The organism is Ruegeria meonggei (genome assembly GCF_042768335.1).
GTDB classification, from domain to species: Bacteria; Pseudomonadota; Alphaproteobacteria; order Rhodobacterales; family Rhodobacteraceae; genus Ruegeria; species Ruegeria meonggei.
On record NZ_JAXHBT010000001.1, the window covers coordinates 2,993,626 to 3,050,818 of the forward strand.

Here is a 57,193-nt window from a genome sequence, read left to right on the forward strand (position 1 = left end):
GACCTGATGCAATCGGTTCTGGACAAGCTGGCCGATGCGATTGCGGTCTTTGGCGATGACGGCACGCTGGCCCTCACCAATCTGGCCTACCAAAAGCTGTGGGGCGATACGGGTGAGGCCGGGTTTGAACAGGATTCCGTTCTGGATGTGACGCGGTCGTGGCAGGAACATTGTGCAGCCACGCCAATTCTGGGCGAAATCCGCGACTTTGTGAAAACGCGCGACAATCGTGCCGAATGGTCGGGTAAGCTGCGGATGCGAAACAGCGCCGATCTGACCTGCACCGTCAGCCCAATGCAAAACGGTGCAACGATTGTACGTTTTGCGGTGGATGAACATATGTTGGCACAACAACCGTTGCACCAAATCAGCGCCTGAACCGGGTTGCAGCCGACCAAGCGCGCAGTCATTGTGGCGCCATGACGTTGAATGCCCACTCGATCACCTTGAATTCACCGGAAGAAACAGCCGCTTTTGCCGCCCGGCTGGGTGCAAGTCTGCGTCCCGGTGACATATTGTTGCTGGAAGGTCAGATCGGCAGCGGCAAAACCCATTTTGCCCGCAGCCTGATCCAGTCTGTGATGAATACCCCCGAGGATGTCCCCTCACCCACCTTCACCCTGGTGCAGGCTTATGACACAAAGGTCGGTGAGATCTGGCATTGCGACCTCTACCGCCTGAGCGCCGTGGAGGAAATTGAGGAACTGGGCCTGATCGAGGCGTTCGACACCGCCATTTGTCTGGTCGAATGGCCTGATAAGTTGGGCCCCCTGACGCCTGATACCGCCCTGCAGGTTACCGTGGAAACAGACTCTAATAATGAGGATACGAGGCAATTGACCTTATCCTGGTCCGACCCAAAATGGCCCGCACGACTGGAGAGCGCCGCATGACTAACCGGGCTGTGCTGGCCGAAGCGCTGATCGCACACACACAATGGTCCAACGCTACCCGCGCGTCGCTGGCGGGGGACGCTTCGAACCGCCGGTACGAACGGCTGACCGATCCGGATACAGGACGCACGGCGGTGTTGATGGATTCCCCTCCGGGCAAGGCAGAACCGGTTGAGGCGTTTGTGCGGATGGCCAACTATTTGCGGTCCCTTGGCCTTAGCGCGCCTGAAATCTACGCCGAGGATACGCATTATGGCTTCCTTCTGCTCGAAGATCTGGGCGACGATCTGTTCGCCCGCATCCTGACGCAAACCCCCGAGATGGAGCGCGACCTGTACGAGGCCGCAACGGACGTTTTGATCACGCTTTACAATGCGCCAACCCTGTCGCTGCAATCCTATGACCCTACCCTGATGACCGAGCTGGCGGCGCTGGCTTTTTCCAAATACGCGCACGGTGTTCTGGGCCAGCATGATCCGGATGCCTGCGAGCGGTTCGAACATCGGTTCTCGGACATTTTGCATCGGGAAACATCCGGTACCAAGGTGGTGATCCAGCGGGATTACCACGCCGAAAACATGATCTGGCTGCCAGATCGCCAGGGAGTTCAACGGGTCGGTCTGCTGGATTTTCAAACGGCGATGCTGGGCCACCCCGCCTATGATCTTGTTTCGATGCTGCAGGATGTCCGCCGTGACGTGGCCCCGGGAACCGAAATGCGGATGGTCAACCGGTACATCACTGAGACAGGTGTGAATGACCACGATTTCCGCACCGCCTATGCCGTGTTGGGCGCGCAGAGGAATCTGCGAATTCTGGGTGTCTTCGCCCGTTTGGCCACCGAATACGGCAAGCCGCACTATGTCGATCTGATCCCCGCCACATGGGCACATCTGATGCGTGATCTAGAACACCCGGCCCTGGCCACCATCGCTGATCTGGTGCGGCAATCCCTGCCCGCGCCCACAACGGAAAATTTGGACAGGCTCAGACAGGCATGACCCAGGACCCTTACGCTGTCATGTTGTTTGCCGCCGGGTTTGGCACCCGCATGGGCGATCTTACCAAAGACCGGCCCAAGCCTTTGATCCAGGTCGCGGGCCGTGCCTTGATTGACCACGCGCTAGATCTGGTTGACGATCTGCGCCCTGACTGTGTGGTGGCCAATCTGCACTATCTGCCCGATCAGCTTGAGTTACATCTGACCCCCAGAGATGTCCTGTTTTCGAAAGAACAGCCAGAGATTCTGGAAACTGGCGGCGGATTGCGGGCGGCACTGCCTCTGCTGGGGTCGAGTCCGGTGTTTACCCTGAATACCGATGCGATTTGGTCGGGACCAAACCCCCTGACCCTTTTGCGCGACGCGTGGGACCCCACGCGGATGGATGCGCTGTTGATGTGTGTTCCAACCGCCCAGACAATTGGGCATGGCGGTCCCGGCGATTTCACTGCTGGTGCAGAGGGCCGGATCTCCCGCGGGCCCGGTCTGGTCTATGGCGGCGCGCAAATTGTGAAAACCGAGGGGTTAAATGCGTTTCCGGAAAGAGCGTTTTCCCTGAACCTGTTATGGGATCAGATGCACAAGCAGGACCGGCTATATGCGCTGTCGTATCCCGGTCGCTGGTGCGATGTTGGCCGCCCGGAAGGTATTGCTCTGGCCGAAGGGTTGATTGCCGATGTTTGACCCCAGCCCCACGCCTCGCGTCTTTGCTGTTCCCCCCGGCGCGGATTTCCCCAAAGCGCTGGTAGAGGGGCTAAGGGCCCGCAACGCTGCTTTTCCACCCGAGGCACTGGCGCGGGTCCAGCTGGTCGTCAATACTCGCCGCATGGACCGCCGTGTGCGCGAACTTTTTGATCAGGGCCCAGCCTGCCTGTTGCCGCGGCTTTCGCTAGTCACCGATTTAGGCGAGAGCGCTGATCTGGCGCAGGTCCCACCTGCCATTCCTCCGCTGCGCCGCAGACTGGAACTGACGCAGTTGGTCGCCAAACTGTTAGAGCAGCAGCCGGATTTGGCCGCACGGTCTTCGCTGTTTGATCTGTCCGACAGTCTGGCGGCACTGATTGACGAAATGCAAGGAGAAGGCGTTTCACCGGATGCGATCCGGCACCTGGATGTCAGCGACATGTCCGGCCACTGGGCGCGGGCGCAGGACTTCATCGGTATTGCCGATCAATTCATCGATGCTGGCGCCGATACGCTGGACGCCCAAGTCCGGCAACGGCAGGTGGTTAAGACTTTGATTGCACGCTGGCAGATCGCACCGCCGCAGCATCCGGTAATCCTGGCCGGATCCACGGGATCTCGCGGAACAACCTTGATGCTGATGAAGGCCGTGGCCCGTCTGCCGCAAGGCGCGTTAATCCTGCCCGGCTATGATTTCGACCAACCGGACCATGTTTGGCACAGGCTGGATGACGCTTTGACATCCGAGGATCATCCGCAATTCCGGTTCCGCAAGCTGATGACCGAGCTTGAGATACAGCCGGACCAAATCAAGCGCTGGACCGACGACGAACCGCCCTCGCCCGCCCGTAATCGTTTGATTTCCCTAACCTTACGCCCTGCCCCTATCACCGACGCCTGGATGTCCGAAGGTCCGCAACTGACCGATCTGGACGCGGCAACCAAAGACCTGACACTGGTCGAGGCACAATCCCCCCGGGCCGAAGCACTGGCGATAGCTCTGCGCTTGCGTCAGGCCGCCGAAACCGGCCAGACAGCGGCGCTGATCACACCCGACAGGATGCTGACCCGTCAGGTCAGCGCTGCACTGGATCGATGGGACATCCTGCCCGATGACAGCGCCGGCTTACCGTTGCAACTGTCTCCGCCCGGACGATTTCTGCGTCATGTGGCGGGCCTGTTCGCACGGCGGCTAGAGGGCGAGGCGCTGTTGACACTGCTCAAGCATCCGCTCTGTCATGATGGTGGTGATCGCGGCGCGCACCTGTTGCACACCCGCGATCTGGAGTTGGATTTGCGGCGACATGGCCCACCGTTTCCGGACAGGCCCAGCCTGACGGGTTTTGCCATCCGCAAAGAAGTGCCCGAGGCTTGGATGAACTGGCTTGCCGCGCAGTTCTGCGATCAGCAGGTGACAGGCGAATTGCACCTGTCTGACTGGGTCGCACGCCTGCGCAACCTGGCCGAGGCTATTTCAGCAGGAAATACAGGTGAAACTGGAACGCTGTGGGATAAGAACGCCGGTCAAAAGGCGCTGGCGGTTCTGACCGCTCTAGAAATGGAAGCACAACATGGCGGGTCGATGACTGCCCATGACTTCGCCGATCTTCTGGGTGCGCTTTTGGCGGGTGAAGAGGTCCGCGATCGGGACGCGCCACACCCGTATATCATGATCTGGGGCACACTTGAGGCCCGTGTTCAAGGGGCCGATCTGCTGATCCTTGGCGGCCTGAACGAAGGCAGCTGGCCCGAGGCCGCAGCACCGGACCCCTGGCTGAACCGCCAGATGCGCGACAAGGCTGGGTTGTTGCTGCCCGAACGTCGGATCGGGCTGTCGGCGCATGATTTTCAGCAGGCCGTTGGCGCGCCCGAGGTCTGGCTGACCCGTGCAACCCGCTCTGACGATGCTGAAACCGTGCCATCGCGCTGGCTGAACCGGCTAACGAACCTTTTGCTGGGCTTGCCGGGGCAGGGTGGCCCCGCGGCTTTGACAGACATGAGCACGCGCGGCGATCAATGGCTACGCTGGTCCGAACAGCTGGAAGCCGCGCCCAAGATCACTGCCGCACCGCGACCGTCACCGCGCCCTCCGGTTGCTGCGCGCCCGCGCCGCCTGAGCGTGACCGAGATCAAGCGTCTGATCCGCGATCCCTATGCGATCTATGCCAAGCATGTGCTGCGTCTGAGGCCGCTGGACCCGTTGGTACAGGCCCCCGACGCCTTGCTGCGCGGCATTGTCATCCACGAGATCCTTGAACACTTCGTCAAAGACAGCGTTCTTGACACTGCGTTGTTGACCCGAGAAAATTTTCTGAAGCGCGCTGAAACCCTTTTGGATCAACATGTTGCCTGGCCCACGGCTCGCAAGTTGTGGCTGGCACGTCTGGAACGGATCGCCGATGACTTTCTACACGCCGAGGCAGCTCGGCGCGGTGACGGTGGGCCAGTGGCATTTGAGGCCGCGATGAAGCTGGTTCTGACCCCGCTGGATTTCACCATTGCAGGTCGCGCTGACCGGATTGACCGCAACAGTCGCGGCGCGTTGCGGATTGTGGATTACAAAACGGGCGCACCACCAACTGAAAGCCAGCAGAGCAAGTTTGACAAACAGCTGTTGATCGAGGCAGCGATGGCCGAACAAGGCGGTATCGATGGGATGGACCCCATGTCCGTGGCCGAAGCTGTCTTCATCGGCATGGGTGGCACCTACAAGGAAGTCGCAGCCCCCCTGACCAAGGAACCGCCTGACAAGGTTCTGGCTGAGTTGAAAGAGCTAGTTTCAGCTTATTTAGAGCCTAATCAGGGTTTTACGTCCCGCCGGATGCTGCACAAGGACACCGATATTGGCGACTATGACCATCTGGCCCGGTTCGGAGAATGGGACCGCACTGGTGAAACAACCCCCGAGGATCTGAAATGAGCGCCCGCAACGACGCAACCGAGCGGCAGGTGCAGGCGGCGCGGCCCGATGCCTCGACCTGGTTGGCGGCCAATGCGGGGTCGGGCAAGACAAGAGTGCTGACAGACCGGGTGGCGCGTTTGCTGCTGGACGGCGTGCAGCCGCAACACATCCTGTGCCTGACCTATACCAAGGCCGCGGCCAGCGAGATGCAAAACCGGCTGTTCGACCGCCTTGGTGAATGGGCCATGCGAGAAGACGCAAGCCTACTGACGCAACTGACCGAACTGGGCGTACCGGGCACCATCGATCCGGGCAGGCTGGCGCAAGCTCGCACCCTTTTTGCTCGCGCGATAGAAACGCCCGGCGGGTTGAAGATTCAGACCATCCACTCTTTCTGCGCCTCGCTGCTGCGGCGCTTTCCGTTGGAAGCTGGGGTCAGCCCGCAGTTTTCCGAAATGGAGGACCGCGCCGCAGCCCTGTTGCGTGACGAGATCGTCGAGGATTTTGCCGATGGACCCCAGGCTGCGTTGATCGAAGATGTCGCCCGGTTTGTCACCGACACCGGGTTCGACAAGTTGACCACGGCAGTCACACAAAAACGAAATTTGTTTGCGCAAGCTTTGACGTGGCCTGACCTTCTACAGCGGTTTGGCTTGCCCGAGGGGTTCGACGAGGACAAACTGCTGGCGCGGGTGTTTCTGGGCGGAGAGATTGACCTGATCCGCTCGATCCTGCCAGCGTTGACCGAAAGTGGCGGCAACAATGCCAAGGCGGCCGGTAAGCTCGACATGTTTACTGAGGGCCGGATTGGCTACTTACCTATGTTGGAAAGCGTGTTTCTGACCGGAAAGTCAGCCAAAGACCCGTTTACCGCCAAGATCAACAGCTTTCCCACCAAGGCCCTGCGAGACGGGGCGCTGGCCGGGCAGATGCCGCAGCTGGAAGCCTTCATGCTGCGGATCGAAGCCGCGCGCGAGCAACGGCTGGCGTTGGTGGCCGCGCGTAAAACCCATGTCCTGCACCGCTTTGCTGCTGCGTTCCTACCGGAATATGAGCGGCGCAAGCAGCTGCACGGCTGGTTGGATTTCGACGATCTGATCCTGCGTGCACGACAGGTTCTGAACGACCCCGCGGTGGCTGAGTGGGTCTTGTACCGTCTTGACGGCGGCATCGACCACATTCTGGTCGATGAGGCGCAGGATACCAGCCCGGATCAGTGGGATGTGGTCGAGAAACTGGCACAGGAATTCACCAGCGGGGAAGGGGCCCGATCAGGGGTTGAGCGCACGATTTTTGTGGTCGGGGACAAGAAACAGTCGATCTATTCTTTCCAGGGCGCTGACCCGCAAGCCTTTGACCGGATGCAGGCCGAGTTTGGACAGAAGCTGGCGGAATCAGGCTCTAAACTGTGGGATTCCACGCTGGAATATTCATTCCGGTCCTCCAGCGCGATTCTGTCTTTGGTCGACGTACTGTTTGAGAACCGCACTGAAGCCGGGTTCCACAAAGAAAGCCAGCACCGCGCGTTTAAGGCCGATCTGCCGGGACGGGTGGATTTGTGGCCTGTGGTCGAAAAGGTCGAGGATCAGGAGGATGGCGTTTGGACCGACCCGGTCGATCGCCCCGGCGCACGCCACCACACCGTCATTCTGGCAGAACAGGTGGCCCGGTCAATCAAGGCCATGATCGAAGCCGGGGAAACCATCCCTGAAGATGGCCAAACGCCGGGCGCCATTGTGCGGCGCAAAGTTGAGCCGGGGGACTTCCTGATCCTCGTGCAGCGTCGGTCGGATCTGTTTGCCGAGATCATCCGCGCCTGCAAGGCAGAAGGGTTGCCCATCGCCGGGGCTGACCGGTTAAAAGTGGGTGCGGAACTTGCCGTCAAGGACTTGGCCGCACTGCTCAGCTTTTTGGCCACGCCCGAAGACAGCCTGTCGCTGGCCACGGTGTTGAAATCCCCTCTGTTTGGTTGGAGCGAGCAGCAGCTGTTTGATCTCGCCCATCGCCGGGACGAACAGTTCCTGTGGGCCGCGCTGCGCCATCGGGCTGAGGATTTTCCTGAAACGCTGGATATATTGAACGATCTGCGCGGCCGGATCGACTTTCTTCGCCCCTACGACCTGATCGAACGCATACTGACTCGCCATGATGGGCGGCGGAAACTGTTGGGGCGTTTGGGGGCCGAGGCCGAAGACGGGATCAACGCATTGCTGTCTCAGGCGTTGGCCTATGAACGTACTGATATTCCCAGCCTGACCGGATTCCTGGTCTGGATGCAAACCGACGATCTGGAAATCAAACGACAGATGAGCGGTGTTGGCAACATGATCCGGGTGATGACGGTACATGGCTCAAAGGGGTTAGAAGCTCCGATCGTGATCCTGCCAGACACCGGCAAACGACAGGCCCCGCGTGATGCCGAGATCATGGTGGGCGCGGACACACCGCTGTGGAAGGTGCCCGCAGATGCCTCTCCGGCCCTGATTGCGCAGGCGCGGCAAGAGGCGCGGTCGCGGGAAGAGAACGAACGCCTCAGATTGTTGTATGTGGCCCTAACACGGGCCGAAAAGTGGTTGATCGTCGCGGCGGCAGGGGATGTCGGCAAGGACGGAACCAGTTGGTACCAGATGGTTGAGGCCGCAATGACCGGTGTCGGGGCCACGCGGTTACCGGGTTCGGAAACCATGCGGCTTTCCCATGGGTCCTGGGATGAATTGCCGATGACTGAGCGCACCGAAACCGTGGTGCCGGACACAGGTTTGCCGCTATGCTTCCGATCACCGGCCACGCCGCCAGACCCGGGCCCAGACACGCTCAGCCCGTCTGATTTGGGGGGTGCAAAAGCACTGCCCGGCGATTCCGGTCAGGATGAAGACGCCGCGAAACGCCGCGGAACGCATCTGCACCTGTTGTTGGAACATCTGCCATCCGTCACTCAGGAAAAATGGCCGCAGCTCTGCGCCAGGGTTCTACCTGATATGCAGGAAACTGAACGGCAAGAGTTGCTGGACGAGGTCTGCCAGGTGCTGAAAGCGCCCCATCTGCAATCGGTTTTTGCAGCTGATGCATTGGCCGAAGTTCCGGTGACAGCTGACCTGAACGGGCGGCGTTTGCACGGGGTCATCGACCGGTTGATTGTTCATGATGATCAGGTACAGGTGATTGATTTCAAATCCAATACTACAGTCCCGGATACCCCGCTCACGGTCCCCGAGGGTCTGCTGCGTCAGATGGGGGCCTATGCGCACGCGCTGTCATTGGTCTATCCCGATCGCGACATCCAAACCGCGATCCTGTGGACCCGCACGGCCGAGTTAATGTGGCTGCCACACGATCTTGTAACAGACGCATTGGCCCTCACCTAGATATCTTGACGTTGGAATACCCGACACCTAGGTTCAGTGACCAAGCATTCCCCATTCAGGAGACAGATTATGTCGACCGTTGCCGTTACCGACGATACCTTTGACGCCGAAGTCAAGAACTCTGACATCCCCGTGGTTGTCGATTTCTGGGCCGAATGGTGCGGCCCCTGTAAGCAGATCGGCCCCGCTCTGGAAGAGCTGGCCTCTGAATACGGTGGCAAAGTGAAGATTGCCAAGGTGGACGTGGACAACAACCCGAACGCCGCCGCCGCGATGGGCGTGCGCGGTATTCCGGCGCTGTTCATCTTCAAGGATGGTCAGGTTGTATCGAACCGCGCAGGGGCCGCACCCAAAGCGGCGCTGCAAAGCTGGATCGACGAATCCATCTGATCAGAGCGTTTTGTGATCAACGGGCATCGCTGGTCGGTGCCCGTTTTTCTTTGCCTATTGCCCGCCCGATGCCGGGCCGATCCATTCCCGAGGCAACGAAAGCACCGGCCCGCCCGGCCGGTGGCGCCTGTCCAGGGGATGCGGAAACTGGGTTGAGGGCACCGCTTGTTTCACGCGGTCCCGCCGCAGGAATGTAGCCTCGATCACGCGGGGAAAGGTCTCATCTTCGATCTCGACCGTGCCAGACGCGTTGTTTGGATGGATATGGGCGCAAACAAACCCATCCTTCAACGCAGACAGGGCAGGGTAAGCGCGTTGGAAAGCACCGGGTTTTATCAGGATTGACGGGATGCGGTGCAGTTCAAGAACGATGATCCGAAACCGGTGCAAAAGGGCCGCGGGCAGGGTCGAAAGAACGGGGTATTCGGCCGCCTCGATATCCATCTGCAGGATCATATCACCTTCAGGCGGTGCAAGCTCCGCCATCCAATCCTCAAGCGAGATGACGTCATCGCCTGATTTGGCCGCCAGGTGCTTTTTGATGAACACCGAGTTTGGAACGGTCAACATAGGCTCATCAACGGAACCGTCCGCCATAAAGGATGGAATATCGTGCTTCGCCAAATCCATTTCAAAACTGGATTGCACCGATACACCGGGCGAGAAACAGGCGACTATGTCGTCCAGATCATTGGGCAGAAGATAGCCACCATCGCCAAATTCGCCGATGCGAATAAGCTTGTGCCCCAGATCAAACGGTCTGACCACATCAGCCAGAAAAGCCCGCCGGTCTGCGGTTGTCATGTCAGGTTCGGGCGTGGGCAGCATGGAAACTCCGCCGAAGGTGATTTCTGTCTGTTCACCTTGTCTTGTCACGCAAAGATGCTGTTTACAAGCCGTGGGCAAGCGCCCAATGGCGTGCCGAAAAAGAAAAGCCGCCCCAAAGTTCGGGCGGCTTAAGCAATTGTTTTGATCAGAACGCTGATCAGAGGTCTTTGATATCCGCGCGGCACAGACCGATATCGTCCAGCTGTGCATCGCTAAGCACCAACAGCGCCTTGCGGGTCTTGCGGGTTTCGTTCCACTCGGCGGCTTTTTCATAAGCGCCAAGAAACGCGTCCACTACATGCAGGATGGTAGCTGCTCCGAGCGGCGCATGGATATTTGCGGTGGTTGCCATTTGCGCATTCCTTTTAACTGAAACAGCCGACCTCGTGTCGGTTGTGAGCCTCATTTAGGATGTTCCCCAGAGTCCTACAATTGCTGGTTCAACAGTCCCGGATTGCATTCAGTGCATATCTTTTGGGCGGTTCGTGAACTGTTGCGCTGCGGGCGGGTCCGGCCCATATAGGACGCCAGACGTATTCGGAGGCATTCATGGCAGACAGCGATTTTCCCGGTTGGCACGGTACAACGATCATTGGCGTCAAAAAAGGCGGCCATGTGGTGATTGCCGGGGACGGGCAGGTCAGCCTGGGCCAAACCGTGATCAAGGGCACGGCCCGCAAGGTGCGCCGCCTGTCGCCCGGTGGATTCGAGGTTGTGGCAGGTTTTGCCGGATCAACGGCCGACGCATTCACCTTGCTGGAACGGCTGGAGGCCAAACTTGAAGCCACACCGGGTCAGCTGGCCCGTGCCTCGGTCGAGCTGGCCAAGGACTGGCGTACTGATAAATACCTGCAAAAACTTGAGGCGATGCTGATCGTCACCGATGGCAAGGATCTGTTGGTGATCACCGGGGCAGGCGACGTGCTTGAGCCGGAACACAACGTAGCGGCCATCGGATCGGGTGGGAACTTTGCCCTGGCAGCAGCGCGCGCGATGATGGGCAGCGACAAAACGGCCGAAGAAGTTGCGCGCGAAGCGATGGCGATTGCCGCTGATATCTGTGTCTATACCAACGGCAAGCTGACAGTTGAAACGATCTCAGGCTAACAGCGCCTTGATCTCTTTGCCTTTCCACCGCATGTGCATCCCGATCAGGCCCAGCAGCGCCGTTGCGATGACGATGTAATAGGGCAGACGGATATCAAAGCTCATCAATCCGCCGCCGATCAGGGACATGACACCCCCCGCCAGACAGAACACAGCGGTGGTAACACCCATGACCCAGCCCTGATCGGTCTCGCTGACGGCTGAGGAAAACAGGCCCAGCAAAGTTGGGTATGAGACCCCGAAGAAGAAATAAAAGAAAAAGACGGGGATATAGCTGAGAATGCCGCTGGGGCTGAACGCAAAGCCAAGACCGCAGATCACCATGACCACCAGCGAAGTATAGATGATCTGGTGTTTGCTGAACCTCTCCTGCGCGGGTTTGACAAGGAAGGTGCTTGAGAACGCCAGCGCGATGCCGATCACCACCATCGCCATGCTGCCGCCGATCACCCCATAGCCCCAGGCACTGGTCAGGAAATTGTCGACGAAAACGTAAAACGTGACGTTGGCGATCATGAATAACGCATAGACAGGCAGGATTTTCAAAACCAACGGGTGTTCGCGTACTGCAATCAGACTGTCGGTGACATCGCGCGGGCGAAAGACAAAGGCGGTGCGCTCGGTCCGCAGGTCTTTGAAAAAGAAAGTCACAAGGAAAATGGCGATCAACACCAGAACAAAGGCCCCGTAGAACGGCGTTTTCAGGGTCGCGAAGCTGCCCAGCAGGGCCGTATCCGAAAGAACCGCACCAATGATCGGCCCGCCAACCAGGCCAAAACTGACACCGGTGATGATATAGCCCATATTGCGGTCGCGGTCTGCGGCATCTGTGCTGCCATCAATCATCGCCGCCTGCGCGATTGGCTGGTTTCCGGCGGTAAAACCGGTGATGGACCGGCCTATGATCAGCAGCAGCAGACTGTTGAGATACAGCGCGGCAATCGTCAGCGCGTAGCCCACAAGTGCCCCGCTCAGACAGACCAGCAGCGCATTCTTGCGCCCAATGGAATCCGACACTTTGGACACGTAAACCACGCCCAGAAACCAGGACAGAAAGAAACAGCCGATTACCAGCCCATAATACAAATGCCGGGTTCCCGCGGCGGTACTGGCCGGCAAAAATCCGGATTTCGTTTCCATAATCAGCGAGTTGATGATGGGAAACACCAACCCCTGTCCGATCAGGTCTACAAAAACCACAAACAGCAGGGTGATCTTGGCAATTTTCGACATCTCGCGCTCCTGGCCCTCAACGCTTTGAAATCATTGTAACAGAAAGGCCGCGTTTCGCCTAAAGCCGAGGCATTGCAAACCGAAAGGGCGGTTGTTAACCACGACATCGAAACAAATAGGCTTGGTTGTTTTCGCAAATGCTGTGACTACCTAAGCCGGATGATCAACACGCCGACCGAAAGGACCGCCCCCGTGACTGACCTGACCCCGCGCGAGATTGTCTCGGAACTGGATCGTTTTATCATCGGCCAGAAGGACGCCAAACGTGCGGTGGCTGTGGCGTTGCGCAACCGCTGGCGGCGCAAGCAGCTGGCCGACGACATCCGCGATGAGGTCTATCCAAAGAACATCCTGATGATTGGCCCCACCGGTGTCGGCAAGACCGAGATCAGCCGGCGTCTGGCAAAACTGGCCCGCGCGCCGTTCATCAAAGTCGAGGCTACCAAATTCACCGAGGTCGGTTATGTCGGGCGTGACGTGGAACAGATCGTGCGCGATCTGGCCGATGCGGCGATCCTGCAAACCCGCGAATTTATGCGCGAGGACGTTAAAGCCAAGGCGCATCAGGCTGCCGAAGACCGCGTGATCGAAGCCATTGCCGGGACGGATGCGCGCGAAGGCACGCGCGAAATGTTCCGCAAAAAGCTTAAGGCAGGTGAGTTGGACGACACCGAGATTGAGCTGGAGCTGGCCGATAGCTCAAACCCGATGCCGATGTTCGACATTCCCGGCCAGCCCGGCGGCCAGATGGGGATGATGAATCTGGGCGATATCTTCGGCAAAGCCTTTGGCGGTCGGACCGTGAAACGCAAGATGACCATCAGCGATAGCTATGAGGCGCTGATCAGTGAAGAGGCCGACAAGCTGCTGGATGATGAAATCGTCAACCGGGTGGCGTTGGAATCGGTCGAACAGAACGGCATCGTCTTTCTGGATGAGATCGACAAGGTCTGCGCCCGCTCGGACGCGCGCGGTGGTGATGTAAGCCGCGAAGGGGTACAGCGCGACCTGCTGCCACTGATCGAAGGCACCACCGTGTCCACCAAACACGGACCGGTCAAGACTGACCACATCCTGTTCATCGCCTCGGGCGCTTTTCACATCGCCAAACCGTCGGACTTGTTGCCAGAGCTTCAGGGCCGCCTGCCGATCCGTGTGGAGCTGCGCGCCCTGACCGAAGAGGATTTCGTGCGCATCCTGACCGAAACCGACAACGCCCTGACCCTTCAGTACACTGCGCTGATGGGCACCGAAGAGGTCACCGTCGGCTTTACCAAAGACGGCATCGCCGCATTGGCGCGTATAGCAGCGGATGTAAACCAAAGTGTCGAAAACATCGGTGCGCGGCGGCTTTACACAGTCATGGAACGCGTATTCGAAGAGCTGTCGTTCACTGCCCCCGATCAGGCGGGAACCGAAATCACGGTCGACGCGAAATTTGTAAGCGACAATCTGGGTGAGTTGACTAAATCTTCTGACCTCAGCCGTTACGTTTTGTAACACAGCCAGCCGGTTTTTGCCGCAAATACCTCTTTGATCCGCTGGACGCGGGCCGAGAATCCGATAGCGTGAGCGCGTAACTCCCCGGGGGCCGATTGTGCTGCGCTACGTTTACCTGATCCTGACTGCGGTCTCACTGACCGCATGTGTTGACAGAACAATTTCTGAGACCGTGCCTACGGCCTTGAACGTTGGCTCGCCCGAAACTGTGTACGCCACTACGACACGTGCGCGGGAGCTGGATGGCTCGTATGGGTATCGCCGTGGGGACGGGCTGAAGTTTCTGGAAATGACCGTGTCCGTGCCCCCAAACCACACGCCGGGGACGCTGGATTTTTCTTATGCAAACCCAGACCCCAAGACTCAGTTTGTCATGGCTAGCGTCGACGAATTGCAGGGCCCTCAGGATCTGAAAAACCGGCTGGGCCGTGTCGAAGAGGTGTCGATTTTTGTCCATGGCTACAACACCACCCAATCGGAAACTGCATTTCGGGCAGCCCAGTTGAGCCGCGACATCGGTATTCCGGGCGCAACCATGGTGTATTCCTGGCCCAGTCAGGCCACGGGATACGGATATGCTTATGATCTGGACAGCATGTTGTTTGCCCGCGATGGGCTGGAACAAACCATACGGCAGCTGAAATCCATGGGTGTGAAGCGGGTGGTTATCGTCGCCCATTCGATGGGCAGCGCCCTGACGATGGAGATGATGCGACAAGCCGAACTGCGTGAGCCCGGTTGGGCCAGCAAGAACATCGAGGGCGTCATCCTGATCTCACCGGATCTGGATGTCGATCTGTTCCGGTCGCAAATGGACAGTATCGGAACACCGCCCGACCCCTTTGTCATCATGGTTTCGCAAAAGGACAAACTGTTGGGCATCTCGGCCCGTTTGCGTGGAACGACCAAGGGCGAACGGCTGGGCAATATCAGTTCGGCTGAACAATTGTCCGAATACAAGATCAGCATTCTGGACACGACGGCCTTTACCAAAGATGCCGAATCCTCTCATTTTATCGCGGCCACCTCTCCGGCATTGCTGGCGATCATCAATTCGGCAAGCCGCGTCGGCCGGACCTTCGGTAACGACCGGCGGGGTCTGGACGTGATCGCACCAGCAGAGGTTCGCAACCCCACCGGGGCAACTGAAATCGTTCTGACAGAAACGGGGCAGGCGCAGGTTACGGCTCCGTGACGCGGTTCCGTCTGGGTCGCTATCTGCAAGACAACGCAACATGGCTAGGCGCCGGTGTCCTACTGACTTTCCTGTCCAGCTTTGGGCAGACCTTTTTCATCTCGATCTTTTCCGGTGAAATCCGCGCTGGTTTCGGGCTGAGCCATGGCGCCTGGGGCAGCCTTTATTCACTGGGCACTACCCTTGCGGCGGTCGTGATGATCTGGGCCGGTGGTCTGACCGATACATTCCGCGTACGGGTTCTGGGGCCGGTGGTCCTGATCGGATTGGCGCTTGCCGCGGTGGCGATGTCGCTTAACATATGGCTGATCCTTTTAGCGCCAGTGATCTTCCTGCTGCGCCTGTTTGGCCAGGGGATGAGCACCCATCTGGCCCAGGTCGCCATGGCGCGCTGGTTTACCGCGACCCGCGGCAAAGCGCTTTCGATTGCAACGGCCGGCTATGCGGTGGGCGAAGCACTGCTACCGTTGATTTTCGTGGCCGCCCTGGCGTTTCTGGATTGGCGCTGGCTGTGGGTGGTAGCCGCAATAGTGACCCTGTTGGGCATCCCCGTCCTGATGCGCCTGTTGCGACAGGAACGAACACCACAAAGTCTGGCCGCCGAATACTCGGCCACCGGGATGCAGGGGCGGCATTGGACACGCAAGGAAACACTGTTTCATCCGCTGTTCTGGTTTATGGCTCCAGCCTTGCTTGGGCCTTCGGCCTTTATCACCGCGTTTTTCTTTCACCAGGTGCATTTGGCCCAGGTCAAGGGCTGGCAACATATCGAACTGGTGGCCCTGTTCCCGGTCTATACCGGTGTGTCGCTGCTTTCGATGTTTGCGGCGGGTTGGGCGTTGGACAAGTGGGGCACGGCGCGGATGATGCCCTATTATCAACTGCCGATGGCGGTGGGGTTTATCATCGTGTCGGTCATCAGCTCGATCGGCGGAGCGATGATCGCGATGGTCTTTCTGGGCCTGACGGTCGGGGCCAACAGCACCCTGCCCAGCGCGTTCTGGGCCGAGTTCTACGGCACCCGGCATATCGGTGGGATCAAAGCGATGGCAACGGCCGTCATGGTGCTTGGGTCCGCCATCGGCCCCGGGCTGACGGGGGTGTTGATTGATCAGGGAGTGCCCTTGAACACGCAGTTCCTGTGGATCGGGGCGTTTTTCATTCTGGTCTGCGCGATGACCTGGGTCGGCGTCACCCGCGCGGCGCGTACGCTTTAGCGATTGCGCCGCAAATAGACGTAAAACGCACCATCCCCGCCATGGCTGATATGGGCCGGTGTGACTTGCAGCACTGCCTGCGCCAAAGGCTGCAGCGACAGCCATTGCGGCACATGATTGCGCAACACCCCGCGCGGTGTAGGAATGGGCCCGGGCTCGTCCCTGTCCTTGCCCTTGCCAGTGACCACCAAAACCAGACGCTTGCCCGAGGCCTGCGCCGTCAACACAAACCGGATCAGCGCCGGATGGGCCGTATCAACGCGCATGCCGTGCAGATCCAGCTTGCCTTCGGGCTTTAGCTTGCCGCGTTTCATCCGGCCAAAGGCCTTGGTGTCCATCTGCACCGGTTTGGCGCGCAGACCATCAGATACAGATGGTTTCAGCGCCATGTACGTGGGTTTAGGCACCGCGCTCTGACCAAGCTCGAACCCTTCGATCCGGGGTTTCGGTGCTTTCGAGGGCTTGGGCTTGGGCAGTGTGGTGGGATGCACCGACTCGGGCAGCTCGGGATGCAGGCGTTCGGCTTGCTGGGTGACCTTGCGCCACAGGTCGATCTCTTCGGCTGTCAGTTTGCGGCGAGGCATCAGATTTCATCCGGTGTCATGGCATAGGCCCGCTGGATCGGCAGCAGAACCACCATACGTCCCGGGTCCCTCAACCGCCCGGCCTCTTGACCGGCCGCGTCCCCGGTACCAAAAAAAATATCCGCCCGCTGCGCGCCCTTGATCGCCGATCCGGTATCCTGTGCAATCATCAATCGTCGCAAAGGGGTCTTGCCATCCTTTTCGACCCAGACAGGCGCCCCCAACGGCGTATAGACCGGATCTGCAGCAATGCTGCGCATGGTGGTGACCGACCGGTTCATCGCACCCAACGGGCCAAACTCGGGTGCCACGCGTGTCACCTCGCGGAAGAATACATATGAGGGGTTGTGAAACAGCAACTCGGCGCCGGCCTCTGGGTTTTTGCGCACCCATGCGCGGATCATCTGGGCACTAACTTGATGCGCACCCAGCGCACCCTTGCGGACCAGTTCCGTTCCGATCGAACGGTAGGGGTGCCCGTTTGCACCGCTATAGCCGACCCGCAACGCGCCGCCATCTGGCAGACGGATACGGCCCGAGCCCTGAATCTGCAGAAAGAACAGCTCAACCGGGTCATCGACCCAGGCAATTTCAAGCCCGCGTCCCTGCATGGCATCACCGGACAGGATTTCTCGGCGGCTTAACCAGGGATTGTCGGCGCGCGCCTCGGGCGGCATTTTGTAGATCGGGTATCTAAACCGGTCGGACCGGGTTCTGGACCCGTCCAGCTCTGGCTCAAAATACCCGGTGAACAGGGCGTCCTTTCCGTCTTCGACCAAAACCGGGCGAAAGAACAGCTCAAAGAAAGCCCGCGCGGCAGCGGCGTCATAGGTGCGCGCCACACCGCACAAAGCACGCCAGTCCGGATCATCCAAATCGCCGCAGGTGTTTAGAAAAACCGAAAGGGCCGCCCCGTGATCATCGGCGGCCCAGCCCTCAAGCTCATCGAACGACAGGATCGAGCGTGTCGCTTCAGCTCCGGCGGCGCTGGTCATGACGGCCAACAGGAAAAGCGACCGGAGTGCAGCAATCATGCGTCCGTGGCGACAAGCAGCCAGTTCGGATCATCCGCGCCCATGACGCGGGCAAAGGTCCAGCTGTCCTTTTGGCGTTTGACGGTATTGGGGCTGCCTTCGATGATGTCCCCACCACGATCACGCACGACCGATGTCAACTCGCCGACAAACCGCATGGTGATCTCAGCCTCATTGGTGTCTTTGTCAAACTTGGCATTCGCTAGTGTTGTCTCACGCACACCGACAAATTCGGCTTCGATGGTCAGACCCTTGTCTTCCCGATCCGCAACAACGGAAACGAAAGTGTCAAACACCTCTTCGGACAAAAAGGGCTGAATCTCGTCCAGGTTTCCCTTTTCGAACCCCATAACGATCATCTCATAGGCGCCGCGTGCGCCCTGCACGAACTCGGTTACCGAAAAGGCGGGTTCAACCCGCTTCATCGCAGCCAACGTTTGTGCTTGTTCGCTGTCTTCAGCGACATGGTCGGTGATGTCGTGATCCGGGCCGCCATCGATCACTTCAAACTCCCGGCGCGCGCTCTGAGAGTCGGGCTGCTGTTGCACAGGTGGCTTTTCAAAACCTTCACGTGTGCCCAGCACGCTTTTCAAGCGCAAGATCAGGAAAACGGCAATTCCGGCCAGGACCAGCAACTGGATCATCGGTTCGTTCATTTCATCCTCTTTTCAGACTGCGACTTTGTATACGCAGCCTCATGCCACTATGTAGGTGACAGTTCGTGGCAAGTCCACCGCCCGACCTCTGGTAAAGGATAACGCAAATGTATCTGTTCTTGGCATTTTTGTTGGTTCCGATCATCGAGATCGCCCTGTTCATACAGGTTGGCGGTCTGATCGGCCTTTGGCCAACGCTTGCTATTGTGGTTTTGACAGCCATTTTGGGCACCGCGCTGGTCAGGACACAAGGTCGCATGGCACTGGCCAACCTGCAGCGATCCTTTGCCGAGCTGGATGACCCAACCGAACCGCTGGCACATGGCGCGATGATCCTGTTGTCGGGTGTTTTATTGCTGACGCCGGGGTTTTTCACCGACGCCGTTGGCTTTGCGCTGCTTATACCGGGCATACGAGTGGCGGTGTTTCACTATCTCAGGTCAAAGGCCACCATCACGCATTTCCAGATGGGCACGGGTTCACAAAACCACACCGGACCCGCTTCGTTTGATCAAGATGACGTAATCGACGGCGAATTCACCGAGGTTCGCCCCCGCAAGACGTCGTCAAAGCCATCGAAATGGGTCGAAGGACCGCACCAGCATTGAGGTGCAGCGCCCAACTTGTTAAGCAGTGGCGAATTTCATTTTCGGAGTAGATCCATGGCTGACGAAAGCCCTGCAGAAAACACCGCGGCCCAGGCCGCCCCGCAAATTCAGATGCGCGTTCTGGGACAATTCATTCGCGACCTGTCTTTTGAAAACGTAATGGCACAAAAAGGCGTGTCCGGCGACGTTCAGCCTGAAATCGCTGTGCAGGTTAATCTGGACGCGAAAAAGCGCCCGACCGAGCATCAGTATGAGGTTTCGGTCAAGCTGAACCTCAAATCCAAGGCCAAAGGTCTGGAAGACATCCTGTTCCTGTGCGAGCTGGACTATTGCGGGTTGTTCCACATCGAAGGTGTGGCCGAGGATCAACTGCATCCGTTCCTAATGATCGAATGCCCGCGCATGCTGTTCCCGTTCCTGCGCCGGATCGTCAGCGACATCACCCGCGACGGTGGTTATCCGCCGGTCAACCTGGACAATATCGACTTTGTGGCCCTGTATCGCAACGAGCTGATGCGCCGCCAGGCTGAAACTCAGAAAACCGACGCCTGATCGGTCTGACCCGCGCCGAGGAATGCCTCAGGCGCGGGTCCACAGGGCGTTTTCGCCCAGTTTTTCCACAAATGCCTCATGGGCCGCCCGTTCTTCGTCAGTGATCTTGGACGGCAGGGGCGTGGCGCGCGTCGTTGGGCGCCAATCGTCTACACCTCCGGATCCGGATGAGGCAGATGTCGACAGGCCAAAGTCAGGCTGCCGACCGCCGATCAGTTCAAGATATACCTCGGCCAGAATCTCAAAGTCCAACAAAGCTCCGTGCAGAACCCGGTTCGAGTTGTCGATATTGAACCGCCGGCACAGCGCGTCCAACGACGCGGGCGAGCCCGGAAACCGCTTGCGTGCAATGGCCAGTGTGTCCAGCGCCTGATCCATCGGAAGCAGCGGGAGGCCCATCCAGCCCAGTTCAGCGTTTAGGAATTTCATGTCGAAAGATGCGTTATGGATCACCAGTTTTGCGTCCCCAACGAAATCCCGGAACCCCTGGCCAACCTTGGCAAAGACCGGCTTGTCCCGCAGCGTGATCTGACCTTTTTCCACCGAGCGCGGGGGTTCCAACAGGTCGGGGCCGATACCGTGCACGCCAAACGCCTCTTCGGGCATCGAACGTTCGGGATTGATATAGACGTGATAGGTTTCGCCGGTGGCCACATGGTTCCACAGCTCGACCGCACCAATTTCAACAATCCGGTCGCCGCTTTCGGGATCGAACCCTGTGGTTTCGGTATCGAGTACAATTTCACGCATCAGCCATCCCCGCCCGTATCTGCCTGATCACATCCTGCACCTGAGCGCGCGCGTGGTCCAGCGTGTCGGTGACAATCACATAATTCGACCGTTCGCATTTTTCGTCATTCGGCATCTGTTTAGCGCGAATGTGATCAAACTGGGCTTTAGTCATCGTGCCGCGGTCCATCACGCGGCGCTTTTGCTCTTCGGCGGAAACTGAAACGCAGGCCACCGCATCCATTGTCGCATCACCCCCGGTTTCAAACAGCAGGGGGATGTCAAACACTAGAATATCCGCCATGGCAGCTTCGCGGAACGCGGCCCTGTCCGCAGCGACCAGAGGGTGAACGATACCTTCGATCACATTCAACGCGTCAGGATCAGTCGAAATGATCTGTTTCAGCGCTTCGCGGCAGACCATCCCGTCCTGTACCGCCTTAGGAAAGGCCGAACGCATCAGGTCAACGGCGGCACCGCCCACAGAGTAAAGCCGATGCACTGCCGCATCCGCATCCCAAAGTGCGCAGCCTTCGTCCACGAACATCTGCGCCGTGGTGCTTTTGCCCATCCCGATTGAGCCTGTCAGTCCAAGCGCAAAGCTCATCCCAACACGGCCGCGCGCAGATCGGGGGTCACTTCGGGTTTGACGCCGAACCAGCGCTCAAACCCCGGAACTGCCTGATGCAGCAGCATTCCAAGGCCGTCAACCGTGGTGCATCCGGCCTCCTCGGCCTGTTGCAAAAGGTTTGTTTTCAACGGGGTATAAACCAGATCAGTCACCACCGCGCCGGGTTGCAACCCATCCAACGGCACCCGCAACTCAGGCTGGCCCTGCATCCCAAGCGAAGAGCTGTTGACCACAAGTTCGGCGTTTTCGATGACATTGCCGGCCTTGACCCAATCAACCACAGTGATGCGCGGGCCAAATTCGTCTTTCAGTTGCTCTGCCCGGGCACGGGTGCGGTTTGTCAGCACAATTTCGGGCACTCCGGCCTGTGCCAAAGCCTGCAGAACCGCGCGGGCCGCCCCCCCAGCCCCAAAAACCACCGCCGGACCATCAGCAGGGATCCAATCCGGCGCGCCGCTGCGCAGGTTTTGCATGAACCCGTAGCCATCGGTATTGTCCGCATGAATCGACCCGTCATCCTGAAACACCAACGTGTTCGCCGCCCCGATCAAAGCCGCCCGATCCGAGACGTGATCAGCCAGACGCAACGCCGCCTCTTTATGCGGGACGGTCACATTGGTGCCGGCAAACCCGGCTTTGGGCAAAGTCCGCAATACGGTCTCTAGATCCTCGGGCGCTACATCCATCGGCACGTAATGCCCGGCCAAACCATAGGCTTTCAACCAATACCCATGCAGCTGAGGCGACTTTGAATGCGCAATCGGGTGTCCGATCACCCCAGCCAACGGGATACGCTTGTTCGTCATTGATCAATCACCCCTTTGACCGCAAGAAAGTTCAGCACCTCTAACAGGGGCATACCCAAGACATTAAAATAGTCGCCGTCAATGGTGGCGAACAGGCGCGCACCTTCTTCCTCAAGCTTATAGGCACCAACCGCGTGCTGAATGCTGTCCCAGTTTCGGTCGATATAGTCGCGCAGATAGGCGTCAGAGCTCATCCGCATCCGCAGACGGACCTGCCCCACATGCCGCCAGACAGGTTCACCATCCTGATAGATCACGGCTGCAGACAACAGCGTATGCCGCTTGCCCCGCATCGCCTTGAGCTGGGCCAGCGCCTCTTCGGGCGTGTGCGGCTTGGATAGAAGCTGCCCGTCGAAGTCCAGCACCTGATCGCAGCCCAGAACCATGGCGCCTTGGGTCTTGTCACTGACCTTACGGGCTTTCATCTCGGCCAGCGTGTCGGCAATATCCCGAGGTGATGCGCCTTCGGCCAGCAAGGCGCGCTTGGCACCGTCTTCATCGACGCGCGCGGTTTGTACCGAAAACGGAACACCTGTCTGCCGCAACAGCTCTGCGCGAATAGCGGACCCCGAGGCCAGGATGATGGGGACAGACATGTGGAAAACCCCTGAGCAAGTCGATGAATGTTCTGGGATGGTTTGTATGGTTTTCCGGTTGACACGCAACCCCGGGGTTTTGGCAGAATTCTCACCCGAGTCGCCCAAGTTCTGTCCAATCGGGACAAGGATAAGTGTCAGGCACGGGAAAACGCAGATGTCCCACCTTACCCAAAGGGTTATCCCCAATTACTAGCATAATGCTTACGCGTAACATTCTGTAATCATTCAACTAAATCACAAAATCAACAAAATCGCCGGAATATGATCGAATTCAATCCACCTGGGGAAAACACTTGCGTAAAAAAGTAATCCACGGAATTCGGCCTCCCTACAAAACCATCATCCTTTTTCTTTTCTTATTTTTTTATTAGGGAGGGATCCAAGCAAACACCGGAGCCAGAATGACTGATCTTCTTTTCACGTTGTACCCGTGGGTGAAGGCTCTGCATATCATGGCCGTGATCTCATGGATGGCCGGGTTGTTCTATTTGCCCAGATTGTTTGTGTATCACGTTGAAAAAGCGCAGGCCGTCGACGGGGCGCAGGACATTTTCTTTGAAATGGAAGACAAGCTTTTGCGGGTGATCATGGGCCCAGCGATGATCGTGGCCTGGGTGTGTGGGCTGATCATGGTGTTTACACCCGGTATCGTCGGATGGGACTGGACGTGGCCTTGGGTCAAGGGCGCAGCCGTGATTGGCATGACCTGGTTCCATCATTGGCTGATGGCGCGGCGCAAGGACTTCGTCGAGGGGCGTAACACGCTCACAGGGCGCCAGTACCGCCTGATGAATGAGGTACCGACCGTTTTGATGGTTATCATCGTTCTGGCGGTTGTGGTGAAGTTCTGAGGGCCTGTTTGACTCTGATGGCTGTCGCGCTTATGTAGGTCGCAACACGCCCGTCCGGGCGGCGTATCTTCCAAGTTGAAATTCCATTCTGGTGCCGCGAACCCTGCGGCCGAGGTCCGTATCATCATGACAACTGAATCCCTGAATCTGGCTGACCTGAAAGCCAAAAGCCCCAAAGACCTTCTGGCCATGGCTGAAGAGCTGGAGATCGAAAACGCCTCGACCATGCGCAAAGGCGAGATGATGTTCCAGATCCTGCGCGAACGCGCAGATGAGGGCTGGGTCGTCGGCGGCGATGGTGTGCTTGAGGTCCTGCAGGACGGGTTCGGGTTTTTGCGCTCGCCCGAGGCGAACTATCTGCCGGGTCCAGACGATATCTATGTCTCGCCGGATATGATCCGCCTGCACTCGTTGCGCACGGGCGATACGGTTGAGGGCGATATCAAAGCTCCTGATGAAAACGAGCGCTATTTCGCGTTGACCAAGGTCACCAAGATCAACTTTGAAGAGCCTGAGAAGGCCAAGCACAAAGTTGCCTTCGACAACCTAACACCGCTGTACCCTGATGAGCGCCTGAAGATGGAGATCGAAGATCCTACCATCAAGGACAAATCGGCCCGTGTGATCGATCTGGTCTCACCCATCGGGAAAGGCCAGCGGTCGCTGATCGTCGCGCCTCCTCGGACCGGTAAGACGGTCATCTTGCAGAACATTGCGCATTCGATCGAACAGAACCATCCAGAGTGTTATCTGATCGTTCTGCTGATTGATGAACGCCCCGAAGAGGTGACGGACATGCAGCGGTCCGTGAAGGGTGAGGTTGTATCCTCGACATTTGATGAGCCCGCGACACGCCACGTGGCCGTGTCCGAAATGGTTATCGAAAAAGCCAAGCGTCTGGTCGAGCATAAACGAGATGTTGTTATCCTTCTCGACTCGATCACAAGACTTGGTAGGGCGTTTAACACTGTGGTGCCATCTTCGGGTAAAGTTCTGACCGGTGGTGTGGATGCAAACGCGCTACAACGGCCCAAGCGGTTCTTTGGTGCTGCACGGAACATCGAAGAGGGCGGTTCGCTGACCATCATCGCCACCGCGCTAATCGATACCGGCAGCCGGATGGACGAAGTGATCTTCGAAGAATTCAAAGGCACCGGTAACTCGGAAATCGTTCTGGATCGTAAGATCGCAGATAAGCGTGTGTTCCCGGCCATCGACATCCTCAAATCCGGCACAAGGAAAGAGGACCTGCTGGTCGACAAAGGCGATTTGGCGAAAACCTTCGTTCTGCGTCGCATCCTCAACCCGATGGGCACCACCGACGCAATTGAGTTCCTGTTGTCCAAGTTGAAACAGACCAAGTCGAACGGTGATTTCTTCAATTCCATGAACACCTGACACAGGTCTTAAACAACGCGAGGCCTTCGAATGGATACGATATTCGCCTTGGCCAGCGCGCAAGGCAAAGCAGGCGTGGCGGTCATCCGTCTTTCTGGCCCATTGGCCCATTCAGCTGCGGCTAATCTGACAGGTGGTGCATTGCCGCCTCGTGGAATGCGGGTGCGCACACTACATGCTGGTGACGGGTCACGTTTGGATGATGGCCTGGTACTGACTTTCCGGGCTCCGGCCAGTTTTACCGGCGAGGATGTGGCCGAGCTGCAAATCCATGGCAGCACTGCCGCAGTCAATGTCGTGATGCAGTGCCTGTCGGAAGCCGATGGGTTGCGTCTGGCAGAACCTGGCGAGTTCACCCGCCGAGCTTTGGAAAACGGCAAGATGGACCTGACGCAAGTCGAGGGCCTGGCTGACCTGATCGACGCAGAAACCGAGGCGCAGCGCAAGCAGGCCCAGACGATACTGGCCGGCGAGTTGGGCACCTTGGCCGAGCGTTGGCGACGCGATCTGATCCGCGCGGCCTCATTGCTGGAGGCAGTTATAGATTTCGCGGACGAAGAGGTACCCACGGACGTGACTTCCGAAGTGCGCGACTTGGTGACCGGCGTGATGCAGGACTTGCAGCGTGAGGCCGAAGGTGTGCAGATTGCAGAACGCATCAGAACCGGGTTCGAAGTTGCCATTGTCGGTTTACCCAACGCAGGCAAGTCCACTCTGTTGAATGCATTGGCAGGGCGAAAGGCCGCAATCACATCGGAATATGCGGGCACAACCCGGGATGTGATCGAAGTGCGAATGGACCTTGCCGGGCTTCCGGTTACCTTGCTGGACACAGCTGGGCTGCGCGAAACCGAAGATTATGTCGAAAACCTTGGGATTGAGCTGGCTAAGAAGCGGGCAGAAGATGCGGATCTGCGCGTGTTTTTGACCGAAGATCCAAGCGAATTGGGTGTGTCCATGCTGTCTGAGGATATACAAGTCCTACCGAAATCCGATCTACGAGAAGATACAGAAAGTGGAATTTCTGGAAAAACAGGTCAGGGCATTGATCACTTGATAAACCACATATCGCGTGTCTTGGGGGATAGATCTACCAGTCATGGTATAGCGACACGCGAACGACACCGTGTTGCGCTGAACAATGCCAACACGTCGCTGGCTTCTGCACTGGCTGTTCTGGAATCGGGGCCAGACCTGTATGATATAGCAGCAGAAGAAATGCGAACGGCCATCCGAGCATTAGAAGCGCTGGTTGGTCGTATAGGGGTGGAAGACCTGCTTGATGAAATATTCTCAAGCTTCTGTTTGGGTAAGTAAGGAGTGTTTCACGTGAAACATTCGAAGTTTGACGTTATCGTTATTGGGGCTGGTCACGCCGGAACCGAGGCTGCGCATGCTGCAGCCCGAATGGGGGCCGAGACGGCTTTGGTAACATTGTCGGCCTCAGATATTGGGGTAATGTCCTGTAACCCGGCGATAGGCGGTTTGGGTAAAGGTCATTTGGTTCGTGAAATTGATGCCTTGGATGGTGTCATGGGACGTGTTGCAGATCGGGCCGGTATACAATTCCGTCTTTTGAACCGACGCAAAGGCCCGGCCGTTCAGGGGCCCAGAACACAGGCGGACCGCGCCTTGTACCGCGCAGAGATGCAACGGGAAACGCACGAACAGGAAAAGCTGTCTGTAGTGATCGGCGAAGTCGTCGATTTTTTGATGGACGGATCCCGTGTCTGCGGGATCAAGCTGGTGGACAAATCAGAACTTCATGCCAGCGCGGTTATTCTGACATCGGGCACATTTTTGCGTGGAGTCATACATATAGGCGACGTATCGCGTCCGGGCGGTCGGATGGGAGATCGGCCTTCCGTCAAACTGGCAGAGCGGTTGGACGGCTTCAATCTGCCGTTGGGACGTCTGAAAACAGGGACGCCGCCAAGGCTGGACGGACGCACAATTGGTTGGTCTGATCTGGAGCGGCAGGATGGTGATGAAGACCCAACCCTGTTTTCATTCCTGTCCACGTCTGTAGTTGCGCCTCAGATTTCCTGCGGAATCACACATACAAATGCCCGTACGCATGAGATTATCGAGAAAAACCTTTCCCGGTCTGCGATGTATGGTGGGCATATTGACGGGGTGGGTCCCAGGTATTGCCCGTCTATCGAAGATAAAATTGTTCGATTCGCCGAAAAGGACTCCCACCAGATCTTTCTGGAGCCTGAAGGAGTCAACGACTACACGATCTACCCGAACGGCATTTCAACTTCACTTCCTCAAGATGTTCAGCAGAAATATGTGCGGTCCATCAAAGGCCTCGAAGCGGCTGAAATCCTGCAGCCGGGCTATGCTATTGAATATGACTATGTCGACCCCCGAGTTTTGACATCTTCTTTGTCATTGCCAGAGGCGCCGGGACTATATCTAGCGGGTCAGATCAACGGAACAACAGGATATGAGGAAGCCGCAGCTCAAGGCATGGTGGCGGGCCTCAATGCTGCACTAGCCGTTTCGGGGCGTGAACCTATCCATTTTACCCGTGCTGACAGCTATATCGGTGTGATGATTGATGATCTGACCACTCGAGGGGTCGTGGAACCATATCGCATGTTTACATCACGCGCTGAATTTCGTCTTTCATTGCGCGCGGACAATGCGGATCAACGCCTAACGCCATTGGGTATCGACATCGGATGTGTAAGCGAAAACCGGAAATCCAGCTTTTGCAAAAAAATGGAAAAACTCACGGCCGCGAAATCTACTTTATCCGAGAAAACTTATACACCAAAAGAGGTTCGGTCGATTGGAATTACGATCAACCAAGATGGAAATCGCCGCAATGGAATGGCGATCCTGGCTTTTCCGGATGTGTCCTTTGATGACCTGGTTCCATTGATACCGAATTTGGCTACCGTCGACCTAGATATCCGTCAACAGGTCGAACGGGATGCACTTTACGCCAACTACATCGCAAGGCAGAAAAAGGACGTTGAGGCGATGAAACGCGATGAATCTTATGAGATTCCGCAGGACTTTGACTATTTTACGCTCGAGGGTCTGTCATCTGAGATGAAGCAGAAGCTCTCGCAAGCACGACCTGCCAATATTGCGCAAGCTGGAAGGGTTGAAGGCGTGACACCTGCTGCGCTGACCTTACTGCTTGCCAGGCTTCGGCGCGGGCAAAGGCTGCGCAAGGCATGAATCCGGCTATTTTTGAGGAAATGAATGTTTCACGTGAAACATTTGACCGTCTGAATGCTTATGTCGAGCTTGTTCGGCGCTGGAATCCGAAGATCAATCTGGTGTCACGAAACAGCCTGGCCGATATCTGGACCCGGCATATCCTGGATTCCGTGCAAGTGTATCGTTGTGCCGATTCATTCCAGCATTGGTGTGATTTGGGTAGCGGTGGTGGGTTTCCCGGAATGGTCTGCGCAATCATTGCCATTGAAGAGGCTCCGCAGGCTCAGTTCTCGTTTGTTGAGAGTGATCAGCGCAAGGCTGCCTTTTTACGTAATGTGGCGCGGGAGTGCGGTGCGAACTGCCGGGTTATCTCAAAACGAATCGAAATGGTTGATCCCATGAGCGCCGATATTCTTTCAGCCCGGGCTTTGGCCGACTTGAAGACGCTAATGTCCTTTTGTGACAGACATTTAAGCCAAACAGGTACTGCTCTGTTGCCGAAAGGCGCAAGCTGGAAAAAAGAGCTGGAAGACGCGCGTGAGCAATGGAGTTTCCAGTTCGAGCCGATTACAAGTTTAACTGAACCCCAAGCTGTTATCCTAAGGATCAAAGGAGTTTCGCGTGGTTGATCTGTCTCGTCCTTCAGGGCCCCGGATAATTGCGGTTGCCAATCAAAAGGGCGGGGTTGGAAAAACGACGACAGCCATTAACTTGGCCGCCGGTTTGGCTGAAGCTGGGTGCCGGGTTCTGGTTGTCGACCTCGATCCGCAAGGAAATGCGTCAACCGGATTGGGTATTGAGGACAGGGATTGGACGACCTACGACCTGATCCTGGATGATGCACCGCTAGAGGCAGTGGTTCAGGAATCCGAGATCGAAGGCTTGTTTGTGGTTCCTGCGACTGTGGATCTGAGCTCGGCTGATATCGAGCTGATTTCCAACGAAAAGCGCAGCTACTTGCTGCATGACGCATTGCGTCAGACCGCAATTGACAAGTTTGATCTTGATTTTGTGCTGATCGACTGCCCACCATCGCTTAATTTGTTGACTGTCAACGCCATGGTTGCGGCGCATTCCGTTCTTGTTCCCCTGCAAAGTGAGTTCTTTGCGCTGGAAGGGCTGTCCCAGCTGATGTTGACAATTCGAGAGGTTCGCCAGACTGCGAATCCCGACCTCAGAATCGAAGGTGTTGTGTTGACCATGTATGACAACCGCAACAACTTGTCCCGTCAGGTCGAAAAGGACGCGCGTGACAATCTGGGTGAGATGGTATTTAAGACCAAAATACCCAGAAATGTGCGGGTCAGCGAGGCGCCGTCTTACGCCTTACCGGTTCTGCAATATGATTCCGGGTCGTTGGGAGCGATGGCGTATCGGCATCTGGCGCGAGAAGTCATTCACAAGAATAAGAATGTCGCCGCCTGAGCGGCAGTGAGGAGGGCGCTGTGGTTGCCAAGAAAACAAAACCCAGAGGTTTGGGCCGCGGACTATCTGCTTTGATGGCGGATGTGACACAGGAAACAGAAGGTCTGACCACGTCTAAATCGCGTCGTCCCGATCTGACGGTTCCGATTGAAAAACTGCGTGCGAACCCGAACCAGCCGCGTCGCACATTTGCGGCGGCGCAATTGGATGAGCTTGCCGCCTCGGTCAAGGAAAAGGGCATCATCCAACCGCTGATCGTGCGGGAAACCAGCGGCGGTGATTATGAAATCGTGGCCGGCGAACGCCGCTGGCGTGCGGCTCAGATGGCCCAGTTGCATGACATACCTGTTATCGTGCGCGAATTTGACGATACCGAAGTTCTGGAAGTCGCTATCATCGAGAACATTCAGCGCGCTGATCTGAATGCGGTGGAAGAGGCAGCCGGATACAAGCAGTTGATGGATCGTTTCGGCCATACCCAGGAAAAACTGGCCGAAGCATTGGGAAAAAGTCGCAGCCATATTGCGAACCTGCTGCGGTTGCTGTCATTGCCCATGGATGTACAAGCCCTTGTAATCGAAGGGAAACTGTCTGCGGGTCATGCGCGGGCGCTGATTACCGCAGAGAATCCGTCAGAACTGGCCAAATTGGTTGTCAAAAACGGGTTGTCGGTGCGTGCAACCGAAGCACTGGTGAAGAAGCAACAGGCGGACCCGGAAAATCCTGCGCCGCGCGCCAGAAATCTGGATGCGGGCAAAGATGCGGACACACGGGCGCTGGAAAAAGACCTGTCGGCCATTTTGGCGATGAAAGTGGTGATCAATCACAAAGCTGGAACGGAATCGGGTCAGGTGCTTCTGACTTACGAAAACCTAGATCAACTGGATGATCTGTGCGCAAAGCTCAGTCGTTAGGGCGGGTCCAGATAAAGGTCATTACCGCCCCCAGAACAACGGCCTGAATGATCAGAACCTGCGTTGGAACGGAAACCAGAATCGACAGACCAAAGACAGCGGCGACCGACAGGGTGGCCGCTTTTTTTGCAGCTGGTCGGATCGCGCCCGAATTCTGCCAATCCAGAATCATCGGCCCAAATGTACGATGGGTGATCAGCCAGGTATGCAGGCGGGCTGAGGAGCGGGCGAAGAAGAACGTCGCCAGAAGCAAGAACGGAACAGTTGGCAGCAAGGGCAGGGCAATGCCAACCACCGCCAGCCCGACGCAGATCAAGCCCAACGTGGCCCAGATGTAGTGCATCATCTATCCCAACAGTTCTCGGATCACAGCGTTCAGCACTGCACGTCCATTTTTGGTTGCAACAAGGTGCTCGTCTGTATGGGTAACCATACCGTATTCGATCAGGTCAGACAGCTTGTCCTGGCGCAGTGGCTGCCCCGATAAGATCTCAAATCGATCTATATCTAGTCCATCTGTAATACGCATCCCCATCATGAGGTATTCATTGGCCTGATCCTGTCGCGAAAGCTCTGTGCGTTCTTTCTCACCTGACCCGTTTTTGACAGCAGTAAGCCATGCGTTGGGGGACAGATAGGTTTCAGTCGCCAGTTTTTGGCCGTCCAGCGTGATGCGCCCATGCGCCCCGGGGCCAATGCCCACATAATCGCCATAGCGCCAATAGATCAGGTTATGCTGTGATTCCGCGCCGGGGGGCGCATGGTTTGAGACCTCGTAGGCAGGCAGCCCATGCGCCTCGCAGATCTCTTGCGTGGCCAGATACATGTCTGCTGCACTGTCATCCTCGGGCAGTCCGCGCAGTTTGCCGATAGCATAGCGATCACCAAAGGCGGTGCCGTCTTCGATGGTCAGTTGGTACAGTGACAAGTGATCCACTGCCATCGACAGGGCTTCGGTCAGTTCAGCGCGCCAGGCGTTCAGCGTTTGGTGCTGACGGGCATAGATCAGATCAAAACTGACACGGTCAAAGCAATTGCGCGCGACATCAAAGGCGGCGCGGGCCTCGGCCACCGTGTGGATCCGTCCCAGTCGACGCAGGTCATCGTCATTCAGGGCCTGAATCCCCATCGAAATCCGATTGACACCGGCATCGCGATACGCCGCAAACCGCCCGGCCTCGACCGAGCCGGGATTGGCCTCAAGCGTGATTTCCATGTCATTGGCAGGTCGCCACAAGGCACGGGCCGTGTCGATGACCGCAGCAACCGTTTCAGGCTCCATCAGTGAAGGCGTCCCCCCGCCAAAGAAGATCGTATTCAAAACGCGGTGAGGGGTTTCAGCAGCCGCGCGATAAAGTTCGCTCAGATAAGAAGTAAGCCATTGTTTTTGGTTTATATTCTTCGAAACATGGCTGTTGAAGTCGCAATAGGGGCACTTGGCCTCGCAAAACGGCCAGTGCACGTACAGGCCAAAGCCCCCGTTGCGCCAATCATCCGTCAAAACAGCCCTTCACGAACATGTCCACCGCACGGCCGCGATGGCTGATCTTGTTCTTTTCCCAGCGATCCATTTCGGCAAAGGTAATGTCGTGACCCTCGGGGACAAACATTGGGTCATAGCCAAAGCCACCCTCGCCACGGATGGGCCAGACCAGATGACCGGGGGCGATGCCTTCGAACACTTCGTCATGCCCATCAGGCCAGGCCAGAACCAGCGTGCTGCGGAATTGCGCTGTACGTGGATGCGCGGCGCCTTTGGCCTCAAGCTCTGTATGGGCCCGTGTCATCGCCATCAGGAAATCGCGCCCATTTCCGGTTTCTGCCCAATCCGCGGTGTAAACACCTGGTGCGCCATCCAGCGCGTCGATTGTAATTCCCGAATTGTCCGACAGGGCAGGCAGGCCGGTGGCCTTGGCAGCAGCATGGGCTTTGATCCGGGCGTTGCCGACGAATGTATCCTCGGTTTCTTCCGGTTCGGGCAGGTTCATTTCACCCGCGCCCACGACGCTCACTCCAAAAGGGCTGAGGAGATGCGCCATCTCTTCAAGCTTGCCTTTGTTGTGGGTCGCCACCAGCAACCTGTCGCCGTCGAACTTACGGGTCATGCGGTGGCGGCCTTCTGCGCGGCAACCAGCTCGCCCACGCCTTTTTCCGCCAGATCCATCAGCTGGTTCATTTGATCGCGGCTAAAGACGGACCCCTCTGCCGACATCTGGACTTCGATCAGTTTGCCTGATCCGGTCATGATGAAATTGCCATCCACGCCCGCTTCGCTGTCTTCTGGGTAATCCAGATCCAGAACTGGCTGACCAGCATAGATACCGCAGGACACAGCAGCAACCGGATCGACCAGTGGATCGGAAATCACGTCACCCGTTTTCATCAGCTTGTTCACCGCAAGACGCAGCGCAACCCATCCCCCGGTGATCGAGGCGCAGCGGGTGCCGCCGTCGGCCTGGATCACGTCACAATCGACGGTGATCTGACGCTCACCCAGGGCAACGCGGTCGACGCCGGCCCGCAGGGAACGCCCGATCAGGCGCTGAATTTCCACGGTACGGCCGCCTTGCTTGCCGCTGGCTGCTTCGCGCCGCATCCGGGTATTGGTTGCACGCGGTAGCATACCGTATTCTGCGGTGACCCAACCCAGCCCAGAACCCTTGATGAAGGGCGGCACGCGGTCCTCGATCGTGGCGGTACACAATACATGGGTGTCGCCGATTTTGATCAGGCAGGAACCTTCGGCATGTTTGGTGAATCCAGTCTCAATTGAAACCGGGCGCATTTCGCTTAAATCTCGTCCAGAAGGGCGCATGGGAAATCCTTTGTTTGCTGGCTTGGGGATACCGCCCCGTGGCGTTACGATGCAACCCCGATTGACCTTTCATAGGCCTGCTATTTAATGACAATCCAGCAAGGGATGGCAGATGAGCGAAGCAAGCAAGATTCTGGATGAGATGAATGACCGGTCGCGAGAGGTGTTTCGGTTGATCGTCGAGAGCTATTTGGACAGTGGTGAGCCGGTCGGCAGCCGCACCCTGACCCGTACTTTGTCAGAAAAAGTCAGCGCCGCGACGGTGCGCAATGTGATGCAGGATCTTGAGTTTCTGGGCCTACTCGACAGCCCTCATATCAGCGCGGGGCGGATACCAACCCAGCAGGGGCTGCGCATGTTTGTGGACGGATTGCTTGAGGTCGGTGATCTGGGCAAGGACGATCGGCAAAAACTGGATGAGACATTAGGTTCTAACGCAGGCGATGTGGGCGGCATGCTGGACCGCGTGGGATCGGCCCTGTCACACGTGACACATGGTGCATCCCTGGTTCTGACCCCCAAGCAGGAATCCGAGATCAAACACATCGAGTTTGTCTCACTGGCGCATGATCGGGCATTGGTTGTTCTGGTATTTGGGGATGGTCATGTCGAAAACCGTCTGTTCACACCACCGCCTGGGCAAACGCCAAGTTCGATGCGCGAAGCCGCCAATTTTCTGAATGCCCTGATCGAGGGCCGTACGATCAGCGAAGTGCGGCGTCAGATGCTGTCACAGATCGATGCCCGCAAACAGGAAATTGACGTTCTGGCGCGGCAAATGGTCGATAGCGGCATGGCTGCATGGGACGGGGATGACGGCGACTCGGCCCGTTTGATCGTGCGTGGACGGGCGAATCTGCTGGGTGAACCGGGTGAGGCCGAGGAACTGGACCGCATCCGGACACTATTTGACGATCTGGAACGCAAGCGCGATATCGCCGAATTCCTTGAGTTGACCGAAGAAGGCGAGGGTGTGCGCATTTTTATCGGCTCTGAGAACAAACTTTTCTCACTTTCGGGTTCCTCTTTGGTGGTGTCTCCATATATGAACGCTGATCGAAAGATAATTGGTGCGGTTGGGGTCATTGGGCCCACGCGTCTGAACTATGGACGGATCGTGCCGATCGTGGATTATACGGCGCAACTGGTTGGCAAATTGATTTCCGACCGGAGCTAGAGGGTAAGAGATGGCAGAGCCCAAGAACGAAGAATTTCTGGACGATATCATGTCCGCGGAAGCTGAAGAGCTGGCTGAAGAATTTGCTGAGATCAGCGATGAAGCGCTGGAACTTGATGAGTTGCGCGCTCAGCGGGACGATTACAAAGACAAGTTCATGCGCGCGTTGGCGGATGCCGAGAACGCGCGCAAGCGCGGCGATAAGGCCCGCCGTGACGCAGAGCAATACGGTGGGTCAAAACTGGCGCGGGACATGCTGCCGGTGTACGACAACATGAAGCGCGCGCTAGAGGCCGCGACCGACGAACAAAAAGAGGTCGCGGGACCGCTGTTGGAAGGCGTTGAGCTGACCATGCGCGCCCTCAAGGACGTGTTTCAGAAACACGGGATCGAAGTTATCACCCCCGAGGTCGGCGACCGGTTCGATCCCAATGTGCATGAGGCGATGTTCGAAGCGCCGGTTCCCGGAACCCGCGCTGGCGACATAATTCAGGTCTCGGCCGAAGGCTTTATGCTGTATGACCGCCTGCTGCGCCCGGCGCAGGTGGGCGTCTCGTCGACCCCCGCAAGCTAAGCCGGTTACGGAACAGGAATTGTTGAGGCGGTCAGGTTCTGGCCGCCTCTTTCAGTTTATAGATCAGGTCCAACGCCTCACGCGGGCTCAGCTCGTCCGGCAAAACCTCGTCCAGAATTCCTGTGACCGGCGACGCTTTTGGCGCCGGCGGCGGCGGAGGAGCGGCGGAAAACAACGGCAGATCATCGATCAGCGCTTTTTGCTTGCCACCTTCCCGTTCGGTCTTTTCCAGCTGATCCAGAACAACCCGCGCACGGTCAACCACAGATGCGGGCAGCCCGGCAAGTTGCGCGACCTGTACGCCATAAGACCGGTCGGCGGCACCCTTGTGGACCTCGTGCAAAAAGATCACTTCGCCTTCCCATTCCTTAACCGTAACAGTGGCGTTTTCGACCCCTTCCAGTTTTCCGGCCAACGCGGTGAGCTCATGATAATGGGTGGCAAACAGGGCGCGGCATTGATTTGAGGCGTGCAGATGTTCCAGCGTCGCCCAGGCGATGGATAGCCCGTCATAGGTGGCCGTTCCGCGACCGATTTCATCCAGAATAACGAGGGCCCGGTCATCTGCCTGGTTCAGGATCGCGGCGGTTTCCACCATTTCGACCATGAAGGTTGACCGTCCCCGTGCCAGATCATCCGACGCACCTACACGGCTGAACAGCTGGCTGACTACGCCGACATGCGCGTGTTCCGCCGGAACAAAGCTGCCCATCTGGGCCAATAGGGCGATCAAGGCATTCTGGCGCAGGAAAGTCGATTTACCAGCCATGTTGGGCCCAGTCAGCAGCCAGATGGCAGCGCCGGTCTCAGCGCTCAGGTCACAATCATTGGCCACGAAGGCATCACCGCCTTGTTGACGCAACGCGTGTTCGACAACCGGGTGACGCCCGCCCTGAATGTCAAACGAACGCGAGGTATCTACTTTTGGGCGGCACCAATTCTCGGCGCGTGCCAAATCACCCAGGGCGGTTGTCAGATCCAGTTCAGCCAGCCCTCGGGCGGCTTGGTTCAGACGCGCGGCATGCTCCAATATTTCGCCAGTAAGCCTTTGATAGAGCCGTTTTTCGATTTCCATCGCCAGATTTCCCGCGTTCAGGATGCGCGTTTCAATTTCCGACAGCTCAACCGTTGTGAACCGGACCTGATTGGCGGTGGTCTGGCGGTGAATATATGTTTCGCTGAACGGTGGGCTCAGCATTTTCTGGGCATGGGTCGCGGTGGTTTCGATGAAATAGCCCAGAACGTTGTTGTGCTTGATCTTCAACGAGGTGATGCCGGTGTCGGTTGCGTATTTTTGCTGAAACCCGGCAATGACCGAGCGGCCCTCGTCGCGCAGGGTGCGGGCCTCATCCAGCTCGCTGTCGAATCCGGGCGCGATAAATCCGCCGTCTCGCATCAGAAGCGGCGGTTCGGCGACCAGTGCCTCATCCAACAGGGTCAGAAGATCGTCGAAACCAACCAGATCTTGCGCGGCGGTGGCCAGTAAAACCGGCAGGTCGTGTTTACTACCCAGCTCGGCAATTGCCTCAGCCTGGGTCAGCCCGTTTCGGATAGCGGTCAAATCGCGGGGGCCGCCGCGTTCCAATGACAAGCGCGACAGGGCGCGGTCAAGATCGGGGGTTTTGCGCAACGCATCGCGGATATCCTGTGCGATCAGGCTGTCTTTGGTCGCGAAACTCACCGCATCCAGACGGGCGTGTATGACGTCCAATGTGCGCGACGGGCTGGACAAGCGCTGCTCCAACAGCCGCGCGCCACCCGGTGTCACAGTGCGATCAACAACCGACAGCAACGATCCCGGGCGTCCCCCCGACAGGGACCGGGTCAGCTCCAGATTGCGGCGTGTTGCGGCGTCGATCTGCACCACGCGGTCCCCGGATTCGGTCTGGGGTGTTTGCAGCAGCGGCAGTTTGCCCTTTTGCGTGATCTCCAAATAGTCGATCAGCGCGCCCATCGCGGACACTTCAGCGCGCCCGAAACTGCCAAACGCATCCAATGCGCCGACGTGAAACAGCGCGCAGATACGCTTTTCGGCAGCGGTGCTGTCAAAGCTGGCGCGCCCGATAGGGGTCAGCGAAATGCCCAGATCACTGGCGGGTTCGTGCAATGCCTGTTCGGTGCCGTCGGCCACGATCAACTCGGACGGGGCCAGCCGCGCCAGCTCCGGGCTGAGGCGCACGGATGTTACAGGCATCACATGAAACGCACCGGTTGAGATATCGGCCCAGGCCAGCGCGGCCTCATCCCGCACCTCGGCGTATGCGGCCAGAAAATTGTGGCGGCGGGCCTCAAGCAGCGCGTCTTCGGTCAGCGTTCCCGGGGTGACCAAACGGACAACATCGCGCTTTACGACTGATTTAGAGCCTCTTTTCTTCGCCTCAGCCGGGCTTTCCATCTGTTCACAAACGGCGACGCGAAACCCTTTGCGGATCAGCGACAACAGATACCCTTCGGCGGCATGGACCGGTACGCCACACATCGGGATGTCTTCGCCATTGTGCTTGCCGCGTTTGGTCAGGGCGATATCCAGCGCCTCGGCGGCGTTGACCGCGTCTTGGAAGAACATCTCGTAAAAGTCGCCCATCCGATAGAACAGCAGAGCGTCGGCATGGGCCTCTTTGATCTCAAGGTATTGCGCCATCATTGGCGTGACTGTGGACAAAGGCGGCCCCCTTTTGGCGTATTCCGGGCGCGACCTTACAAATCCCCCACCCGTGACGAAAGGTGAAAACGTATTGTCGTTGAGACGCAGCCCCGCCTGCGCTATGACGCATCAGCCCCGAAGTCATGGAAACGACCCCGAAAATGCCTAAAGCGAAGATCACCAAAGAAGAGGCGCTGGCCTTTCACCTGGACCCCACCCCCGGCAAATGGGAGGTGCAGGCCACCGTCCCCATGACCACGCAGCGCGATTTGTCGCTGGCTTATAGCCCGGGCGTGGCTGTTCCCTGCGAGGCCATCGCGGAAAATCCGGAAACCGCTTATGACTATACAAACAAGGGCAATCTGGTTGCCGTGATCTCAAACGGGACGGCTGTTCTGGGCCTTGGCAATCTGGGCGCGCTGGGGTCAAAACCGGTGATGGAGGGCAAGTCGGTGCTGTTCAAACGGTTCGCCGATGTGAACTCGATCGATATTGAGCTGGACACCGAGGACCCGGACGAGTTTTGCCGCGCCGTGCGCCTGATGGGGCCGACCTTTGGTGGTATCAACCTTGAGGACATCAAAGCGCCCGAGTGTTTCATCATCGAACAACGCCTGAAAGAAGAGATGGATATCCCGGTCTTTCACGATGATCAGCATGGCACGGCGGTGATCTGTGCGGCGGGGCTGCTGAACGCGCTGCACATCTCGGGCAAAAAGATCGAAGACGTCAAGATCGTCCTGAACGGCGCGGGGGCCGCTGGGATCGCCTGTATCGAGCTGCTCAAGGCCATGGGCGCACGGCACGACAATTGCATCGTTTGTGACACCAAGGGCGTGATCTACCAGGGCCGGACCGAGGGGATGAACCAGTGGAAATCGGCCCACGCCATCACCACCGATCTGCGCAGTCTGGAAGACGCAATGAAGGGTGCGGATGTGTTCCTGGGCGTGTCGGTCAAAGGGGCCGTGACGCAGGATATGGTTGCCAGCATGGCCGACAATCCGGTGATTTTTGCCATGGCCAACCCAGACCCGGAAATCACTCCGGAAGAGGCACATGAGGTGCGTGTGGACGCCATCGTCGCCACGGGTCGCAGTGACTATCCCAATCAGGTCAACAACGTTTTGGGCTTTCCCTATCTGTTCCGCGGTGCGCTGGACATTCACGCCCGTGCCATCAATGACGAGATGAAGATCGCCTGCGCCCATGCATTGGCCAATCTAGCACGCGAGGATGTGCCGGATGAGGTCGCGATGGCCTATGGAAAAACGCTGGCCTTTGGCCGCGACTACATCATCCCGACGCCATTTGATCCGCGCCTGATCCACCGTATCCCGCCTGCGGTTGCCAAGGCCGGGATGGATACCGGTGCGGCCCGGCGTCCAATTATCGACATGGACGCTTATGAGCTGAGCCTGAAATCCCGGATGGACCCAACCGCCAGTATTCTGCGCGGTCTGAACGCACGTGCCCGTGCAGCCCAAAGCCGGATGATCTTTGCCGAGGGCGACGATCCGCGCGTGTTGCGCGCTGCCGTGACCTATCAGCGGTCTGGCTTTGGCAAGGCGCTGGTTGTTGGTCGTCCCGATGACGTCAAACAAAAGCTGGAACAGGCCGGACTGGGCGACGCGGTGCGCGAGCTGGAGGTGGTCAATGCCGCCAACACCACGCATCTCGAGGCATATACGGATTTCCTCTACGAACGCCTGCAGCGTAAGGGGTTCGATCGCAAGGATATCTACCGTCTGGCGGCGCGGGACCGGCATGTTTTCTCGTCCCTGATGCTGGCGCATGGGCATGGCGATGGTCTGGTCACTGGTGCCACACGAAAATCGGCGCATGTGCTGGACCGCATCAACCATGTGTTTGATGCCGACGCGACCTATGGCGCGGCAGGTGTGACAGCCCTGCTGCACAAGGGACGGATCGTGCTGATTGGCGATACGCTGGTGCATGAATGGCCGGATGAAAACGATCTGGCGAATATTGCCGAACGCTCAGCTGCCGTAGCCCGCCATATGGGGCTGGAGCCGCGTGTCGCGTTTGTCAGTTTCTCGACCTTTGGCTATCCGGTCTCGGAGCGGGCCGAAAAGATGCACCGCGCGCCGGCTGTTCTGGACCAGCGCGGTGTCGATTTCGAATACGAAGGTGAAATGACCGTGGATGTGGCCCTGAACGTCGATCAGCAGGCTGGCTATCCGTTCCAGCGCCTGACCGGCCCGGCGAATATCCTGATTGTTCCGGCTCGGCACTCAGCATCAATCTCGACCAAGTTGATGCAGGAAATGGGCGGCGCAACTGTGATCGGCCCGATCCTGTCGGGCATCGACAAGCCGATTCAAATCTGTTCGACCGTGTCGACCGCAAATGACATTCTGAACATGGCCATTCTGGCCTCCTGTGATATCGGATAAGTAACTGAATTGAATAACCCTTTGGAATCCATGGATTCCGAGGGGTAGTTTTTAAACTATTTGTGTTTGCAATTTGTTAAGTTCTATCACTATAAAAAGTGAGGGCCGCCGTAAGGCGACCCTCTTAAGTTAGCGTCCAACTAACTTTTATAGAGGCAGCTTTAGCTGCCGTGGCTTTGGCCAACGGCGGGTGTGCGCGTGTACGCACTCCTGCCTGCCAAAGCGAATGCGGGGATACTGTCTAACAGTAACCTTCATGGCATTCTCCTCTTTTCTGTGTTTCCAGGTCTGTCTTGGCCCAATTGAAAGCACCATGCTTCCGAATTCTTTAAGTTTGGGAACAAGTTCTAGGAGTCACGAAAGAGGTACATACAATATCACGTAGTCCGCCATAGGTGGTCAACGGCATTTTTTTGCCATAATTGGAATCTTTGGCCTTGACCTGTGTTTGGCCAAGTTCAACTAATGTTCTTTCTTCGATTCGAAAGGAACAGTGAGACATGACGATCTGGAACCTCGGCTCGATCAACGCGGATATGATCTATGACGTACCGCATCTGCCCGGACCGGGGGAAACCCTGTCGGCCAATCGTCTGGATCGGTTTTTGGGCGGCAAGGGTGCGAACATGTCGGTGGCGGCCGCACGCGCCGGGGCACGGACAGCACATATCGGTGCCATCGGGCCAGACGGGCGCTGGGCGCTGGATCGCCTGACCGAGTACGGCGTTGATACCCGCCATATTGAGCAGGCCAAGGTGCCCACGGGCCACGCCATAATTGCGGTGGATGCGCTGGGCGAGAACAATATCATTCTGTTTCCCGGCGCAAATTATGCGATTTCGCAGGATCAGTTGGGGCAGGCGCTGTCATCTGCCGCAAAAGGTGATCTGCTGGTGATGCAGAATGAAACCAGCCTTCAAGTCGAGGCTGCAGAAATGGGCCGGAAGCTGGGCTTGACGATCTGCTATGCCGCTGCGCCGTTTCAGGCCGATGCGGTTCTGGCCGTGCTGCCCTATCTGGATTTCCTCATCCTGAACGAGGTCGAAGCAGAACAGCTGCGTGCGGCGACTGGAAAGTCGGTGACTGATCTGAACATCGAGCATGTGATCGTGACTTTGGGATCAAAAGGCGCGCGGTATTACCTGCGGGGCACGGCATCGGATTTCCCGGCCCATAAGGTGCAGGCGGTGGATACCACAGGCGCGGGGGATACATTCACGGGCTATGTTCTGGCCGGAATGGACCACGGAATGCCAATGGCACAGGCGATTACTCAAGCGAACCGTGCCGCAGCCCTGATGGTTACGCGGCACGGAACGGCGGATGTCATTCCGGATCTGAAAGAGGTGCGCGAGGCGCGGTTCGATTAAGACCCGGCAAACGGCGCGTCATTGCCCCATAATTGCTTTACACGGGCGTCGCGCCCACAGGCCTTGCGATACGCTTTATAGGCATTGAGCTGACGTTTGGGGCCAAAACGGGTGAACACCAGCTTGCTGCCTTTGTAGTAATCCTGATGATACGCCTCGGCAGGGTAAAACGCGCCTTCCTGCAGGATCGGGGTCACCACTGTTTGTCCCAACGCGCGCTGTGCGTCTGCTTTGGCTTGTTCCGCCAGCGCCTTTTCCCCAGCATTAGAGACGAAAATGGCTGTGCGATAGCTGTCACCGCGGTCACAGAACTGCCCACCCGCATCAGTTGGATCGACTGAGCGGAAGAACATGTTCAGCAGTGTTTCACGGGAAACGCGGGCCGGGTCAAAGGTGATCTGGACGGTCTCGTAATGTCCTGTGCCGCCTTTGGTAACCTGATCATAGGTCGGATCGGCGGTTTTACCGCCAGCAAATCCTGAAACAGCGCCGACCACACCCGGTACGGATTCGAAATCGGACTCGACGCACCAGAAACACCCGCCAGCCACGGTCAGGGTATCCGTCCCCGCAGCGTGTGCGGGCAAGGCGCGCAACATGGCAATCAGCGTAATCACAGCAAACAAAAGCGCTGGTTTAGCGTAGTCCAGATAAGCGATGCGGGTCATGGCAAGTCTCCTTCAGGGATCAAGCTGCCCTGTGATCACCAATTGCGCAATCGTCTGACATCGTTTGTCACGGGGTGGTGAGACGAGTTTATCGACCCTCAGCCCAGCAACTGCCCCAGTTTCATCGCCACACCCATATTGCCCGAAATCTTGAGCTTTCCCAGCGCCACGCCAGTCATAGGGTTCAGCTTACCGGTCAGTAGTTTGGTCAGGTTTTCCTGCGAAATGCGGATCGTGCAATCGGTGTCCTGATCCTGTGTGCTGGCCTGATTGCCGGCCAAAACGATCACACCGGCATCGCCACAATCGAATTTGAGCGAGCCGTCAAAGCTCTGACCTTTCAGACCTTTTTGAATCCCGTCTGCGATGTCCTGAAGCATGAAATCCCCTTCCCCAATTGACCTCTGCGTAAAGCGGGTCCAGGCGATGGGCAAGATTGACCCCACGGGACCTGAGGCAGCGCAAACAAAAAAGCCCCAGCGCGTTATGGCCGGGGCTTTTTTACGGGAATGCAGAGACTTGGTTACTTTGACAGCCGTTTGTCGCGTGCCGCCAGCAGTTTCAGGCGCAGAGCGTTCAGCTGGATAAATCCGGCCGCGTCTTTTTGATCATAGGCACCAGCGTCGTCCTCAAAGGTCACGTGCTCTTCAGAATAAAGCGAGTGATCCGACCAGCGGCCCACGGTTGACGCCAGACCCTTGTACAACTTCAGCCGCACGGTGCCGGTGACATGTTCCTGTGACTTGTCGATGGCGGCCTGCAGCATCTCACGCTCGGGCGAGTACCAGAAGCCGTTATAGATGATCTCGGCGTATTGCGGCATCAGCTGATCTTTCAGGTGCATTGCGCCACGGTCCATGGTGATGGATTCGATGCCGCGATGCGCCTCGAGCAGCACTGTGCCACCAGGCGTTTCATAGATGCCGCGTGACTTCATACCGACAAAGCGGCCTTCGACCAGATCGAGGCGGCCAATACCGTGCTTGCCGCCATATTCGTTTAGCTTGGTCAGGATGGTGGCCGGGCTCATCGCCTCACCATTGATGCTGACCGCGTCACCTTTTTCAAAGCCGATCTCGATGAATTCGGGCTCGTTCGGTGCGTCCTCAGGGTGGACCGTGCGCTGATAGACGTAATCAGGTGCCATATCGGCGGGGTCTTCCAGAACCTTGCCCTCGGACGAGGTGTGCAGCAGGTTGGCATCAACCGAAAACGGCGCTTCGCCGCGTTTGTCCTTGGCAATCGGAATCTGGTTGGCTTCGGCAAATTCCAGCAGTCGGGTGCGGCTGGTCAGATCCCACTCGCGCCACGGCGCAATTACTTTGATGTCTGGGTTCAGCGCGTATGCAGCCAGTTCGAACCGCACCTGATCGTTGCCTTTGCCGGTTGCACCATGGGCGACGGCATCAGCGCCGGTGGCCTTGGCAATCTCGACCAGACGCTTTGAGATCAGTGGGCGGGCAATTGAGGTGCCCAGAAGATACAACCCTTCATAAACCGCATTGGCGCGGAACATGGGGAAGACGAAATCGCGGACGAACTCTTCGCGGATATCTTCGATATAGATGTTCTCGGGCTTGATCCCCAGCAGCTCGGCCTTTTGGCGGGCGGGCTCAAGTTCTTCTCCCTGACCCAGATCGGCGGTGAAGGTCACGACCTCACAACCATACTCGGTCTGCAACCATTTCAGGATGATCGAGGTATCAAGGCCACCGGAATAGGCCAGAACAACTTTCTTGGGCGCGGACATCTGACTTCCCCTTATTCGTAAGACGATTGGCCCCTAACGGGTTTTGCAACCGGGGGCAAGTTATGTGCGTTGACGCGGCACAGTAAATGGGGTGATACGGGCGCAACAAGAACAAGGATTGGTTGAAAGGGCGGTTTTCAGATGTTGGGACTCGAGATTTTCGTACATTCGATAAAAATGGTTCTGAGGAACCTCACACAGGCAATGCAGATTTCCTTCGTGCCAGCGTTGATTGGCGGGGCACTGGCAATTGGTCTGATCTTTGTGTTCGATATTCCGTTCGAACAATTCGACAGTCGTACGACCGGCTTTCCGGAAGGCGTGACAATGGGTTCATTTACCGCGTTTTTCCTTTGTATGGCAGCTGTCTTTGTAACTGTCGTTTTTTGGATCGTAGTGTCCTGGCATCGCTTTGTATTGCTGGAAGAGTATCCACGTGGCGTTCTGCCGCCATTCCGCTTTGATCGGATTTTGGCCTATCTCGGGCGGGTTCTGCTTCTGGGCTTGTTTGCATTTGGATTGATGCTGCCTGGAATGTTCATTGTAGGCGCGGCAATGCAGGCGTCCATTCCGTTTGGGATCGCTGCTTGGATACTTATGATGGGGTGCTTGTGGGTCGGGTTTTACCGCTTTTCACCAGTTCTTCCCGGAACCGCTATTGGCAAGCCTGTGACATTTTATGACGCGTGGTATGCGACTGCGGGCGCAAACGGGCAAATTCTATTGCTTGTGCTTCTGTCTCTTATATTCCAGCTATTGATTCAGTTTCTGGTTGGTTTGCTGATGTTCATCCCCGTCATTGGCTTGATCATCGTAGTTTTCGTCGTGATGCTGGTTTTGCCGCTCATTAACGTCAGCATTTTGACCACAATGTACGGCATTTTCATCGAGAAACGCGAACTCACCTGACTTGCGTACACATATGTATTCCTTGCCCTTGTCGCAGTGATGCGGCACTGAAACGGTCATGACTGACTTCAAGACCCGCGCCCGCACAGCCGAACAGGCGATGCGCGCTGTGTTTCCGGCCACGCCGTTGCAGCGCAATCCCCATTTGTCTGATCGTTTCGGGGCCGATATCTTGCTGAAACGCGAAGATCTCAGCCCGGTGCGGTCCTACAAGATCCGCGGTGCGTTCAACGCCATGCGCAAACAGCAAGGGCAAGAGCTGTTTGTATGCGCCAGCGCCGGCAATCACGCACAAGGCGTGGCCTTTATGTGCAAGCACCTGGGTGTGAAGGGCGTGATCTTCATGCCGGTGACAACGCCGCAGCAGAAAATCCAGAAGACCCGCATCTTTGGTGGCGACAATATCGAAATCCACCTGATCGGAGACTACTTCGACGACACGCTTGCCGCAGCGCAATCATGGTGCACGCAGCAGGGCGGGCATTTCCTGTCGCCGTTTGATGATGAGGATGTGATCGAAGGGCAGGCCTCGTTGGCGGTTGAGATTGAGGCGCAGTTGGGCTCTGTGCCTGATCATGTCATCCTGCCGGTGGGTGGGGGTGGCATGTCCTCGGGCGTGGCAACTTGGTTTGGTGATCGCACCCATTGCCTGTTTGTCGAACCCAAAGGCGGGGCCTGCCTGCACGCCGCGATGGCGGCAGGGCATCCGGTTGCGTTGGACCGCGTCGACAATTTTGTCGATGGTGCGGCGGTGGGGCGAATTGGTGAAAAGCCGTTTGAACTGCTGAAAGACCGTCACCTGTCGGATGTGCTGGTCCTGTCTGAGGACCGCATCTGCACCACGATGATCGAGATGCTGAATGTCGAAGGCATCGTTCTGGAGCCGGCCGGTGCGCTGGCGATAGAAGCGATAGGCGATGTGCAGAGCTTTATCCGCGGCAAGACTGTGGTCTGTGTCACGTCGGGCGGCAATTTCGATTTCGAACGCCTGCCCGAAGTGAAAGAACGCGCGCAGCGCTATTCCGGCGTCAAAAAGTACTTCATCCTGCGCCTGCCACAGCGCCCCGGTGCGTTGAAAGAGTTTCTGGGTATTCTTGGACCCGAAGACGATATTGCCCGGTTCGAATACATGAAAAAGTCGGCTCGAAATTTCGGTTCTGTTCTGATCGGGATCGAAACCCGAAAGCCCGAAAACTTTGCCCGCCTGTTTGCCCATCTGGACGAGGCCGGGTTCACCTATACCGACATCACCGAGGATGAGACCCTGGCGCAGTTCGTGATCTAGGCCAGATTGGCCGTCAGCTCGGCCTGAAACGCTCTGCGGGATTCGTCATAAGCCGTTAGAATGGCAGGTAGATCGACCTCTGCCGGGTTGCCGGCTGCTGCATTGCGCTCTCCGTCCTGGCATAATCTGGAAAACCGGTCGAACCCGAGGCTAAGCGCGCTGCCCTTGAGGAAATGCAGGTTTTGCTCAAGGTCACGCCGGGCGGTATCATTGTTCAGGCGCTCGATGGCTTCCTGAACTTCATCAAAGAAAATCTGCACCACTTCATCGAATTCACTGGCACCAACCTCATCGCGCAGCTGTATGACTCTGGTCCAGTTGATCACGACCGTTCCCCGCATGGCATAGTAATCCGTCTATGTTTGCGGGCTGAGGGTAAAGGACAGGTTAAGCCACGTAACCCTGCGGCCTTCACGGGATGTTAAACCGCTGCGCGTTACGGTCGCATCACTCCGTGTAACGTCGCAGGGCAGAGGGTTCAGGTGGCAGAGGTCAGTCAGGTAAACGCCCGAGCAGAGTTGGATTTTGGTGCGATCCGAAAGGTGCTGGTTGTTGACGACAGCCGCCTGCAACGGAGGATTCTTGTCGCGTCTCTCAAGAAATGGGGATTCAAAGTGCTTGAGGCCGACAGCGGTGAAGCCGCCCTGGACATGTGCACAACCGATCCGCCGGACCTTGTCGTCAGCGACTGGATCATGCCAGGGATGAGCGGGCTGGAATTTTGCCGGTCTTTTCGGGCGATGGACAGCGATCAGTACAGCTATTTCATTCTGCTGACTTCAAAAAGTGAAAAGCAGGAGGTGGCGCGGGGGCTTGATGCGGGGGCGGACGACTTTTTGATCAAACCGCTTGAGGCAGACGAATTGCGCGCGCGGATCTCGGCTGGGGCGCGGATTCTGGATATGCAGCGCGAGCTGTCCGAAAAGAACCGCATGATCGAAACCGCGCTGGATGAGCAGAAGCTGGCCCATGATGCGATCGACAAAGACCTGATGCAGGCGCGTAAGATCCAGGAATCGCTGGTGCCGGAACTGACGCGGGATTTCGGCAGCTCTCGGGTCAGTATGTTGCTAAAGCCCTGTGGTCATATCGGCGGCGATCTGGTGGGAATGTTCTCGCCCGGGGTCAATCGGCTGGGTTTCTACAGCATTGATGTGTCGGGGCACGGCATCACCTCGGCGATGATGACGGCAAGGTTAGGCGGGTATTTGTCCAGCAGCCATTTCGATCAGAACCTGGCGATGGAAAAGCGCTTTGACAAATTTTATGCGCTGCTGCCGCCTGAACAGGTGGCCGAAACCCTGAATTCCCGGCTGATGGCGGATGCGGGCGTCGAAGAATACTTCACTATGGTTTATGCCATCATCGACCTGCGCAACGGGCATCTGAAGATGGTGCAGGCGGGGCACCCGCACCCCCTGTTGCTGCGCGGGGACGGCGGTACCCAGTTTCTGGGCCAGGGGGGGCTGCCGATCGGGCTGTTGCCGGATGTCACGTTTCAGCGGACCGAAACCTATATGAAACCCGGCGACAAATTGCTGCTTTACTCAGACGGGTTTACTGAATGCAGCCTTGCAGACGGCACTTTGTTGGAGGAAGACGGGTTGCGCGCCATGGCGTTGGATTGTGCGCCTGACCGCAGCGGGACCGAGTTTCTGGACGATATGTTCTGGCACCTGACGCAAGCCATGGCGCCTGGAAACGGTATGGATGACGACGTGTCTGCCGTGTTCTTTGAATATGATAAGGTTTAAAGCCGCTGTAGATGCAGGGTGGCGAAATGGCGATCCCCGCCATTACCCAGCATCTGGGCCGCATCCGCCGTGTCCATCCACAGGGCGTCGTGAAATGGCTCGGTCGGGGGCCCGATCTGGCGCACTGGGCGGGCCCGATAGATCAGGCATATCTTTTCGGCCCACAGGTCATACTCGGGCATATAGGTGAACCTGCGAAACGCTCCGATCCGGCGCGGGGCTGCTACCAGCCAGCCGGTTTCCTCGTACACTTCGCGATGCAGCGCTGTAATTGGCGATTCGCCCGGATCGATCCCGCCACCGGGCAATTGCAGATCCGGACCGGGCTCCAACTGGCAGGTCAGCAGCAAATGTCTACCGCGCGGCAAAATTCCATAAACACCCACGCGTCTTGTATATTTGCGCCCCGCTTGAGGGGTTTCACCGAGCCGTCTGATCATGTATGGCCCCTTAAAACCCGAAATGTTCGACCTATATGCTGGCGGTATGCCAACCTGTGGCGTGTAAGGAAACCCCATGTCTCTTGGAACTAAAATCGCGTGGGACGATACAGTCCTGCCTTTTCAACTTGATGTATCGGATATGCGCGGCCGTATAGCCCGTCTGGATGGCGTGCTCGACGGCATCCTGAAACAGCACGACTATCCGGAAAAGATCGAAGCTCTGGTGGCTGAGATGGCCCTGCTGACTGCGCTGATCGGTCAGACCGTCGCGCTGCGCTGGAAGCTGTCGCTGCAGGTCCAGTCCAAGGGCGCAGTGCGCATGATTGCCACCGATTACTACGCCCCGCAGCAAGAGGGTGAACCGGCCCGCATCCGCGCCTATGCCAGTTTCGACCGCGATCGCCTGACCGATGGCGCGCCGTTCGATCAGGTGGGCGAAGGGTATTTCGCTATCATGATCGATCAGGGCGAAGGAACACAGCCTTATCAGGGCATCACTCCGCTGGCCGGTGACTCGATCAGTGCCTGTGCTGAGGCATATTTTGCGCAATCCGAACAGCTGCCGACGCGGTTCTCGCTGAGCTTTGGTAAATCAACCGAGCAGGACGTTGAAGAACACTGGCGTGCGGGCGGGATCATGCTGCAGCACATGCCCAAGGCCTCGCCCTTTGTCGCCGCAAGCGAAGGCGAAGGAGAAATCCTGTCGGCCAATGATCTGGTAGACGGCGAAGAAGGCGAGAACTGGGGCCGCGTCAATATCCTGCTCGATACGGTCGACGAGCTGGAGTTGATCGGACCGTCGATTGCGCCCACTGATCTGCTGGTTCGGCTGTTTCACGAGGAACAGCCGCGGGTCTATGACGCGCAATCCGTGCAATTCGGCTGTACCTGTTCCGAGGATCGTGTGCGGCAAAGCCTGTCGATCTACTCGGCCAAGGATATCGAAAAAATGACCACGCCCGAAGGTTTGGTCACGGCCGATTGCCAGTTCTGTGGTGCCCATTATGTGCTGCAACCCGGCACGGTTGGCTTTGATGCCGACGACGCCTGATCCAACAGATCTGCTGCGGGCGGCCTTGCGCCGCCCGGGTACCGGGTCCAGCGATTTTGATCTGAACCCCGATGCTAGTCTGCCCGAAGGGCGCAAACTGCGCCCCGCGGGCGTGTTGGTTCCGATCTCGGTTGTGGGTGATACGCCGCGGTTGATCCTGACGAAGCGGTCTTCGGCCCTGCAACATCATCCGGGCCAGATCGCCTTTCCGGGCGGCAAACAGGATGACGGCGACGCCGATGTGACCGCGACTGCCTTGCGTGAAGCACAAGAGGAAATCGGCCTGCCGACGGATCTGCCCGAGGTTCTGGGTCATTTGCCGACCCATGAAACGGTGACTTCTTTCTCGGTGACGCCTGTTGTTGCGATCCTGCGGGCGCCGTTCCAGCCTGTCCCAGAGCCCGGCGAAGTGGACGAAGTGTTTTCGGTTCCGCTTGCACATGTGCTGAACCCTGCGAATTATATCGTTGAATCGCGCCGGTGGCGCGGTCAGAAACGGTATTATTTCACGGTGCCGCTAGGCCCCTATTACATTTGGGGGGCGACGGCCCGAATGTTGCGGGGATTGGCTGCGCAGGTGGGGGAATGACGCAAATCACAGAAGGCTGGGTGTCTGTCCCGGCGACGCAAAAGGTGTGTGCGGCCCTGACCGCTGGCGGGTCGCAGGCCTTGTTTGTGGGCGGCTGCGTGCGCAACGCGCTGCTGGGTGCGCCGGTCGCCGATATCGATATCGCCACCGATGCACGCCCAGAGCAGGTGGTGGAATTGGCGCAGGCAGCGGGTCTCAAGGCCATTCCCACAGGGATTGAGCACGGCACGATCACAGTGGTCAGCGGTGGCATCCCGCATGAAATAACCACTTTCCGCCGCGATGTAGAAACCGATGGCCGCCGCGCTGTTGTGGCCTTTTCCGACACCGTCGAAGAGGACGCCGCACGGCGCGATTTCACCATGAACGCGCTTTATGCGCAGCCTGATGGCACTGTGTTAGACCCTCTGAACGGGCTGCCCGATTTGCTAGCACGCCATGTGCGCTTTATCGGAACGGCCGAGAACCGCATCCGCGAGGATTATCTGCGCTCGCTGCGCTATTTCCGGTTTCATGCCTGGTACGGCGATGCCGAGGCTGGGTTTGACCCGGACGCTCTGGCTGCCATCGCCGCCCATCTGGATGGGCTGGCCGGGTTGTCCCGCGAACGGGTAGGGGCCGAGCTGCTGAAACTGCTGGGTGCCCCCGATCCAGCGCCCTCGATTGCGGCAATGCGTCAGGCGGGTGTTCTTGCACAGCTGTTGCCCGGGGCGGATGACCGGGCGCTGGCCCCTTTGATCGCGCTGGAACACCAGGCCGGGGCCGATCCCGAGCCGATCCGCCGGTTGGCTGCCATCGCCGCACCGGAAATCGCAAAGTCCCTGCGCCTGAGCAAAGCGCAGCTGCAGCGGCTGACCCGCATGCGGGATGAGGCGTCAGGCACAGCCAGCATTGCCGAATTGGGCTTTCGTTATGGCGATGAGGGCGGGATGCACGAAACCTTGCTGCGCTGCGCATTTCTGGAACAGCCATGGTCCGAAAACATGCGCCATGCGCTGCACTCTGGGGCGGCTGCGGATTTTCCCATACAGGCTACCGACCTTATCCCGACTTTCACCGGCCCTGCGCTGGGCAAGAAACTGGCCGAGCTCGAATCCCGTTGGATTGCATCCGGCTTTACCCTGACGCGCGACGATCTGCTGGGCGGCTAGAATGAAGTCTCAAAAAGGGATGACAAACAAAAAATATTGTGGTTACGTGCGCCTGTTACATGAATTGGAGGGAGGCATGCGTATGTATTACGGGATCTGGGACAGCTAACGCTGGAACACTTTTACCCGTAAGGGTGGTGTTCTGGCGCCATCTTTCTTCGCATGACCATTTTTCTGCTCAAACCGGAGCACTCTCCATGTTTCGCTATTTCGAAAACCTTGTAGACCCTTTTGTCGCCTATAAAGAATCCGACACGCCGCCGACACGGTTGTGGCCGTTCATGCTGGAATACTCCCGCCCTTTCATGCGGGTGTTTTTCTGGGCCGGGCTGATTTCCATCGTTGTCGCCACGGTTGAGGTCGGCCTGATTTATTATATGGGTCGGGTGGTTGACCTGCTGTCCGGCGCGCCGACCGAGGTTTGGCAAACTCACGGCACAGAGCTGATTCTGGTGGCTGTGTTTGTATTGCTGTTGCGCCCAATTCTGCATGTTGTGGATGTGCTGTTGCTGAACAACACGATCCTGCCGAACTTTGGCACGCTGATCCGGTGGCGGGCGCATAAACATGTGCTGCGCCAGTCTGTAGGTTGGTTCGAGAATGACTTTGCCGGACGTATCGCCAACCGGATCATGCAGACCCCGCCCGCTGCAGGCGAGGCGGTGTTTCAGGTCTTTGACGCCATCTCGTTCTCGCTGGCTTATCTGATCGGGGCGGCGATATTGTTGATGGCGGCTGATCCACGGCTGCTGTTGCCGTTGCTGATCTGGTTCGCGCTGTACGGTCTTCTGGTGCATTGGACGGTTCAGCGGGTTGGCCCAGCATCGCAAGCGGCATCCGATGCGCGCTCGGCTGTGACGGGGCGGGTGGTGGACAGCTATACCAACATCCACTCGGTCAAGATGTTCGCTCACGGTTCGCAAGAGCTGGAATATGCCCGCGAAGCCATCGAAGAAACCCGTCGCACCTTCATGGTCGAGATGCGGATCTTCACCGTTATGGACGTGGTTCTGGTCACGCTGAATGGCTTGCTGATCGTCGGCGTTGTTGGCTGGGCCATTGCCCTGTGGATGCAGGGCAGCGCATCCGTCGGCGTCGTTGCGGCGGCAACTGCATTGACCCTGCGGCTGAACGCGATGACCGGCTGGATCATGTGGGCGCTGACCAGTTTCTTCCGCCAGCTCGGCGTAGTGGCCGAGGGGATGGAAACGATTGCCCAACCCATCGACCTCCTGGATGCGCCGGATGCAAAACCGTTGCAACTGACCGATGGTCAAATCGAGATCCGCGACCTGTCGCACCACTATGGGCGCAGAACCGGGGGTCTGGATCACGTCAATCTGACGATCCAGCCGGGCGAAAAGATCGGTCTGATCGGTCGGTCGGGTGCCGGGAAATCGACTCTGGTAAAGCTGCTTTTGCGGTTTTATGACGTCGAACAGGGGGCGATCCTGATTGACGATCAGAACATTGCGGGTGTGACCCAGGACAGTCTGCGCAGCCATATCGGGATGGTGCAACAGGACAGCGCATTGCTGCATCGCTCGGTCCGCGACAACCTGTTGTATGGTCGGCCCGAGGCGACCGAAGAGCAGATGATCGCCGCCGCCAAACAAGCCGAAGCGCATGAGTTCATTCTGAACCTGCAGGACCCGCAAGGCCGGACCGGTTATGACGCGCATGTAGGGGAACGAGGCGTAAAGCTCAGCGGTGGTCAGCGACAGCGGGTGACGCTGGCGCGGGTGATCCTGAAGAATGCGCCGATCCTGTTACTGGATGAGGCAACATCGGCGCTGGATTCCGAGGTCGAAGCGTCCATTCAGGAAACGCTCTATGGCATGATGCAGGGCAAAACCGTGATTGCCATTGCCCACCGGCTGAGCACCATTGCCCAGATGGATCGGATTCTGGTGATGGATGGTGGTCGGATCGTCGAACAAGGCGACCATGCTGAACTGATGGTACAGGGCGGGCTTTACGCCCAGTTCTGGGCACGGCAATCTGGCGGCTTCCTGAACACGGAGGCCGCAGAATGAGGGTTGCCGACCTCATAGACCCGTTCAAAAACATCGGAACGCCCCCACCGCAAACGCTGGGGGCGTTTATCCGCTGGTGTCTGTCGGGCGCCTGGCCAATGATCTTCATCGCCGCCGCCTTTTCGGCAATGGCCGGCGCGATGGAGGCCGGAACCGCGTGGATGCTGGGGCTGGTGATTGATCTGGCGACCGAAAGCGGGCCACAGAACTTCTTGTCCCCCGCCAATCTTGGGATGATCCTTGGCGTGGCGGCGTTTTTCATGTTGCTGCGCCCGGTGTTCTTTGGCCTGTCGGCATTTTCGAACAACTATGTCGTTATGCCCAACATTCCGCCGCTGGTTCTGGCCAAGCTGAACCGCTGGACGCTGGGCCAGTCGGTAACCTATTTCGACGACGATTTTGCGGGTCGTATTGCGCAGAAACAAATGCAAACCTCGAACGCGATGGCCTCGGTCGTGTCCGAGACGATCAGCGCGATTGTCTTTGCGCTGGCCTCGCTGGCGGGATCTTTGCTTTTATTAGGGTCTATTCATCCTCTGGTCATGTTGCCTTTTGTTGCCTGGCTGGTGGTGTATTCGCTGCTGATCCGCTGGTATCTACCGCGTATCCGCGCGCGTTCTGCAGCGCGGGCCGGGGCGCGGGCGATGGTGTCAGGGCAGGTGGTCGACACGATCACCAACATAAAAACCGTCAAGCTGTTCGCCCATTCCAAATTCGAGGATCAGGCCGCGCAGACGTCCATGGTTGATCTGCGCGAAAAGATGCTGGCCTTTGGCAAGCTGTCCGCAAGCTTTCGCTTTATCCTGATGGTGCTGGCCGGTGTGCTGCCGGTTCTGTTGCTGGGTGCAACCTTACTGTTATGGCAGGGGGGGTCGGCAACGACGGGTGATATCGTGGCAGCCGGGGCGGTCTCGGTCCGAATCTCGCAAATGACCGGCTGGGTCAGTTTCACGCTTATGGGTCTCTACGCCAATGTCGGTGAGGTCGAAAACGGCATGAAAACACTGGCCAAGCGCGACCGGGTGGAAGATCCGCCGGGCGCAGTTGAACTGGACGTGACCCAGGGGCAGATCGATTTCGATCACGTCAGCTTTGCCTATGGCCGTAATGTTGGTGGTATATCCGACGTCACCATGACCGCGCGTCCTGGCGAAAAGCTGGGCATTGTCGGGGCCTCGGGTGCGGGCAAGTCGACCTTGGTGTCTTTGCTTCTAAGGCTCTATGACGGGGAAAATGGCGCAATTTGCATCGACGGACAGGATGTGTCGCGGGTGACACAGGACAGCCTGCGCCGTCAGATCGGTATGGTGACGCAGGAAACGGCGATGTTTAACCGCTCGGCCCGGGACAACATCCTGTATGGTCGTCCCGATGCCTCGGAAGCCGATATGATCGAGGCTGCCCAAAAAGCCGAAGCGCATGAATTCATTCTCAGCCTGCAGGATGCGCATGGGCGCACCGGCTATGATGCGCATCTGGGTGAGCGGGGCGTTAAACTCAGCGGCGGGCAGCGCCAGCGTATCGCTTTGGCCCGCGCCATCCTTAAGGATGCGCCGATTTTGGTGCTGGATGAGGCGACTTCGGCCCTGGATTCCGAAGTTGAGGCCTCGATCCAAACGGCATTGCACCGGGTGATGCAAGGCAAGACCGTGCTGGCGATTGCGCATCGGCTGTCGACGCTCAGCGAAATGGACCGGATTATCGTTCTGGATCAAGGGCGGATCGTGGAAACCGGCACCCATGACGCGTTGCTGGAACAGGGCGGTCTGTATGCGCGGTTCTGGCATCGTCAGTCGGGTGGCTTCATTCAGGCGGAAGCTGCGGAATAAGGCTTTTGTTGCGCGCTAAGCCCCGGTATCAGGCCCCTTATGACGCAGCAATTCACTATAGCCCGCCTTGGCCATCAGGGCGATGGTATTGCAGATGGCCCTGTTTATGCGCCCCGTACCCTGCCGGGTGAGGTGGTCAGCGGCACCTTGGTTGACCAGGTTCTGACCGATATCCGGGTCGAAACACCGTCAGATCAGCGGGTTAAGCCGCCGTGCAGGCATTACAAATCCTGCGGCGGGTGTCAGTTGCAGCATGCTGCGGACGGGTTCGTGGCCGACTGGAAGGTGGAAGTTGTGCGGACCGCGCTGGCTGCACAGGGGTTGGAGGCGGTAATGCGCCCGATCCACACATCACCCGAACGCTCCCGCAGGCGGGCAACAATTGCCGTGCGGCGGACGAAAAAGGGTACTCTGGCCGGGTTCCACGGTCGCGCCTCGGACACGATCACCGAAATCCCCGATTGCCATCTGCTGGACCCCGCCCTGATCGCTGCTATTCCGGTGGCCGAGGCGCTGGCGCTTTTGGGCGGCAGTCGCAAAAGCGTTCTGGCCGTGACACTGGCCCTGTCCGAGGGTGGTTTGGATGTAGCCGTAAGGGGCGGCAAACCAATGGACGGCCCCTTGGTGTCGATACTGGCACAGGCCACAGAAAAACACGGATTGGCGCGGCTCAGCTGGGACGGTGAGGTGATCGCGATGCGCCATGCCCCGGTTCAACGGTTCGGCCCTGCAAATGTTGTCCCGCCGCCCGGGGCGTTTTTGCAGGCCACGAAAGACGGAGAACAGGCTCTATTACGGGCTGTTTTGCGGGCGACTGAGGGTGCCAAGCGCGTTGTGGACCTGTTTGCGGGCAGTGGCACATTCTCTTTGCCTTTGGCCCAATCGGCAGAAGTGCATGCCGTCGAAGGTGAAGCGGCGATGACACAGGCATTGGATCAGGGATGGCGCCGGGCGCAGGGGCTTAAGCAGATCACGACCGAGGCGCGCGATCTGTTCCGTCGTCCTCTGATGCCAGACGAGTTGACCAAAATAGATGCCGTTGTGTTGGATCCGCCTCGGGCAGGGGCCGAAGCGCAGGTAAACGAACTGGCACAGGCCAAACGACCGGTGATCGCCTATGTCTCGTGCAACCCGGTCACATTCGCGCGGGACGCAAAAATTCTGGTTAATGCGGGCTACACCCTTGAATGGGTACAAGTGGTTGACCAATTTCGATGGTCGTCACACACGGAACTTGCCGCGCGGTTCAGCCTGAGCCCCAAAACCTGATAGGAGACCGCCGAATGGGGTTCACCCACCGCTTGCTGAGCATCATCGAAGCCCCGGCCTTTGGGCGGTTCATCACTGGTGTCATTATCTTTAATGCCGTGCTGTTGGGTATGGAGACGTCACCCACCCTGATGCAGGCAGCCGGCCCGTTGATTGTCACGCTCGACAGTATCTGTCTTGCGATTTTCGTGACCGAGATCGGAATGAAGCTGATTGCCACCGGGCGGCGGTTTTTCACCAGCGGGTGGAATATCTTCGATTTCCTGATTGTTGGCATCGCATTGGTGCCCGGCGGTGCGGGCCTGTCGGTCCTGCGGGCGCTGCGTATTTTGCGGGTCTTGCGCGTCATCTCGGTGGCGCCGCGGCTGCGGCGGGTGGTCGAGGGGTTCATCTCGGCCTTGCCGGGCATGGCCAGCGTGTTCCTGTTGATGGCGATCCTGTTTTACATCGGCGCGGTCATATCAACCAAACTGTTCTCAGCCTCGTTCCCTGTGTGGTTTGGCGATCTGGGCCTGTCGGCCTACACCCTGTTCCAGATCATGACGCTGGAAAGCTGGTCGATGGGCATCGTGCGCCCGGTGATGGAGGTCTATCCCTATGCCTGGCTGTTCTTTGTCCCTTTCATCATGGTCACCACCTTTGCAGTGGTGAACTTGCTAGTGGGCCTGATCGTGAACTCAATGCAGGACGCGCACCATGCCGAAGATGAGGTGAAAACCGACGCCTATCGCGACGAAGTGCTGGAACGGCTGGAAAGTATCGAACGGCGGTTGACGGAACAGGCCCACAGCAAAAAGTGATTTCAGTTTTTCAGTTTTCTGGCATAATACCTGAAAAAAAGAGCAGTAGCAGGCAGTGAACATGGATCGTCGCGTATTTGGATTGGGTGCTATGGCAACGCTGGGCCTTTCGGCCTGTGCCTCGGCAGGCCCACGGTTTTTAGCTTATGATGGGCCTCAGGTGACCTCTTTGGTTATCAACAAGGGCGCGCGGAAGATGTATCTTCTGCACAACGAACACGTCCTCAAGGAATACAAGGTCGATCTGGGTTTTGCGCCCAATGGCACCAAAACCAAGCGCGGGGATGGCCGTACGCCCGAGGGCAGCTATCTGATCGACCGGCGCAACCCAAACAGCCGCTATCACTTGTCGCTGGGGATTTCATATCCGAACTCAAGCGA

General features: G+C 57.8%; 55 protein-coding genes (2 of these 55 running past the window's edge). 35 read left to right on the plus strand and 20 right to left on the minus strand.

The genetic code is table 11. The features are described 5' to 3' along the window. The 7 genes from SJY13_RS14780 to trxA all read left to right on the plus strand — a co-directional run. Positions 1–378, plus strand: partial view of a PAS-domain containing protein gene (locus SJY13_RS14780; protein ID WP_377191838.1) — the end only. It extends 1,131 nt beyond the left edge of the window; 378 of the gene's 1,509 nt are visible here — the last part of the coding sequence; its start codon lies off the left edge, out of view; its stop codon occupies positions 376–378. A gap of 41 nt (positions 379–419) precedes the next feature. Then, positions 420–893 carry a tRNA (adenosine(37)-N6)-threonylcarbamoyltransferase complex ATPase subunit type 1 TsaE gene (gene tsaE, locus SJY13_RS14785; protein ID WP_377191840.1) on the plus strand — a complete coding sequence of 158 codons (474 nt, stop codon included), beginning with the start codon at positions 420–422 and terminating at the stop codon, positions 891–893. Continuing rightward, a complete protein-coding gene (locus tag SJY13_RS14790; protein ID WP_377193667.1) occupies positions 890–1,894 on the plus strand; it encodes an aminoglycoside phosphotransferase family protein in 1,005 nt (334 codons plus the stop codon). The genes tsaE and SJY13_RS14790 overlap by 4 nt, the downstream gene beginning before the upstream one ends. Then, the gene (locus SJY13_RS14795; protein ID WP_377191842.1) at positions 1,891–2,577 is read left to right on the plus strand and encodes a nucleotidyltransferase family protein; all 687 of its coding nucleotides are present in this window, start codon (positions 1,891–1,893) and stop codon (positions 2,575–2,577) included. Before SJY13_RS14790 ends, SJY13_RS14795 begins: the two co-directional genes overlap by 4 nt. Then, entirely contained in the window at positions 2,570–5,497 is a 2,928-nt protein-coding gene (addB, locus tag SJY13_RS14800) for a double-strand break repair protein AddB (RefSeq protein ID WP_377191844.1), read from the plus strand. The genes SJY13_RS14795 and addB overlap by 8 nt, the downstream gene beginning before the upstream one ends. Beyond that, the gene (addA, locus tag SJY13_RS14805; RefSeq protein WP_377191846.1) at positions 5,494–8,844 is read left to right on the plus strand and encodes a double-strand break repair helicase AddA; all 3,351 of its coding nucleotides are present in this window, start codon (positions 5,494–5,496) and stop codon (positions 8,842–8,844) included. The genes addB and addA overlap by 4 nt, the downstream gene beginning before the upstream one ends. Positions 8,845–8,913: 69 nt before the next feature. Next, complete coding sequence (trxA, locus tag SJY13_RS14810; RefSeq protein WP_085822458.1) at positions 8,914–9,234, plus strand: thioredoxin; 321 nt, start codon at positions 8,914–8,916, stop codon at positions 9,232–9,234. A gap of 54 nt (positions 9,235–9,288) precedes the next feature. On the opposite strand, the gene SJY13_RS14815 is transcribed toward trxA, so the two are convergent. Beyond that, a complete protein-coding gene (locus tag SJY13_RS14815) occupies positions 9,289–10,062 on the minus strand; it encodes a hypothetical protein (protein WP_377191848.1) in 774 nt (257 codons plus the stop codon). 157 nt (positions 10,063–10,219) lie between these two features. Next, complete coding sequence (locus tag SJY13_RS14820; RefSeq protein ID WP_377191850.1) at positions 10,220–10,414, minus strand: DUF1127 domain-containing protein; 195 nt, start codon at positions 10,412–10,414, stop codon at positions 10,220–10,222. A gap of 197 nt (positions 10,415–10,611) precedes the next feature. Between SJY13_RS14820 and hslV the strand changes: the two genes are divergently transcribed. Then, entirely contained in the window at positions 10,612–11,169 is a 558-nt protein-coding gene (hslV, locus tag SJY13_RS14825; protein ID WP_377191852.1) for an ATP-dependent protease subunit HslV, read from the plus strand. Here hslV and SJY13_RS14830 read toward each other — a convergent pair. Then, positions 11,161–12,402, minus strand: a complete 1,242-nt coding sequence (locus SJY13_RS14830; RefSeq protein ID WP_085822462.1) for an MFS transporter — start codon at positions 12,400–12,402, stop codon at positions 11,161–11,163. The two genes, hslV and SJY13_RS14830, sit on opposite strands and share 9 nt — an antisense overlap. A gap of 192 nt (positions 12,403–12,594) precedes the next feature. Between SJY13_RS14830 and hslU the strand changes: the two genes are divergently transcribed. The 3 genes from hslU (at position 12,595) to SJY13_RS14845 (ending at position 16,314) form a co-directional block, all read left to right on the plus strand. Then, positions 12,595–13,902, plus strand: coding sequence for an ATP-dependent protease ATPase subunit HslU (gene hslU / locus SJY13_RS14835; protein ID WP_377191854.1), 1,308 nt, complete (start codon positions 12,595–12,597; stop codon positions 13,900–13,902). Positions 13,903–13,999: 97 nt separating this feature from the next. Then, positions 14,000–15,097, plus strand: coding sequence for an alpha/beta hydrolase (locus tag SJY13_RS14840; RefSeq protein ID WP_377191856.1), 1,098 nt, complete (start codon positions 14,000–14,002; stop codon positions 15,095–15,097). Continuing rightward, positions 15,094–16,314 carry an MFS transporter gene (locus SJY13_RS14845; RefSeq protein ID WP_377191858.1) on the plus strand — a complete coding sequence of 407 codons (1,221 nt, stop codon included), beginning with the start codon at positions 15,094–15,096 and terminating at the stop codon, positions 16,312–16,314. Before SJY13_RS14840 ends, SJY13_RS14845 begins: the two co-directional genes overlap by 4 nt. On the opposite strand, the gene SJY13_RS14850 is transcribed toward SJY13_RS14845, so the two are convergent. From SJY13_RS14850 to SJY13_RS14860, 3 genes are read right to left on the minus strand one after another with little or no spacing between them, the layout of a single operon-like run. Then, complete coding sequence (locus SJY13_RS14850) at positions 16,311–16,898, minus strand: Smr/MutS family protein (RefSeq protein ID WP_085822465.1); 588 nt, start codon at positions 16,896–16,898, stop codon at positions 16,311–16,313. The two genes, SJY13_RS14845 and SJY13_RS14850, sit on opposite strands and share 4 nt — an antisense overlap. Continuing rightward, the gene (gene mltA, locus SJY13_RS14855) at positions 16,898–17,932 is read right to left on the minus strand and encodes a murein transglycosylase A (protein WP_377191860.1); all 1,035 of its coding nucleotides are present in this window, start codon (positions 17,930–17,932) and stop codon (positions 16,898–16,900) included. Before mltA ends, SJY13_RS14850 begins: the two co-directional genes overlap by 1 nt. Then, positions 17,929–18,588 carry a Tim44/TimA family putative adaptor protein gene (locus SJY13_RS14860; protein ID WP_377191862.1) on the minus strand — a complete coding sequence of 220 codons (660 nt, stop codon included), beginning with the start codon at positions 18,586–18,588 and terminating at the stop codon, positions 17,929–17,931. Before SJY13_RS14860 ends, mltA begins: the two co-directional genes overlap by 4 nt. Positions 18,589–18,695: 107 nt before the next feature. Here SJY13_RS14860 and SJY13_RS14865 point away from each other — a divergent pair, with 107 nt between their 5' ends. Further along, the gene (locus tag SJY13_RS14865; RefSeq protein WP_377191864.1) at positions 18,696–19,196 is read left to right on the plus strand and encodes an FxsA family protein; all 501 of its coding nucleotides are present in this window, start codon (positions 18,696–18,698) and stop codon (positions 19,194–19,196) included. A 54-nt stretch (positions 19,197–19,250) separates the two neighbouring features. Next, positions 19,251–19,748: a protein-export chaperone SecB gene (gene secB, locus SJY13_RS14870; RefSeq protein WP_377191866.1), complete on the plus strand. Its 498-nt coding sequence runs from the start codon at positions 19,251–19,253 to the stop codon at positions 19,746–19,748. A 27-nt stretch (positions 19,749–19,775) separates the two neighbouring features. Here secB and dnaQ read toward each other — a convergent pair whose 3' ends face one another. The 4 genes from dnaQ to SJY13_RS14890 are packed head-to-tail and all read right to left on the minus strand — an operon-like array spanning position 19,776 to position 22,510. Continuing rightward, positions 19,776–20,498 carry a DNA polymerase III subunit epsilon gene (dnaQ, locus tag SJY13_RS14875; protein ID WP_377191868.1) on the minus strand — a complete coding sequence of 241 codons (723 nt, stop codon included), beginning with the start codon at positions 20,496–20,498 and terminating at the stop codon, positions 19,776–19,778. After that, a complete protein-coding gene (gene coaE, locus SJY13_RS14880) occupies positions 20,491–21,084 on the minus strand; it encodes a dephospho-CoA kinase (protein WP_377191870.1) in 594 nt (197 codons plus the stop codon). Before coaE ends, dnaQ begins: the two co-directional genes overlap by 8 nt. Then, positions 21,081–21,914: a shikimate dehydrogenase gene (locus SJY13_RS14885; RefSeq protein ID WP_377191872.1), complete on the minus strand. Its 834-nt coding sequence runs from the start codon at positions 21,912–21,914 to the stop codon at positions 21,081–21,083. The genes coaE and SJY13_RS14885 overlap by 4 nt, the downstream gene beginning before the upstream one ends. Further along, complete coding sequence (locus tag SJY13_RS14890) at positions 21,911–22,510, minus strand: Maf family protein (RefSeq protein ID WP_377191874.1); 600 nt, start codon at positions 22,508–22,510, stop codon at positions 21,911–21,913. Before SJY13_RS14890 ends, SJY13_RS14885 begins: the two co-directional genes overlap by 4 nt. A 404-nt stretch (positions 22,511–22,914) precedes the next feature. Here SJY13_RS14890 and SJY13_RS14895 point away from each other — a divergent pair, with 404 nt between their 5' ends. From SJY13_RS14895 to SJY13_RS14925, 7 genes are all read left to right on the plus strand, one after another. Next, positions 22,915–23,364, plus strand: a complete 450-nt coding sequence (locus SJY13_RS14895) for a CopD family protein (protein WP_085822474.1) — start codon at positions 22,915–22,917, stop codon at positions 23,362–23,364. Positions 23,365–23,490: 126 nt separating this feature from the next. Further along, positions 23,491–24,762, plus strand: a complete 1,272-nt coding sequence (gene rho / locus SJY13_RS14900) for a transcription termination factor Rho (protein ID WP_377191876.1) — start codon at positions 23,491–23,493, stop codon at positions 24,760–24,762. 30 nt (positions 24,763–24,792) lie between these two features. Further along, entirely contained in the window at positions 24,793–26,079 is a 1,287-nt protein-coding gene (gene mnmE, locus SJY13_RS14905; RefSeq protein WP_377191878.1) for a tRNA uridine-5-carboxymethylaminomethyl(34) synthesis GTPase MnmE, read from the plus strand. Positions 26,080–26,091: 12 nt separating this feature from the next. Continuing rightward, positions 26,092–27,960, plus strand: a complete 1,869-nt coding sequence (mnmG, locus tag SJY13_RS14910; protein ID WP_377191880.1) for a tRNA uridine-5-carboxymethylaminomethyl(34) synthesis enzyme MnmG — start codon at positions 26,092–26,094, stop codon at positions 27,958–27,960. Beyond that, positions 27,957–28,571: a 16S rRNA (guanine(527)-N(7))-methyltransferase RsmG gene (gene rsmG, locus SJY13_RS14915; RefSeq protein ID WP_377191882.1), complete on the plus strand. Its 615-nt coding sequence runs from the start codon at positions 27,957–27,959 to the stop codon at positions 28,569–28,571. The genes mnmG and rsmG overlap by 4 nt, the downstream gene beginning before the upstream one ends. Continuing rightward, a complete protein-coding gene (locus SJY13_RS14920) occupies positions 28,564–29,367 on the plus strand; it encodes a ParA family protein (RefSeq protein ID WP_377191884.1) in 804 nt (267 codons plus the stop codon). Before rsmG ends, SJY13_RS14920 begins: the two co-directional genes overlap by 8 nt. 20 nt (positions 29,368–29,387) lie before the next feature. Next, on the plus strand, positions 29,388–30,281 hold the full coding sequence (locus SJY13_RS14925) for a ParB/RepB/Spo0J family partition protein (protein ID WP_377191886.1): 894 nt from the start codon (positions 29,388–29,390) through the stop codon (positions 30,279–30,281). Here the strand turns inward: SJY13_RS14925 and SJY13_RS14930 are convergent. Genes SJY13_RS14930 through rph form a run of 4 tightly spaced genes read right to left on the minus strand, consistent with a single transcriptional unit; the run spans position 30,271 to position 33,096 of the window. Beyond that, on the minus strand, positions 30,271–30,624 hold the full coding sequence (locus tag SJY13_RS14930; protein WP_377191888.1) for a YbaN family protein: 354 nt from the start codon (positions 30,622–30,624) through the stop codon (positions 30,271–30,273). The genes SJY13_RS14925 and SJY13_RS14930 overlap by 11 nt on opposite strands. Positions 30,625–30,627: 3 nt before the next feature. Further along, positions 30,628–31,782 carry a radical SAM family heme chaperone HemW gene (hemW, locus tag SJY13_RS14935; protein WP_377191890.1) on the minus strand — a complete coding sequence of 385 codons (1,155 nt, stop codon included), beginning with the start codon at positions 31,780–31,782 and terminating at the stop codon, positions 30,628–30,630. Then, on the minus strand, positions 31,772–32,386 hold the full coding sequence (gene rdgB / locus SJY13_RS14940) for an RdgB/HAM1 family non-canonical purine NTP pyrophosphatase (RefSeq protein ID WP_377191892.1): 615 nt from the start codon (positions 32,384–32,386) through the stop codon (positions 31,772–31,774). The genes hemW and rdgB overlap by 11 nt, the downstream gene beginning before the upstream one ends. Then, the gene (rph, locus tag SJY13_RS14945) at positions 32,383–33,096 is read right to left on the minus strand and encodes a ribonuclease PH (protein ID WP_085822481.1); all 714 of its coding nucleotides are present in this window, start codon (positions 33,094–33,096) and stop codon (positions 32,383–32,385) included. Before rph ends, rdgB begins: the two co-directional genes overlap by 4 nt. A gap of 112 nt (positions 33,097–33,208) precedes the next feature. Between rph and hrcA the strand changes: the two genes are divergently transcribed. After that, a complete protein-coding gene (gene hrcA / locus SJY13_RS14950; RefSeq protein WP_085822482.1) occupies positions 33,209–34,273 on the plus strand; it encodes a heat-inducible transcriptional repressor HrcA in 1,065 nt (354 codons plus the stop codon). A gap of 10 nt (positions 34,274–34,283) precedes the next feature. Beyond that, complete coding sequence (locus tag SJY13_RS14955) at positions 34,284–34,847, plus strand: nucleotide exchange factor GrpE (RefSeq protein ID WP_085822483.1); 564 nt, start codon at positions 34,284–34,286, stop codon at positions 34,845–34,847. 31 nt (positions 34,848–34,878) lie between these two features. On the opposite strand, the gene mutS is transcribed toward SJY13_RS14955, so the two are convergent. Continuing rightward, positions 34,879–37,491 carry a DNA mismatch repair protein MutS gene (gene mutS / locus SJY13_RS14960; RefSeq protein WP_377193669.1) on the minus strand — a complete coding sequence of 871 codons (2,613 nt, stop codon included), beginning with the start codon at positions 37,489–37,491 and terminating at the stop codon, positions 34,879–34,881. A 161-nt stretch (positions 37,492–37,652) separates the two neighbouring features. On the opposite strand from mutS, the gene SJY13_RS14965 reads away from it, so the two are divergent. Both SJY13_RS14965 and SJY13_RS14970 read left to right on the plus strand, forming a co-directional pair. Then, on the plus strand, positions 37,653–39,908 hold the full coding sequence (locus SJY13_RS14965) for an NADP-dependent malic enzyme (protein WP_377193670.1): 2,256 nt from the start codon (positions 37,653–37,655) through the stop codon (positions 39,906–39,908). Positions 39,909–40,408: 500 nt separating this feature from the next. Then, on the plus strand, positions 40,409–41,278 hold the full coding sequence (locus SJY13_RS14970) for a ribokinase (protein WP_377191895.1): 870 nt from the start codon (positions 40,409–40,411) through the stop codon (positions 41,276–41,278). On the opposite strand, the gene msrA is transcribed toward SJY13_RS14970, so the two are convergent. From msrA to SJY13_RS14985, 3 genes are all read right to left on the minus strand, one after another. Next, on the minus strand, positions 41,275–41,946 hold the full coding sequence (gene msrA, locus SJY13_RS14975; protein WP_377191897.1) for a peptide-methionine (S)-S-oxide reductase MsrA: 672 nt from the start codon (positions 41,944–41,946) through the stop codon (positions 41,275–41,277). The two genes, SJY13_RS14970 and msrA, sit on opposite strands and share 4 nt — an antisense overlap. Positions 41,947–42,044: 98 nt before the next feature. Continuing rightward, complete coding sequence (locus SJY13_RS14980) at positions 42,045–42,326, minus strand: SCP2 sterol-binding domain-containing protein (protein WP_085822487.1); 282 nt, start codon at positions 42,324–42,326, stop codon at positions 42,045–42,047. A gap of 143 nt (positions 42,327–42,469) precedes the next feature. Next, positions 42,470–43,696, minus strand: coding sequence for an argininosuccinate synthase (locus SJY13_RS14985; RefSeq protein WP_085822488.1), 1,227 nt, complete (start codon positions 43,694–43,696; stop codon positions 42,470–42,472). A 204-nt stretch (positions 43,697–43,900) separates the two neighbouring features. Between SJY13_RS14985 and SJY13_RS14990 the strand changes: the two genes are divergently transcribed. Next, positions 43,901–44,605, plus strand: a complete 705-nt coding sequence (locus SJY13_RS14990) for a hypothetical protein (RefSeq protein ID WP_377191899.1) — start codon at positions 43,901–43,903, stop codon at positions 44,603–44,605. Between the two features lie 58 nt (positions 44,606–44,663). Further along, entirely contained in the window at positions 44,664–45,890 is a 1,227-nt protein-coding gene (gene ilvA, locus SJY13_RS14995) for a threonine ammonia-lyase IlvA (RefSeq protein WP_377191901.1), read from the plus strand. Here ilvA and SJY13_RS15000 read toward each other — a convergent pair. Continuing rightward, on the minus strand, positions 45,887–46,231 hold the full coding sequence (locus SJY13_RS15000; RefSeq protein WP_377191903.1) for an Hpt domain-containing protein: 345 nt from the start codon (positions 46,229–46,231) through the stop codon (positions 45,887–45,889). The genes ilvA and SJY13_RS15000 overlap by 4 nt on opposite strands. A gap of 141 nt (positions 46,232–46,372) precedes the next feature. Here SJY13_RS15000 and SJY13_RS15005 point away from each other — a divergent pair, with 141 nt between their 5' ends. Beyond that, positions 46,373–47,644 carry a PP2C family protein-serine/threonine phosphatase gene (locus SJY13_RS15005; RefSeq protein WP_377191905.1) on the plus strand — a complete coding sequence of 424 codons (1,272 nt, stop codon included), beginning with the start codon at positions 46,373–46,375 and terminating at the stop codon, positions 47,642–47,644. Here SJY13_RS15005 and SJY13_RS15010 read toward each other — a convergent pair. Beyond that, positions 47,641–48,084, minus strand: coding sequence for an NUDIX hydrolase (locus tag SJY13_RS15010; protein WP_377191907.1), 444 nt, complete (start codon positions 48,082–48,084; stop codon positions 47,641–47,643). The genes SJY13_RS15005 and SJY13_RS15010 overlap by 4 nt on opposite strands. 76 nt (positions 48,085–48,160) lie before the next feature. Between SJY13_RS15010 and hslO the strand changes: the two genes are divergently transcribed. From hslO to SJY13_RS15050, 8 genes are all read left to right on the plus strand, one after another. Then, positions 48,161–49,138, plus strand: a complete 978-nt coding sequence (gene hslO, locus SJY13_RS15015; RefSeq protein ID WP_377191909.1) for an Hsp33 family molecular chaperone HslO — start codon at positions 48,161–48,163, stop codon at positions 49,136–49,138. Further along, positions 49,122–49,727: a CoA pyrophosphatase gene (locus tag SJY13_RS15020; protein WP_377191911.1), complete on the plus strand. Its 606-nt coding sequence runs from the start codon at positions 49,122–49,124 to the stop codon at positions 49,725–49,727. The genes hslO and SJY13_RS15020 overlap by 17 nt, the downstream gene beginning before the upstream one ends. Further along, positions 49,724–50,878: a CCA tRNA nucleotidyltransferase gene (locus SJY13_RS15025; protein ID WP_377191913.1), complete on the plus strand. Its 1,155-nt coding sequence runs from the start codon at positions 49,724–49,726 to the stop codon at positions 50,876–50,878. Before SJY13_RS15020 ends, SJY13_RS15025 begins: the two co-directional genes overlap by 4 nt. Before the next feature lie 197 nt (positions 50,879–51,075). Beyond that, a complete protein-coding gene (locus tag SJY13_RS15030) occupies positions 51,076–52,914 on the plus strand; it encodes an ABC transporter ATP-binding protein (RefSeq protein WP_377191915.1) in 1,839 nt (612 codons plus the stop codon). Beyond that, positions 52,911–54,743 (plus strand): ABC transporter ATP-binding protein, encoded by a 1,833-nt coding sequence (locus tag SJY13_RS15035; protein WP_377191917.1) that lies wholly within the window; start codon positions 52,911–52,913, stop codon positions 54,741–54,743. The genes SJY13_RS15030 and SJY13_RS15035 overlap by 4 nt, the downstream gene beginning before the upstream one ends. A gap of 39 nt (positions 54,744–54,782) precedes the next feature. Continuing rightward, a complete protein-coding gene (locus SJY13_RS15040) occupies positions 54,783–56,012 on the plus strand; it encodes a class I SAM-dependent RNA methyltransferase (protein ID WP_377191919.1) in 1,230 nt (409 codons plus the stop codon). 14 nt (positions 56,013–56,026) lie between these two features. Next, positions 56,027–56,812: an ion transporter gene (locus tag SJY13_RS15045; protein ID WP_085822499.1), complete on the plus strand. Its 786-nt coding sequence runs from the start codon at positions 56,027–56,029 to the stop codon at positions 56,810–56,812. Positions 56,813–56,873: 61 nt separating this feature from the next. Beyond that, positions 56,874–57,193 carry the 5' portion of a L,D-transpeptidase family protein gene (locus SJY13_RS15050; RefSeq protein WP_085822500.1) on the plus strand. The gene runs 199 nt beyond the window's last position, so the window shows 320 of its 519 coding nt (coding positions 1–320); it begins with the start codon at positions 56,874–56,876; the stop codon falls past the right edge of the window.

Coding starts and splice junctions, on each gene's coding strand:
- tsaE (WP_377191840.1), top strand. CDS start 420: ATGACGTTGAATGCCCACTCGATCACCTTGAATTCACCGGAAGAAACA.
- SJY13_RS14790 (WP_377193667.1), top strand. CDS start 890: ATGACTAACCGGGCTGTGCTGGCCGAAGCGCTGATCGCACACACACAA.
- SJY13_RS14795 (WP_377191842.1), top strand. CDS start 1,891: ATGACCCAGGACCCTTACGCTGTCATGTTGTTTGCCGCCGGGTTTGGC.
- addB (WP_377191844.1), top strand. CDS start 2,570: ATGTTTGACCCCAGCCCCACGCCTCGCGTCTTTGCTGTTCCCCCCGGC.
- addA (WP_377191846.1), top strand. CDS start 5,494: ATGAGCGCCCGCAACGACGCAACCGAGCGGCAGGTGCAGGCGGCGCGG.
- trxA (WP_085822458.1), top strand. CDS start 8,914: ATGTCGACCGTTGCCGTTACCGACGATACCTTTGACGCCGAAGTCAAG.
- SJY13_RS14815 (WP_377191848.1), bottom strand. CDS start 10,062: ATGCTGCCCACGCCCGAACCTGACATGACAACCGCAGACCGGCGGGCT.
- SJY13_RS14820 (WP_377191850.1), bottom strand. CDS start 10,414: ATGGCAACCACCGCAAATATCCATGCGCCGCTCGGAGCAGCTACCATC.
- hslV (WP_377191852.1), top strand. CDS start 10,612: ATGGCAGACAGCGATTTTCCCGGTTGGCACGGTACAACGATCATTGGC.
- SJY13_RS14830 (WP_085822462.1), bottom strand. CDS start 12,402: ATGTCGAAAATTGCCAAGATCACCCTGCTGTTTGTGGTTTTTGTAGAC.
- SJY13_RS14850 (WP_085822465.1), bottom strand. CDS start 16,898: ATGCCTCGCCGCAAACTGACAGCCGAAGAGATCGACCTGTGGCGCAAG.
- mltA (WP_377191860.1), bottom strand. CDS start 17,932: ATGATTGCTGCACTCCGGTCGCTTTTCCTGTTGGCCGTCATGACCAGC.
- SJY13_RS14860 (WP_377191862.1), bottom strand. CDS start 18,588: ATGAACGAACCGATGATCCAGTTGCTGGTCCTGGCCGGAATTGCCGTT.
- SJY13_RS14865 (WP_377191864.1), top strand. CDS start 18,696: ATGTATCTGTTCTTGGCATTTTTGTTGGTTCCGATCATCGAGATCGCC.
- secB (WP_377191866.1), top strand. CDS start 19,251: ATGGCTGACGAAAGCCCTGCAGAAAACACCGCGGCCCAGGCCGCCCCG.
- dnaQ (WP_377191868.1), bottom strand. CDS start 20,498: ATGCGTGAAATTGTACTCGATACCGAAACCACAGGGTTCGATCCCGAA.
- coaE (WP_377191870.1), bottom strand. CDS start 21,084: ATGAGCTTTGCGCTTGGACTGACAGGCTCAATCGGGATGGGCAAAAGC.
- SJY13_RS14885 (WP_377191872.1), bottom strand. CDS start 21,914: ATGACGAACAAGCGTATCCCGTTGGCTGGGGTGATCGGACACCCGATT.
- SJY13_RS14890 (WP_377191874.1), bottom strand. CDS start 22,510: ATGTCTGTCCCCATCATCCTGGCCTCGGGGTCCGCTATTCGCGCAGAG.
- SJY13_RS14895 (WP_085822474.1), top strand. CDS start 22,915: ATGACTGATCTTCTTTTCACGTTGTACCCGTGGGTGAAGGCTCTGCAT.
- rho (WP_377191876.1), top strand. CDS start 23,491: ATGACAACTGAATCCCTGAATCTGGCTGACCTGAAAGCCAAAAGCCCC.
- mnmE (WP_377191878.1), top strand. CDS start 24,793: ATGGATACGATATTCGCCTTGGCCAGCGCGCAAGGCAAAGCAGGCGTG.
- rsmG (WP_377191882.1), top strand. CDS start 27,957: ATGAATCCGGCTATTTTTGAGGAAATGAATGTTTCACGTGAAACATTT.
- SJY13_RS14930 (WP_377191888.1), bottom strand. CDS start 30,624: ATGCACTACATCTGGGCCACGTTGGGCTTGATCTGCGTCGGGCTGGCG.
- rdgB (WP_377191892.1), bottom strand. CDS start 32,386: ATGACCCGTAAGTTCGACGGCGACAGGTTGCTGGTGGCGACCCACAAC.
- rph (WP_085822481.1), bottom strand. CDS start 33,096: ATGCGCCCTTCTGGACGAGATTTAAGCGAAATGCGCCCGGTTTCAATT.
- hrcA (WP_085822482.1), top strand. CDS start 33,209: ATGAGCGAAGCAAGCAAGATTCTGGATGAGATGAATGACCGGTCGCGA.
- SJY13_RS14955 (WP_085822483.1), top strand. CDS start 34,284: ATGGCAGAGCCCAAGAACGAAGAATTTCTGGACGATATCATGTCCGCG.
- mutS (WP_377193669.1), bottom strand. CDS start 37,491: ATGATGGCGCAATACCTTGAGATCAAAGAGGCCCATGCCGACGCTCTG.
- SJY13_RS14965 (WP_377193670.1), top strand. CDS start 37,653: ATGCCTAAAGCGAAGATCACCAAAGAAGAGGCGCTGGCCTTTCACCTG.
- SJY13_RS14970 (WP_377191895.1), top strand. CDS start 40,409: ATGACGATCTGGAACCTCGGCTCGATCAACGCGGATATGATCTATGAC.
- msrA (WP_377191897.1), bottom strand. CDS start 41,946: ATGACCCGCATCGCTTATCTGGACTACGCTAAACCAGCGCTTTTGTTT.
- SJY13_RS14980 (WP_085822487.1), bottom strand. CDS start 42,326: ATGCTTCAGGACATCGCAGACGGGATTCAAAAAGGTCTGAAAGGTCAG.
- SJY13_RS14985 (WP_085822488.1), bottom strand. CDS start 43,696: ATGTCCGCGCCCAAGAAAGTTGTTCTGGCCTATTCCGGTGGCCTTGAT.
- SJY13_RS14990 (WP_377191899.1), top strand. CDS start 43,901: ATGCAGATTTCCTTCGTGCCAGCGTTGATTGGCGGGGCACTGGCAATT.
- ilvA (WP_377191901.1), top strand. CDS start 44,664: ATGACTGACTTCAAGACCCGCGCCCGCACAGCCGAACAGGCGATGCGC.
- SJY13_RS15000 (WP_377191903.1), bottom strand. CDS start 46,231: ATGCGGGGAACGGTCGTGATCAACTGGACCAGAGTCATACAGCTGCGC.
- SJY13_RS15010 (WP_377191907.1), bottom strand. CDS start 48,084: ATGATCAGACGGCTCGGTGAAACCCCTCAAGCGGGGCGCAAATATACA.
- hslO (WP_377191909.1), top strand. CDS start 48,161: ATGTCTCTTGGAACTAAAATCGCGTGGGACGATACAGTCCTGCCTTTT.
- SJY13_RS15020 (WP_377191911.1), top strand. CDS start 49,122: ATGCCGACGACGCCTGATCCAACAGATCTGCTGCGGGCGGCCTTGCGC.
- SJY13_RS15025 (WP_377191913.1), top strand. CDS start 49,724: ATGACGCAAATCACAGAAGGCTGGGTGTCTGTCCCGGCGACGCAAAAG.
- SJY13_RS15030 (WP_377191915.1), top strand. CDS start 51,076: ATGTTTCGCTATTTCGAAAACCTTGTAGACCCTTTTGTCGCCTATAAA.
- SJY13_RS15035 (WP_377191917.1), top strand. CDS start 52,911: ATGAGGGTTGCCGACCTCATAGACCCGTTCAAAAACATCGGAACGCCC.
- SJY13_RS15040 (WP_377191919.1), top strand. CDS start 54,783: ATGACGCAGCAATTCACTATAGCCCGCCTTGGCCATCAGGGCGATGGT.
- SJY13_RS15045 (WP_085822499.1), top strand. CDS start 56,027: ATGGGGTTCACCCACCGCTTGCTGAGCATCATCGAAGCCCCGGCCTTT.